The organism is Paenibacillus xerothermodurans, from assembly GCF_002220865.2.
In the GTDB taxonomy this organism is placed as follows: domain Bacteria; phylum Bacillota; class Bacilli; order Paenibacillales; family NBRC-103111; genus Paenibacillus_S; species Paenibacillus_S xerothermodurans.
Window position 1 is genome coordinate 229,830 of sequence record NZ_NHRJ02000001.1, and the last position, 57,671, is coordinate 287,500.

General features: G+C 49.4%; 56 protein-coding genes (2 of these 56 cut by a window edge). All 56 read right to left on the reverse strand.

The genetic code is table 11. The features are described from left to right. Window positions 1–766 carry the 5' portion of a spore cortex-lytic enzyme gene (sleB, locus tag CBW46_RS01015; RefSeq protein ID WP_089198164.1) on the reverse strand. Its footprint begins 5 nt before the window's first position, so 766 of the gene's 771 nt are visible here — the first part of the coding sequence; it begins with the start codon at window positions 764–766; its stop codon lies beyond the left edge, outside the window. 171 nt (window positions 767–937) lie between these two features. Further along, window positions 938–3,436, reverse strand: a complete 2,499-nt coding sequence (locus CBW46_RS01020; protein WP_089198165.1) for an FtsK/SpoIIIE family DNA translocase — start codon at window positions 3,434–3,436, stop codon at window positions 938–940. 78 nt (window positions 3,437–3,514) lie between these two features. Then, a complete protein-coding gene (locus tag CBW46_RS01025) occupies window positions 3,515–3,733 on the reverse strand; it encodes a YlzJ-like family protein (RefSeq protein ID WP_089198166.1) in 219 nt (72 codons plus the stop codon). After that, entirely contained in the window at window positions 3,730–4,563 is an 834-nt protein-coding gene (locus tag CBW46_RS01030; RefSeq protein WP_089198167.1) for a ClpP family protease, read from the reverse strand. Before CBW46_RS01030 ends, CBW46_RS01025 begins: the two co-directional genes overlap by 4 nt. Window positions 4,564–4,751: 188 nt before the next feature. Beyond that, the gene (locus tag CBW46_RS01035) at window positions 4,752–6,428 is read right to left on the reverse strand and encodes a ribonuclease J (RefSeq protein ID WP_089198168.1); all 1,677 of its coding nucleotides are present in this window, start codon (window positions 6,426–6,428) and stop codon (window positions 4,752–4,754) included. 195 nt (window positions 6,429–6,623) lie between these two features. Further along, window positions 6,624–7,499 carry a 4-hydroxy-tetrahydrodipicolinate synthase gene (gene dapA / locus CBW46_RS01040; protein ID WP_089198169.1) on the reverse strand — a complete coding sequence of 292 codons (876 nt, stop codon included), beginning with the start codon at window positions 7,497–7,499 and terminating at the stop codon, window positions 6,624–6,626. A gap of 44 nt (window positions 7,500–7,543) precedes the next feature. Beyond that, window positions 7,544–8,761 carry an aspartate kinase gene (dapG, locus tag CBW46_RS01045; RefSeq protein WP_089198170.1) on the reverse strand — a complete coding sequence of 406 codons (1,218 nt, stop codon included), beginning with the start codon at window positions 8,759–8,761 and terminating at the stop codon, window positions 7,544–7,546. Window positions 8,762–8,825: 64 nt separating this feature from the next. Continuing rightward, window positions 8,826–9,866 (reverse strand): aspartate-semialdehyde dehydrogenase, encoded by a 1,041-nt coding sequence (locus tag CBW46_RS01050; RefSeq protein WP_089198171.1) that lies wholly within the window; start codon window positions 9,864–9,866, stop codon window positions 8,826–8,828. Window positions 9,867–9,913: 47 nt separating this feature from the next. Then, a complete protein-coding gene (locus CBW46_RS01055; protein ID WP_089198172.1) occupies window positions 9,914–10,507 on the reverse strand; it encodes a dipicolinate synthase subunit B in 594 nt (197 codons plus the stop codon). Continuing rightward, a complete protein-coding gene (dpsA, locus tag CBW46_RS01060; protein ID WP_089198173.1) occupies window positions 10,504–11,403 on the reverse strand; it encodes a dipicolinate synthase subunit DpsA in 900 nt (299 codons plus the stop codon). The genes CBW46_RS01055 and dpsA overlap by 4 nt, the downstream gene beginning before the upstream one ends. A 175-nt stretch (window positions 11,404–11,578) precedes the next feature. Beyond that, complete coding sequence (gene dut / locus CBW46_RS01065) at window positions 11,579–12,025, reverse strand: dUTP diphosphatase (protein ID WP_279386447.1); 447 nt, start codon at window positions 12,023–12,025, stop codon at window positions 11,579–11,581. Next, window positions 12,018–13,268, reverse strand: a complete 1,251-nt coding sequence (locus CBW46_RS01070) for a M16 family metallopeptidase (protein WP_089198175.1) — start codon at window positions 13,266–13,268, stop codon at window positions 12,018–12,020. The genes dut and CBW46_RS01070 overlap by 8 nt, the downstream gene beginning before the upstream one ends. Before the next feature lie 251 nt (window positions 13,269–13,519). Beyond that, complete coding sequence (pnp, locus tag CBW46_RS01075; RefSeq protein ID WP_089198176.1) at window positions 13,520–15,622, reverse strand: polyribonucleotide nucleotidyltransferase; 2,103 nt, start codon at window positions 15,620–15,622, stop codon at window positions 13,520–13,522. 251 nt (window positions 15,623–15,873) lie between these two features. After that, a complete protein-coding gene (gene rpsO / locus CBW46_RS01080; protein WP_089198177.1) occupies window positions 15,874–16,143 on the reverse strand; it encodes a 30S ribosomal protein S15 in 270 nt (89 codons plus the stop codon). Between the two features lie 150 nt (window positions 16,144–16,293). Then, window positions 16,294–17,244, reverse strand: a complete 951-nt coding sequence (locus CBW46_RS01085) for a bifunctional riboflavin kinase/FAD synthetase (RefSeq protein WP_089198178.1) — start codon at window positions 17,242–17,244, stop codon at window positions 16,294–16,296. A 42-nt stretch (window positions 17,245–17,286) separates the two neighbouring features. Next, window positions 17,287–18,210 (reverse strand): tRNA pseudouridine(55) synthase TruB, encoded by a 924-nt coding sequence (gene truB, locus CBW46_RS01090; RefSeq protein ID WP_243633127.1) that lies wholly within the window; start codon window positions 18,208–18,210, stop codon window positions 17,287–17,289. Continuing rightward, window positions 18,207–19,211 (reverse strand): DHH family phosphoesterase, encoded by a 1,005-nt coding sequence (locus CBW46_RS01095; RefSeq protein WP_089198179.1) that lies wholly within the window; start codon window positions 19,209–19,211, stop codon window positions 18,207–18,209. Before CBW46_RS01095 ends, truB begins: the two co-directional genes overlap by 4 nt. Window positions 19,212–19,213: 2 nt before the next feature. Continuing rightward, window positions 19,214–19,564 (reverse strand): 30S ribosome-binding factor RbfA, encoded by a 351-nt coding sequence (gene rbfA / locus CBW46_RS01100; RefSeq protein ID WP_089198180.1) that lies wholly within the window; start codon window positions 19,562–19,564, stop codon window positions 19,214–19,216. 5 nt (window positions 19,565–19,569) lie between these two features. Then, window positions 19,570–22,350: a translation initiation factor IF-2 gene (infB, locus tag CBW46_RS01105; RefSeq protein WP_089198181.1), complete on the reverse strand. Its 2,781-nt coding sequence runs from the start codon at window positions 22,348–22,350 to the stop codon at window positions 19,570–19,572. After that, window positions 22,343–22,669, reverse strand: coding sequence for a YlxQ family RNA-binding protein (locus tag CBW46_RS01110; protein WP_089198182.1), 327 nt, complete (start codon window positions 22,667–22,669; stop codon window positions 22,343–22,345). The genes infB and CBW46_RS01110 overlap by 8 nt, the downstream gene beginning before the upstream one ends. Then, window positions 22,662–22,973 carry an RNase P modulator RnpM gene (gene rnpM / locus CBW46_RS01115; protein WP_089198183.1) on the reverse strand — a complete coding sequence of 104 codons (312 nt, stop codon included), beginning with the start codon at window positions 22,971–22,973 and terminating at the stop codon, window positions 22,662–22,664. The genes CBW46_RS01110 and rnpM overlap by 8 nt, the downstream gene beginning before the upstream one ends. 36 nt (window positions 22,974–23,009) lie before the next feature. After that, window positions 23,010–24,107, reverse strand: a complete 1,098-nt coding sequence (gene nusA / locus CBW46_RS01120; protein WP_089198184.1) for a transcription termination factor NusA — start codon at window positions 24,105–24,107, stop codon at window positions 23,010–23,012. 31 nt (window positions 24,108–24,138) lie between these two features. Then, on the reverse strand, window positions 24,139–24,597 hold the full coding sequence (gene rimP, locus CBW46_RS01125; protein WP_424445695.1) for a ribosome maturation factor RimP: 459 nt from the start codon (window positions 24,595–24,597) through the stop codon (window positions 24,139–24,141). A gap of 165 nt (window positions 24,598–24,762) precedes the next feature. Continuing rightward, complete coding sequence (locus CBW46_RS01130) at window positions 24,763–29,070, reverse strand: PolC-type DNA polymerase III (protein WP_089198186.1); 4,308 nt, start codon at window positions 29,068–29,070, stop codon at window positions 24,763–24,765. A 74-nt stretch (window positions 29,071–29,144) separates the two neighbouring features. Next, window positions 29,145–30,593 (reverse strand): proline--tRNA ligase, encoded by a 1,449-nt coding sequence (gene proS / locus CBW46_RS01135; RefSeq protein WP_089198187.1) that lies wholly within the window; start codon window positions 30,591–30,593, stop codon window positions 29,145–29,147. 48 nt (window positions 30,594–30,641) lie between these two features. Next, window positions 30,642–31,895 carry an RIP metalloprotease RseP gene (gene rseP / locus CBW46_RS01140; protein WP_089198188.1) on the reverse strand — a complete coding sequence of 418 codons (1,254 nt, stop codon included), beginning with the start codon at window positions 31,893–31,895 and terminating at the stop codon, window positions 30,642–30,644. 284 nt (window positions 31,896–32,179) lie between these two features. Next, the gene (locus CBW46_RS01145; RefSeq protein WP_089198189.1) at window positions 32,180–33,322 is read right to left on the reverse strand and encodes a 1-deoxy-D-xylulose-5-phosphate reductoisomerase; all 1,143 of its coding nucleotides are present in this window, start codon (window positions 33,320–33,322) and stop codon (window positions 32,180–32,182) included. A gap of 19 nt (window positions 33,323–33,341) precedes the next feature. Further along, on the reverse strand, window positions 33,342–34,142 hold the full coding sequence (locus CBW46_RS01150) for a phosphatidate cytidylyltransferase (RefSeq protein WP_089198190.1): 801 nt from the start codon (window positions 34,140–34,142) through the stop codon (window positions 33,342–33,344). A gap of 21 nt (window positions 34,143–34,163) precedes the next feature. Beyond that, on the reverse strand, window positions 34,164–34,931 hold the full coding sequence (locus tag CBW46_RS01155; RefSeq protein WP_089198191.1) for an isoprenyl transferase: 768 nt from the start codon (window positions 34,929–34,931) through the stop codon (window positions 34,164–34,166). 58 nt (window positions 34,932–34,989) lie between these two features. After that, window positions 34,990–35,544 (reverse strand): ribosome recycling factor, encoded by a 555-nt coding sequence (gene frr, locus CBW46_RS01160; RefSeq protein WP_089198192.1) that lies wholly within the window; start codon window positions 35,542–35,544, stop codon window positions 34,990–34,992. A 3-nt stretch (window positions 35,545–35,547) separates the two neighbouring features. Then, window positions 35,548–36,273, reverse strand: a complete 726-nt coding sequence (pyrH, locus tag CBW46_RS01165; protein ID WP_089198193.1) for a UMP kinase — start codon at window positions 36,271–36,273, stop codon at window positions 35,548–35,550. A gap of 89 nt (window positions 36,274–36,362) precedes the next feature. Next, complete coding sequence (gene tsf, locus CBW46_RS01170; RefSeq protein ID WP_089198194.1) at window positions 36,363–37,016, reverse strand: translation elongation factor Ts; 654 nt, start codon at window positions 37,014–37,016, stop codon at window positions 36,363–36,365. A 93-nt stretch (window positions 37,017–37,109) separates the two neighbouring features. Continuing rightward, window positions 37,110–37,808: a 30S ribosomal protein S2 gene (rpsB, locus tag CBW46_RS01175; RefSeq protein ID WP_089198195.1), complete on the reverse strand. Its 699-nt coding sequence runs from the start codon at window positions 37,806–37,808 to the stop codon at window positions 37,110–37,112. A gap of 283 nt (window positions 37,809–38,091) precedes the next feature. Further along, window positions 38,092–38,589, reverse strand: coding sequence for an MltG/YceG/YrrL family protein (locus CBW46_RS01180; protein WP_089198196.1), 498 nt, complete (start codon window positions 38,587–38,589; stop codon window positions 38,092–38,094). Next, window positions 38,579–39,154 (reverse strand): hypothetical protein, encoded by a 576-nt coding sequence (locus CBW46_RS01185; RefSeq protein ID WP_089198197.1) that lies wholly within the window; start codon window positions 39,152–39,154, stop codon window positions 38,579–38,581. The genes CBW46_RS01180 and CBW46_RS01185 overlap by 11 nt, the downstream gene beginning before the upstream one ends. A 26-nt stretch (window positions 39,155–39,180) precedes the next feature. Further along, complete coding sequence (locus tag CBW46_RS21140) at window positions 39,181–39,351, reverse strand: hypothetical protein (RefSeq protein WP_165842168.1); 171 nt, start codon at window positions 39,349–39,351, stop codon at window positions 39,181–39,183. A gap of 25 nt (window positions 39,352–39,376) precedes the next feature. Then, window positions 39,377–40,777: a DUF342 domain-containing protein gene (locus tag CBW46_RS01190; protein ID WP_089198198.1), complete on the reverse strand. Its 1,401-nt coding sequence runs from the start codon at window positions 40,775–40,777 to the stop codon at window positions 39,377–39,379. A gap of 19 nt (window positions 40,778–40,796) precedes the next feature. After that, on the reverse strand, window positions 40,797–41,579 hold the full coding sequence (locus CBW46_RS01195; RefSeq protein WP_089198199.1) for a FliA/WhiG family RNA polymerase sigma factor: 783 nt from the start codon (window positions 41,577–41,579) through the stop codon (window positions 40,797–40,799). A gap of 18 nt (window positions 41,580–41,597) precedes the next feature. Next, window positions 41,598–42,023, reverse strand: coding sequence for a hypothetical protein (locus tag CBW46_RS01200; protein ID WP_089198200.1), 426 nt, complete (start codon window positions 42,021–42,023; stop codon window positions 41,598–41,600). A gap of 7 nt (window positions 42,024–42,030) precedes the next feature. Next, complete coding sequence (locus tag CBW46_RS01205) at window positions 42,031–42,525, reverse strand: chemotaxis protein CheD (protein WP_089198201.1); 495 nt, start codon at window positions 42,523–42,525, stop codon at window positions 42,031–42,033. Then, entirely contained in the window at window positions 42,522–43,109 is a 588-nt protein-coding gene (locus CBW46_RS01210; protein ID WP_424445853.1) for a chemotaxis protein CheC, read from the reverse strand. Before CBW46_RS01210 ends, CBW46_RS01205 begins: the two co-directional genes overlap by 4 nt. A 37-nt stretch (window positions 43,110–43,146) precedes the next feature. After that, complete coding sequence (locus CBW46_RS01215; protein ID WP_089198203.1) at window positions 43,147–43,608, reverse strand: chemotaxis protein CheW; 462 nt, start codon at window positions 43,606–43,608, stop codon at window positions 43,147–43,149. 50 nt (window positions 43,609–43,658) lie between these two features. Further along, the gene (locus tag CBW46_RS01220; protein ID WP_089198204.1) at window positions 43,659–45,719 is read right to left on the reverse strand and encodes a chemotaxis protein CheA; all 2,061 of its coding nucleotides are present in this window, start codon (window positions 45,717–45,719) and stop codon (window positions 43,659–43,661) included. A 52-nt stretch (window positions 45,720–45,771) separates the two neighbouring features. Next, entirely contained in the window at window positions 45,772–46,893 is a 1,122-nt protein-coding gene (locus tag CBW46_RS01225; protein WP_089198205.1) for a protein-glutamate methylesterase/protein-glutamine glutaminase, read from the reverse strand. 48 nt (window positions 46,894–46,941) lie between these two features. Beyond that, window positions 46,942–47,817: a MinD/ParA family protein gene (locus tag CBW46_RS01230; RefSeq protein WP_089198206.1), complete on the reverse strand. Its 876-nt coding sequence runs from the start codon at window positions 47,815–47,817 to the stop codon at window positions 46,942–46,944. Beyond that, window positions 47,810–49,117, reverse strand: a complete 1,308-nt coding sequence (gene flhF, locus CBW46_RS01235; protein WP_089198207.1) for a flagellar biosynthesis GTPase FlhF — start codon at window positions 49,115–49,117, stop codon at window positions 47,810–47,812. The genes CBW46_RS01230 and flhF overlap by 8 nt, the downstream gene beginning before the upstream one ends. Further along, entirely contained in the window at window positions 49,114–51,147 is a 2,034-nt protein-coding gene (gene flhA / locus CBW46_RS01240; RefSeq protein WP_089198208.1) for a flagellar biosynthesis protein FlhA, read from the reverse strand. The genes flhF and flhA overlap by 4 nt, the downstream gene beginning before the upstream one ends. A gap of 21 nt (window positions 51,148–51,168) precedes the next feature. Beyond that, window positions 51,169–52,260, reverse strand: coding sequence for a flagellar biosynthesis protein FlhB (gene flhB, locus CBW46_RS01245; RefSeq protein WP_089198209.1), 1,092 nt, complete (start codon window positions 52,258–52,260; stop codon window positions 51,169–51,171). Between the two features lie 15 nt (window positions 52,261–52,275). Then, entirely contained in the window at window positions 52,276–53,055 is a 780-nt protein-coding gene (gene fliR, locus CBW46_RS01250) for a flagellar biosynthetic protein FliR (RefSeq protein ID WP_089198210.1), read from the reverse strand. 13 nt (window positions 53,056–53,068) lie between these two features. Then, on the reverse strand, window positions 53,069–53,338 hold the full coding sequence (gene fliQ, locus CBW46_RS01255; protein WP_089198211.1) for a flagellar biosynthesis protein FliQ: 270 nt from the start codon (window positions 53,336–53,338) through the stop codon (window positions 53,069–53,071). A 32-nt stretch (window positions 53,339–53,370) separates the two neighbouring features. Then, a complete protein-coding gene (gene fliP / locus CBW46_RS01260; protein ID WP_089198212.1) occupies window positions 53,371–54,132 on the reverse strand; it encodes a flagellar type III secretion system pore protein FliP in 762 nt (253 codons plus the stop codon). After that, complete coding sequence (locus tag CBW46_RS01265) at window positions 54,129–54,782, reverse strand: flagellar biosynthetic protein FliO (RefSeq protein ID WP_089198213.1); 654 nt, start codon at window positions 54,780–54,782, stop codon at window positions 54,129–54,131. The genes fliP and CBW46_RS01265 overlap by 4 nt, the downstream gene beginning before the upstream one ends. Before the next feature lie 45 nt (window positions 54,783–54,827). Beyond that, window positions 54,828–55,190 (reverse strand): response regulator, encoded by a 363-nt coding sequence (locus CBW46_RS01270; RefSeq protein WP_089198214.1) that lies wholly within the window; start codon window positions 55,188–55,190, stop codon window positions 54,828–54,830. Between the two features lie 29 nt (window positions 55,191–55,219). Continuing rightward, window positions 55,220–56,512, reverse strand: coding sequence for a flagellar motor switch phosphatase FliY (gene fliY, locus CBW46_RS01275; RefSeq protein WP_089198215.1), 1,293 nt, complete (start codon window positions 56,510–56,512; stop codon window positions 55,220–55,222). Continuing rightward, a complete protein-coding gene (gene fliM / locus CBW46_RS01280) occupies window positions 56,502–57,500 on the reverse strand; it encodes a flagellar motor switch protein FliM (protein WP_089198216.1) in 999 nt (332 codons plus the stop codon). Before fliM ends, fliY begins: the two co-directional genes overlap by 11 nt. Window positions 57,501–57,539: 39 nt before the next feature. Then, window positions 57,540–57,671, reverse strand: partial view of a flagellar basal body-associated FliL family protein gene (locus CBW46_RS01285; RefSeq protein WP_089198217.1) — the 3' end only. 339 nt of this gene lie beyond the right edge of the window; the window shows 132 of its 471 coding nt (coding positions 340–471); its start codon lies off the right edge, out of view; it ends in the stop codon at window positions 57,540–57,542.

Here is a 57,671-nt window from a genome sequence, read left to right on the forward strand (position 1 = left end):
TGCAGAAAATGTGCCTTCCTATTTGTTTCACCTGTGGTCTGGACCAGATCCACTCCGACGTGGCGGTTACCGGGTTGAAATAGTATATGCATCCGCCCGATGGGTCCCAACCATTCAGTGCATCCTGCACCGCTCTCTCCGCTGTCGCATTAGGCTCCAGCCAAATTTGGCCGTCGGCGACTGCGGTGAATGCGCCGGGCTGGAATATAACACCCGACGGCGTGTTCGGAAAAGCCGGAGAATTCACCCGGTTTAAAATAACCGCCGCTACCGCTACTTGACCGATGTATGGCTCACCCCGAGCCTCTCCATACACCGCGTTGGCCATAATCCGCAAGTCCTGCGCGGATAATCCACGCTGGCTGGAAGGCGCCATATTCCCGGCAGCTGGCGCTCCTCCTCCACCACCGCCCGCAGCTCCACCTTGCGCCGGTTCAGCGGCGGTCGGACGATAATTTTTTGTAGCTTCCCACAATCTCAGCTTGGTGCGATCTCCCGCGATGCCGTCCACGTCCAGACCGAATTCGGATTGAAACCATTTCACGGATCTTAATGTGTTATACCCGAAATCGCCGTCCACATCCCCATGATAGAAGCCCAAAAATTTGAGACGCCCTTGCAACTCATACACATCTCTACCTGTCGCTCCATATTGGAGGTCAGCTTCGGTGAATGTTTGCTCTGAGCCAAAGTAATGTTTGATCTCATAACAGGAAAATAGGACAAGCACCAAGCACAACGTAACATACACTAAACGTTTGTTCATTTATCTCTACGCACCTTTCCCACATCCATTTTGGCAACCTTTTTAAAGTTATTATGAGAAAGGCAGAACGCTTCTATTCATACAAATCTGGATACAATAGGTCCGGACCGACAACTGCGAAAAGAGCATGCCGGAAGCCGGCATGCTCGTGATTGAAAAACCCGTAATTTTCTACGAGCTCATTCGCGCTTGATATTGTTCCATCGATACCAGTACCTCGCGCGGTTTACTGCCCTCGTATGGGCCAACGATACCTTTTGCTTCCATCGTATCGATCAACCGGGCCGCCCTCGTGTAGCCTACCCGCATGCGCCGCTGTAATAAGGACACCGACGCTTGCTTGGCTTCGAGAATAATTTGCACCGCCTGATCGTACAATTCATCTTCAAATTGCTCCTGGGTGTCAGACTGCTCCTCAATTTGAGGCACCATGTCTTCAACATACTTGGCCTCACCCTGCGTACGCACGTAATTCACCACCGACTCGACTTCGTTGTCGGAGAGAAATGCGCCCTGTACGCGCACCGGTTTGGACGCACCCATAGGCAGGTACAGCATGTCTCCACGTCCCAGCAGTTTCTCCGCCCCAGCCATATCGAGGATGGTACGGGAATCGACCTGGGAGGAAACACCGAACGCAATTCTGGAAGGGATGTTCGCCTTGATAACCCCCGTGATAACGTCCACAGAAGGCCGCTGTGTGGCGATGATCAAATGGATGCCTGCGGCCCGGGCCATTTGTGCCAGCCTGCATATCGCGTCCTCCACGTCGTTGGCCGCCACCATCATCAAATCTGCCAACTCATCGACGATGACGACAATGTAAGGCAGCGGCGGTCCGGACTGAGTTTCCAGCAGCATCGCATTGTAACCCTCCATGTTTCTTGTCCCGCTCTTGGAAAAGAGCTCATATCTCTTTTCCATCTCAAGCACGATTTTTTTCAGCGCCAACGACGCACGCCGCGGATCGGTCACGACCGGAGCAAGCAGATGCGGTATGCCATTATATACGTTCAACTCCACCATTTTGGGATCGATCATAAGAAATTTAACTTCATCCGGCTTGGCTTTATACAACACGCTAGTAATGATGCCATTTATGCACACAGATTTACCGGAGCCCGTAGCTCCAGCGACAAGTAAGTGCGGCATCCGCGCCAGATTCCCAATGATCGGCTGACCCGAGATGTCACGACCTAGCGTGATAGACAGCCTGGAGCTCGACTCCTGAAAAGCGGTGCTTTCCATCACTTCGCGCATGGTGACAATGGCGACCTCGGTGTTAGGCACTTCAATTCCAATAGCGGATTTACCAGGAATCGGTGCTTCCATCCGAATATCCTTAGCCGCTAGAGCTAGAGCGATGTCATCTGTGAGGCTGACGATGCGGCTAACTTTAACCCCAACATCCGGTTGAATCTCGTATCTAGTGACCGACGGCCCCCTTACGACCTCCAACACTTTGGCTTTGACGCCAAAGCTTTCGAGAGTGGCTTCCAGCTTTCTAGCTACCGCTTTGTAGTCGAGCGAATCGGCACCTTTAGATTTGTTAGGTTTGGACAACAAATTCAATGATGGCATCTCGTACGGTATGTTGACCGGCTGATCACTGATATTGAATTCATCCACCGCCGTATTTTGCGGCTCAGACTGTACGGATGATGAGGAACCGCTTTTTGCTGCCGACTCTGAGGTGCGTGCACTCTGCGTCGTTTCCAATTGCACATGCTCTTGGAAATCCCGGATCACGGGAATGAGCGGGTCATTCTGGTCTTCACTGTGGTGAGCAGTCCGCTCGTGTGCCTGGGGGAAGCCGGCGTGCGCAGAGCCTCCAGCCTGCTCGTCCGCTTCCGGCTGTGACTGCTTTCGCTGCTTCGGTTGAAGCAACTCAACAAATACAGACCGCTTTTTATCACCTTTTTTGGTGCGCTCTGGCTCAGGCTGCAGCGTCTCGTCATCGAATTCGCTGTCAGTAGATACGTATGGTGTCTCCGCCGACTTCCTTTGCGTTGAACCGGATGTGCTTCTTTTTCTGCGTGCCGACATCTTCCGCTGTATGTATTGACCTAGCATCGATTGGGAAAACGACTTGCGCCCCTGCATTTTTTGCAAAATGTCCCCAATGGAGATACCCGTCAGGAGCAGAAAGCCAGCTATAAACAACATATACTGAATGAGCTTTGCACCGATATTGGCGAACAAAAAGTACAATAAAGCGTACATTGTCGCGCCCAGCATGCCGCCGCCCACTTCATTTACTAAAATAGATCGCCCTTTGTCCGTGGACTGCAGCCCTTCCACCATGCTGCCCCAAGACTGGCTTAAAATAATTCCGGCGGTGAAGTTGCCTTTAGGAAAGAGCTTCTCGAATAAGCCCATATGACTCATAATTAACAACGATAACACCATCAACAGGAGGCCCGCTTTACGGGAGGTTCTCCAAACAGGCCATTGTCGTTTGACCATAACGTACAACCCTACATAAATAAACACCAGCGGTATGATGAAATCGTAATAACCGATCAGAAATCGGAATAAATAGGTCAGCGCCCGAGCCACCTTGCCTTCCCGGGACAAAGCTATGACCGATAACGTCAATATAATGATTCCATACAACTCATATTTTAAATTTGTTTTCATAGTTTTGGCTTTCTTGCTTGCCCTCGCCAAACGGCTCACCCCCAAGAACAAATTATACCATACTTTGGGGGCAAGCTTAATATTGGTGGAAAAATCAGCCTAGGCCGCTCAAATCACAGGTTGAAACTGAATAATTGTGCCTGGGCTGTGCGCGGGGTTCAGGAAATCTTGCGGATTACAGCTAAGAAGTCTAACTATGGTCGCTTGTCTGGCGTTGATTGGCTGAACTTCCATAGTGACACCATTTATCACAACCTCGACGCTCGTAGCTGCCATCTGATCCATGCCATCCAACACAACATCCAACGGCAAAACGGTGTGAATCATTGCATCACCGCCCGACCGTTCATCATCCTGCGCTCTCCGATTTGCCGATTCAGCTCTCTGAGCGCGTCTGCCACGCCGCCAACCATGTTAATTAAGCCGTATTTCACTGCGTCAGCCCCGATCACAGTGGTCCCAACGTCTCTTGTCAGCTCACCAGTCTTAAACATCAGCTCCTTGAGCTTCTCTTCGCTGACTTGGGAATGCCGGACAATAAAGCGGATCACACGTTCCTGCATCTTGTCCAAATATTCAAAGGTTTGTGGCACACCTATCACAAGCCCGTTCAGCCGGATCGGGTGAATGGTCATCGTGGCAGTTTCAGCGATAATGGAATAATTCGAAGCCACCGCTATCGGTACACCAATAGAATGCCCTCCACCCAGCACCAGTGTTACCGTGGGTTTTGACATCGTTGCGAGCATTTCCGCTATCGCCAGACCTGCCTCCACGTCGCCTCCCACCGTATTCAAGATCACAAGCACCCCTTCTACGTGCGGGTTCTGCTCCGCTGCCACCAACTGCGGAATTGTATGCTCATATTTGGTCGTTTTATTTTGCGGCGGAAGCACCATATGGCCTTCGACCTGACCGATGATAGTCATACAAAATATGTTGCTTTCTGTTGCAGGCGCATTTGTGATACCCAAGGTCTGGATGGCATCAACCACTGGGCTCCGTCCTGCCGCTTCTGGTCCGACGCCCGGCAGCGGACCGCCCGGATTCTGTACACCTGGATGGGGTGCTCCTGGCTGGGGCGCCCCCGGTTGTGGGCCTGGCTGTTGATTGGTTGGCTGTTGCGTTCCTGGCTGCTGCTGTGTGAAATCAGTCATCGTTACTTCCCCCTTCGTCCTATTGATTATCCCTCCTAGTATGGTTCACCATTGCAAATATATGCAAAAAACCGCCTACGCCAGACAGAGAATTTCTGTCGGCACAGACGGTTCGTTGCTTGTGGTAATGATAGAAACTACAAGCTATTTTATCAATGTTACAAGTGAGTTTGACTGGTGGTTTATGATCAAACTTCCATGATGATCGGAAGGATCATAGGTCTTCTTCTGGTTTGTTCATATAAAAATCGTCCAAGTGCGTCTTTCACGTGGGTTTTTAACGAGGCCCACTCGTTTACGTTCTCGTTCATTAAGCGGTTCAGCGTGCTGCTCACAATCCTGTTTGCTTCATCCAATAGGCCTTCAGATTCTCTCACATAGACGAAACCTCTGGAAATAATATCAGGCCCGGATAGAATCGCACCGTCTTGTTTGCTAAGCGTCACCACTACAACCAGAATACCATCCTGAGATAGAAGCTTGCGGTCCCGCAGAACAATGTTCCCTACATCGCCTACGCCCAAGCCGTCAATTAATATGTTACCCGCAGTAACTTTGGAACCTTTGCGTGCTACGCCGTCTTGAATTTCTACGGTTTCGCCGTTGTCGACAATAAAGATATCTTCTTTGGCGATACCAACGGATTCAGCAAGCAATCCATGTTGACGCAGCATCCGGTACTCCCCGTGAATCGGGATAAAATACTTCGGTTTCATCAAATTCAACATCAACTTCAGCTCTTCTTGACTTCCGTGGCCAGACACGTGCACCCCTGTGATCGAACCAGGCCCGTATATGACATTCGCACCAATTCTCATCAATTCGTCGACCGTTCTACCCACATAGCGCTCATTACCTGGGATTGGTGTCGCCGCTATGATGACCGTGTCACCCGGCAAGATATCGACCTTGCGGTGTGTAGAACGTGCCATACGGGTCAGAGCCGACATTGGCTCCCCTTGGCTTCCTGTCGAGAGAATGGCGACGCGATCAGCGGCCAACTTGTTCACTTCTTCCGGTTCGATCAGCATACCGTCCGGTATCCGCAAATAACCCAATTCGCTGGCGATGGTGACTACATTCACCATGCTGCGTCCGACAACTACCAGTTTTCTGCGGGTTATTTCACATGCGTCGATGACCTGCTGGATACGATGAATGTTAGAAGCAAAAGTTGCAATGATAACACGCTGTTTCGCCTTTCTGAACACATCCTCTATTTCCGCGCCAACACTGCGTTCAGAACCGGTAGATCCTGGCCGTTCTGCATTGGTACTGTCAGACAGCAGTGCTAGAACTCCCCTTCTGCCGATCGCTGCCATCTCGTGAATATCAGCGTACTGTTCATTCACCGGAGTCTGATCAAATTTGAAGTCGCCTGTATGGACAACGTTGCCTTCCGGGGTTTGCAAGCATACCCCAACAGAATCCGGAATACTATGGTTGGTTTTGAAGAACGTAGCCTTCATGCATCCCAACGTCAGCTCCGTCTCTGACGAGATCAGGATGCGCTTGGTCTCTCCCAATAAGTTAGCTTCCTTCAGCTTGGTCTCAATCAACCCAAGAGTCAGCTTGGTACCGTATACAGGAACATTCAGAAACTTCAGCACGTAAGGCAGGCCGCCGATATGATCCTCATGCCCGTGAGTGATGATGATCCCTCTCACTTTATCCCGGTTTTCCGTTAAATAAGTAATGTCCGGAATGACTATATCGATTCCCAGCATATCCTCTTCGGGAAACTTGAGCCCGCAGTCAATAACAACGATGTCATTGGCATACTGGACTACATACATATTTTTTCCGATTTCGCCCACGCCGCCCAGGGCAAAAATCGAAAGCTTATCTATATTCTTCTTAGACAATGAAAAATACCTCCTATTTAAAATTGACGACGAATTTTTGTATGAACCACAAATACCTAATACCAAAAACCGCACCAGTCACTTATCACCATTATACATGATTAAAAACTGCAATTACAAGTTCACTGAATACATCCTCATTGTTCCCAAAAAAAGAAAACCGATGCTAATAGAAAGCACCGATTTCCGATCATCTCAGTCAAACAATGATTCAATGAATCGTCCTTCTTCCTCGGTAACATTCATTAGCGGTAATCTAAGCCCGCCGGCGTCGATCCCTCTGATGCGCAAAGCATGCTTAACCGGAGCAGGGTTCGGTACCCGATGCGGGCAAAAAAACAATCCCTTGAAAATCGGATGGAGTTTCGAATGCATTTGCGCTGCAGCCCGAACATCACCTTGCAGGTAACAGTCTATCATAGTCTTCATATCTTTTCCAATAACATGGCTTGCCACGCTGATAACGCCATGGGCACCGATAGCAAGTGCCGGCAGAGTCATGTTATCTTCGCCGCTGTATACGCGGAAGCCGTCGGCCGCCCCGGCTACAATTTCTGTGAGCTGATCGAGATCGGCGCATTCTTTGGTAGCGACGATGTTATCGATTTGAGACAGTCGAATGGTAGTATCCGCGTCGACATTTACACCTGTACGGCCCGGTACGTTGTAAATAATGCACGGAATAGACACGGCTTCAGCGACCGCCGTATAATGCTGGTACAAGCCCTCTTGCGAAGGACGATTATAGTACGGTGCGACCAACAGCAAGCCGTCCACGCCCAATTTTTCGGCTTCCTTCGACAGATGTACGGTGTGAGCAGTGTCGTTGCTCCCAGTGCCTGCGATGATTTTGCAGCGTCCGTTAGCATGTTTCACCGCGAACTCAAACATTTTAAGCTTTTCTTCCTCGGTCAGCGTGGGAGATTCACCTGTCGTTCCGCAGATGACCAAGCTGTCATTGGATTGTTCCTCAATTAAATAATCCATTAAGTTAGCAGCTTGATTCCAATCGATTTTCATTTCGGAATCAAACGGCGTTACCATCGCCGCAATTAATCGTCCGTAATCCACGACCTACTCCTCCTACTTGTTTTGTTGTGACTTGTACTGCTGATTTACAGATGCAGCTGAAATTTTCTGTGAAGTGCGCGGACGGCTTTGACCATGTCCGCTCCCTGTACCAGCACCCAGATGGTGGTATTTGAGTCCGCGGACTGTAAAATGTGTATATCTTCCTCCGTTAATGCTTCGACAATGTGGGCCATAACGCCCGGCACGCCGTTCATCCCTCCGCCAATTATCGATACCTTGGCACAGTTGGAAGCATATTGCGGTTTATATCCAAGATCAGACAATATACTGATCGCCTTGGCCGCTTCCCCATCAAATACGGTGTATACGACTCCTGAGGGATTCACATTGATAAAATCAACGCTTATATGGTGCTGTGCCATGGCTTTAAAAACCGTCAACTGCAGGTCATACACGCCTCGCTCTGCGTCCACCTGGATCTGTGTGATATTGGCGAAGTTGGCAATGCCTGTGACTCTACGCTCTTGAATCGTGCTTTTGTCGGCGGCACCGCCGCTCAGATGAGTGACCAGAGTACCCGGATCCTTGCTGAATGTTGAACGCACTCTGATCGGAATGGATGCATCCATGGCCACCTCTACCGCCCGGGGGTGTATCACCTTCGCTCCATTATGAGCCATGTTGCATATCTCTACATAAGAGACCGTCTGCAGCCTCTTGGCCTCCTGTACGATTCGCGGATCCGCGGTCAAAATGCCATCCACATCGGTAAAAATATCTACGCACTCAGCCTTCAAAGCCGCAGCCAACGCGGTTGCGGACGTATCACTGCCGCCTCTGCCAAGTGTCGTAAAATCCAAATTCCGGTTTTGGCCCTGAAAGCCCGCGACGATGACAACGTTTCCCTGCTCCAGCAATTCCAACACGCGCTTGGGCTGCAGGCTGATGATCTGAGCATTGCCGAAATCGTCGTTGGTCGTGATGCCAGCTTGCGCGCCCGTTAGTACGGCAGAACGGATGCCATTGGCATGCAGCAGACTGCACATCGTCGCAGCCGAGATCAACTCTCCGCAGCATAAAAGCATATCCAGCTCTCTGGCTGGCAGACAATTCCCATTGTTGGTGATTAGTTCAAGCAGTGAGTCTGTCGCATAGGGCTCGCCTTTCCTCCCCATTGCCGATACTACGACTACTAGCTGATAGTTATATGCCAAAGAATCCTTGATGTGTTCAATTACGTGTGCTCTCGCTTCAGCAGTGGAGAGAGACGTGCCTCCGAATTTCTGCACGAGAATTTTCATGAGGGTTCTCTCCTAAGGGCATTTCAAAAACAAAGCTAGGCTCCCTATTCAGGAAGCCTGTTCTTTAGTTCTGCTCAATCGCGATGTATTCCGCAATCTGCACGGCATTCCAAGCGGCGCCTTTCAACAGATTATCCGAAACGATCCACATATTGAGCGCGCGCGGGTTACTCAAGTCACGGCGAACACGTCCTACGTATGTGTCCAACTTTCCTGCAGCTTCCGTGGCCAACGGGTATTGCTGCGTTTCAGGGTTATCCTGCAGAACGATACCAGGGGCATCAGCAAGCAATTGTTTTACTTCTTCTACGTCGAAATCCTGCTTCAGTTCTACATACACCGATTCTGAGTGGCCATACACGACCGGAATGCGCACGCAGGTGGCTGTTACTTCCAACGTATCATCGCCCATGATCTTCTTGGTTTCGTTAATCATTTTCATTTCTTCATACGTAAACCCGTTTTCTACGAACTTGTCGATCTGCGGTATGGCATTAAACGCGATTTGGTGCTTCACCGGCAGAGAGCCGACAGGCAAAATCTGCGGTTGTACCGGGTTGCCGGCTAAAACCTCGCGGGACTGGCGCAGCATCTCATCAATGGCACGCGCACCAGCGCCGGACACGGCTTGATACGTGGACACGATGATGCGAGAAATCCCATAGCGGTCGTATAGAGGCTTCAGAGCAGCTACCATCTGAATCGTTGAGCAGTTCGGATTAGCGATAACTCCTTTATGCTCGTTGATTTTGTCGATGTTCACTTCCGGAACGACCAGAGGAGTGTCCGGATCCATGCGGTATGCGCTTGTGTTGTCAATGCAGACCGCACCATGTTTGATCGCCTCCGGAATCAACTCCAAACTCACGCTGCCGCCTGCGCTGAACAATGCGATATCCACGCCTATGAAACTATCAGGAGAAGCCGCTTCTACAGTGACTTCCTGTCCTTTGAATTGCAGTTTACTGCCGGCAGACCGCGCCGACGAGAGAAGTTTCAAGCTTTTAATGGGGAAATTACGTTCTTCCAGCAGACGTATGATTTGTTCTCCTACGGCACCTGTTGCCCCGACCACGGCAACATTGAATAGCTTTTGATTCGACATCCTGTTCGTCTCTCCCCTATGTGTCAAAAATGCTCTTGTATACTATTTTAATAATTGAACCGTTCAATCACCATGGGCTGCAGCTGTTTGCCCTGCAATGCCGCCTCACAGGCATCCATAATCAAATCCATGCGCGCGACCAAAGAATTGGGCTTCGCGGAAGGAGCGTCTTGACCGAACGGAACAAAGTAGATATTTTTAGTTATCAGCAGCTTTCCTATGTTCATGGCATTTAACCCAAGACCATCATTTGTAGAGATCGCCAACACCAACGGACGGTGATTGCGCATTTGCGCTTTGGCGGCCATCAGTACAGGACTTTCGGTCATCGCATTCGCCAGTTTGCTGGTTGTGTTACCCGTGCATGGTGCGATCACGAGCACATCCAACAGCTTGGAAGGCCCAAGCGGCTCCGCGTCAACAATAGAAGCAATGATATCATTCCCCGTTATATCTTTCAATTGCTTCTGCCAATTCTCCGAAGTGCCGAAGCGCGTGTCGGTGGTCAACATAGTGTAAGATACAATTGGTATTACTTTCGCGCCAGCATCGACAAACCGCTGTATTTGAGGCATAACCTCTTCGAACGTGCAGTGTGAACCCGTCAACGCGAAGCCTACCGTTTTACCCTGCCAATTCATTCCACATTCCTCCTCTGTCCTGAGTCCTCAAGTATAATTCGGCTCAAGGTGTCGGCGATGATGCGACCCGCTGTTTTCGGCGCAACAATACCGGGTAGTCCAGGAGCGAGCACCGCTTTGATGCCTCTTTTTTCAGCGAAACGAAAGTCAGTCCCGCCGGGTCTGGAGGCCAAATCGATGATCACTGCGCGGTGTGGAATATTGGCAATAATTTGTGCTGTGATAATCATAGTCGGAATTGTATTAAAAAGCAAGTCAATATTCGTCACCTGAGCGTGCAGATCCTGCGTGTAAAATGGCGCAAAACCCATCTCCCAGGCACGCGCAAAATAGTCCGGTTTGTTCACACCAACCCTAACCTTAGCGCCAAGCCCTTGCAGCGTTCGAGCCAATGTCATGCCTGTTCTGCCGAAGCCTAGTACCATCGAGTATGAGCCGTGAATGGTAAAGTCCGTATTTTGAATGGCGAGCATTACCGCACCTTCAGCAGTTGGAATGGAATTGTAAATGGCGACATCGTCACGGTTAAACAACTCTATGAGCTCAATATCGAACTGAGCGCAAAGGGAACGAAGGTAATTTTTTGCCATGCCTGTGAAAATCTTCGCATGCTTCGGAAGAGCGCCTACATGATCTTCTGTCAGACGTAGGTCGGATGTCGAGAAAATACTCTCCACATTCCCAAGATCGTCTGTGCCTACGGCTGGTAGAATGACGGCGTCGATGTCCTCCAGGGTGTCCGGGGTTAACTCCGTGTAACTGATGCCGCTAAATTTGTTCTGTAAGTTATCGAAGCCAATCAACACAAGTGAGGCATCAAGCTCGGAGCACTTATTAATTACTTCCAGCTGGCGCGCGTCACCACCGATTAACGCCACCTTAACTCCTGTGAGCATTTATTTCTCACCTCTCTCAACTCGGTATAGATAACTCATACTATGCTCCTGCCCAAAGATGGGTGAATGGGACATGATTGAGCGAAAGCTAACATCCCGGGTAGTGCGAATAGGAGAGGCGAAAATGAAAAAGAGTATTTCCTGTTCTCAACGAGTTCGAGGAAATACTCTTTATTCAGTTGGTGCCCGTGTGGCCAAAGCCCCCGGACCCGCGAGCGGTATCGGCCAGTTCCTCTACTTGAATTAACTGCACCTGCGGAACCAGTTGGAACACCATTTGGGCTATTCGTGTATTGCGCCCTACCGTGAACGCCTCGGAGCCATGATTAATGAGCAGCACCTTAATTTCGCCGCGATAGTCGGCATCCACCGTGCCCGGAGAGTTCAGCGTGCTGATGCCATGCTTGAGCGCCAACCCGCTGCGCGGACGAATTTGCGCTTCAAGTTCCGCCGGCATCGCGAGCGCGAAGCCTGTCGGAATCAGCCCGCGCTCCCCCGGCTCAAGTGTGACCGGCTCGTGCACGGCTGCGTAGAGATCGAAGCCGCTGGCCAAGAGCGACATTTTCTGTGGTAATGGGATGTCCTCGTTGCCTGGCAGCCGTTTGATTTGTACGTTATACAAGCTGATCCCTCCTGAAGCCGTCAATGATATCGGTGTTTTGTCCCACCATCGACAAAGCGAACGGAGTAGACAGCATTTCATGCGTTAAGGCTTGAATATCATGTAACTGCACGCTTTCAATACGTTCGATGATTTCATCGAGGCTGTAATGGCGGCCAAGCATGAGCTCGTTTTTGCCAAGCCGGTTCATTCGGCTGCTGGTGCTTTCCAAGCTCAGTATCAGACTGCCTTTCATCTGCTCCTTGCCTTTTTTTAATTCCGACGCGGTCAGTCCTTGTGCTTTCAATTCACCGAGCAGCTCCATTGTGACTTTCATCACGTCCGCCGTTTGTTTCGGTGCGGTGCCTGTATAAATAGTAAACATGCCTGCGTCCCGATAGGACGTATGATAAGAATAAACGGAGTAAGCCATGCCGCGTTTTTCTCGAATTTCCTGGAACAAACGGGAACTCATGCCCCCGCCGATCGCATTGTTAAGCAGTATCATCGCGTACAAGCGGTCATCGTCGATAGATAGTCCGGGCAGCGATAGACAGATGTGGTTCTGCTCTGTTTTCTTCTCAAAGCGATGCAGGTTACCGTGAAAAGAAGGCGCTGAAGTGTTTTGTTCCACACCTTCATTCTGGTAACTGCCAAAGTGCTTCTCCATTAAATCAATGATAGAGTCATCCACATTACCTGCGATTGCAATCACCGTCCGGTCGACGGAGTAATGTTCTTTCATGTAGTTGCGAAGTGTGTTGGAATTCATGGCTGACAGGTTCTGCTCGGTACCGATGATGGTGTAGCCAAGCGGGTGCTCTTCATACGCCGCTCTAGCGATCAAATCATGCACCATGTCATCGGGTGTGTCCTCGTACATAGCGATTTCTTCAAAAATTACGTTCTTTTCTTTCTCCAATTCTTCGGGGTCGAACGCCGAGCGGAAGAACATATCGGACAACGCTTCTACCGCGATCGGTAAATGCTCATCCAATACTTTCGCGTAGTAACATGTATATTCCTTGGACGTGAACGCATTGACGTTACCGCCAATGCCGTCGAACAACTCTGCAATGTCTTTCGCGGTATACTTTTCTGTCCCTTTAAACAGCATATGTTCGATGAAATGAGAGATACCGTTCAACTCTGCCGGCTCATTACGGGAACCGGTTTTGACCCAGATCCCGAAGGATACGGAACGGCAGGTCGGAATGCGCTCCACGACTACGCGCAGCCCGTTTTTCAAAACGTATTTATTCAATGAATGGATCCTCCTCGGTACAGCTCTGTATGCATTACTTATAATAAAACATCCGTCGCCAGGACGAATGTTTCTTCTTTAATCGCGCTTCACCAGAAGCTTTTTATCATCTTACCATTATTGTTCATTAGACTCAACTTCACGAATTAGACACCTCATACATATGCATAGGAGGACAAGTTCAGACCAAACGAAAAAAGAGTCAGAATCATCTGGCTCTTCGTTGCTAGTTACTATTTAGACTTGCGAAACTAAGATTTTGCCGGAACCTGGCTCGTCAACACTGCTTTGCGGGATAGGTTTACCCGACCCTGCTGGTCGATTTCCGTCACTTTTACGGTGATTGTATCCCCTACAGAGACGACATCCTCAACCTTAGCTACGCGGTCGGTGGAAAGCTGCGAGATGTGCACCAGACCCTCTTTGCCAGGTAAAATTTCCACAAAAGCACCAAACTTCTCAACCCTTTTGACGGTGCCGAGGTAGGTCTCGCCAACCACTACTTCCTTCACGATGCCTTCGATAATGGAACGAGCTTTCTCGTTCATCTCTTGGTTGGAGGAAGCAATGTAAACACGGCCATCCTGCTCAATGTCGATTTTTACGCCGGTTTCTTCAATGATTTTGTTAATGATCTTTCCGCCTGCTCCGATGACATCACGGATTTTATCCGGATTAATGTGCATGGTAACAATCTTAGGCGCATATTTAGACAGTTGAGCTTTCGGCTCCTGAATGCGTGCCAGCATCTTGTCAAGAATATGCATCCGGCCCGCTTTCGCCTGCTCTAGTGCTTGTGACAAGATGGTGCGATCAATGCCGTCGATCTTGATATCCATCTGCAATGCTGTTACGCCTGCGGCAGTGCCGGCAACCTTGAAGTCCATATCACCCAGATGATCTTCCATTCCCTGGATATCTGTCAAAATTGAAAAATGCTCTCCGTCTTTGATAAGACCCATGGCCACACCGGCAACAGGTGCCTTGATCGGCACACCGGCATCCATCATAGCCAATGTGCTGGCACAAATACTTGCTTGTGACGTAGATCCGTTCGACTCCAACACTTCTGAAACAAGACGAATCGTGTACGGGAACTCGCTCTCGGGCGGAATGACAGCTTCCAAAGCGCGTTCACCAAGAGCTCCGTGACCGATCTCGCGACGGCCCGGCGGACGCAGCGGCCTCGCTTCACCTACACTGAATGGAGGAAAATTATAGTGGTGCATGAACCGCTTCGTTTCTTCCAAATCAAGCCCGTCCAATATTTGAACATCACCCAACGCACCCAACGTACAAACACTGAGCGCTTGAGTTTGACCACGAGTAAACAATCCAGAACCATGTGTGCGCGGAAGAAGATCGATATCACACTCGATCGGACGAATTTCATCCAACTGTCGGCCGTCCGGTCTTACTTTATCATGCGTGATCAATCGGCGCACTTCTTCCTTCACGATGTCATACAGCGTCTCTTTTACGTCTCCCATTTTCTCGGGGGTTTCCACGTATTGAGCTTGGAAGTGTTCCACGGTCTCCGCATTGATCGCATCGATGGCCTCTTGACGGGCATGCTTCTCACTGATTTTCACCGCGTCTACCAGTCTGGATTGAGCGTATGCGCGCACATCACGGCTTACCTCTTCATCCACGGTATGCAGATGTACTTCCATTTTCGGTTTGCCCGCCTCTTGCACGAGCTGCTCCTGCATGGCGACGATCTTTTTAATTTCATCGTGTCCGAACATAATCGCTTCGAGCATTACTTCTTCCGATACTTCGTCGGCGCCCGCTTCAACCATCATGATCGCGTCTTTCGTTCCTGCAACGACCAGATGAATATCGCTCTTATCCGCCTGATCCAGCGTTGGGTTAATTACAAATTGCCCATCGACCCGGCCTACAATGACACCGCCCACCGGTCCGTTAAACGGAACGTCAGAGATGCTAAGCGCAGCGGATGTCCCTATCATAGCGGCGATCTCGGGCGGACAGTCTTGATCTACGCTCATTACGATGGACACAATCTGTACGTCGTTCCGAAATCCCTCGGGAAACAAAGGCCGAATAGGACGGTCAGTCAGCCTGCTTGACAAAATGGCCTTTTGGCTTGGGCGTCCTTCGCGCTTGATAAAGCCTCCGGGAATTTTCCCCACGGCGTAAAGCCTCTCTTCATAGTTCACCGTCAAAGGAAAGAAATCGAGATCCTTTGGCTCGGACGAAGCGGTAACCGTACACAGCAGGACAGTATCACCGTAGCGGACAGTCACGGCTGCATTGGCCTGCTTAGCCAGCCTGCCTGTCTCCAACGTGATCGTACGGCCTCCTAAGTTCATTTGTACACTTTTCTCCATAAAAACCTCCTGATAATTAGCTTAAGGAACAAATTGCGTAGAGGTCCTTTAAATTCCACGCATATTTTGCCGAATTTATCTTCTATCATTTCTGCATACTGCCTAGTATTTCCTTCTTTTTCGAAATAAATCTCTGCTGTACACAGGAGCGCTCAATAAGCACACGAAAAAGCAACCGAGTTATCCACTCCGAAAGTCCAAGCGGACCCGATAGCAGACAACCATGGTTGCTCTTTTCAGTGGTTTGCATATTAACGGCGAAGACCTAACTTCTCGATCAATGCGCTGTAACGCTTAACGTCTTTGTTTTTCAAATAAGACAACAGCTTACGGCGTTGGCCGACCATTTTCAACAGTCCGCGACGAGAATGATGATCTTTCTTGTGCGTTTTCAGATGGTCAGTCAGATTAACAATGTTCTCTGTGAGAATTGCAACCTGCACTTCAGGAGATCCAGTATCGGACTCATGAGTTTTGTGAGTTTGAATCAATTCTTGCTTGCGTTCTTGTGTTAATGCCATCGTGCATTCACCTCCATAATTGAATATCCCCATTGGCCCAGATGATCGTCGGAGTAGTCGGTTCTCCACGCCAAGGTTCTGAAGTCGGGTTCCCGACAACGCTACTTAGTATAGCACAACTTAATAGAAAAAGTAAAACAATGCGGAAAATTAATTGCTTGGCGCGGCCAATAGCGCTTTTGCGCTCTCGGCATCTTCACCGATCTGTGCGATTAACTCATCCACACTTGCGAATTTGCGTTCCGGCCGAAGATATGAAATCAATTCGAGAGATACCAGATTGCCGTAAATAGATTCGGAAAAATCAAATATATGCACTTCCAATGTAGGCTGAGATAGATCCGCGAAAAAGGTAGGCTTCTTACCGATGTTCATCACGCCGTGATGTGTGTGCCCGCCAACCGTTACCCGAACGGCGTAAACACCGAGCGCCGGCACAATGAACGGCTCTGAAAGCTCGATGTTGGCGGTGGGAAAGCCGATCGTGCGCCCTCGCCCTTCCCCGGTGACTACGCGGCCCCTGAGCACATATGGACGCCCAAGCAGCGCGTTCGCTTCGACAACTCTCCCAGCCAGCAGGTGTTCGCGCACCAGTGTGCTGCTAACCTTGCTTCCGTTGCGGTGAAAAGGTCGAATCACTTCGACAGTGAAACGCTCCCTGGAGAGCTCGCACAACGTATCCGGTGTGCCGGCTCCCTGATAACCAAAGCGAAAGTCAAAGCCGACAACAACGGTGTTTACATTCATCGGAAGAAGCATGTTCTCAACGAACTGCTCCGGTGTGACAGTCATCAATTCCCGGTTAAATGAGACGATATACATGTTGTCGACACCGAGACCGCCCAGCAACCGTTCTTTCTCCGCGAGCGGCGTCAAAAGCTGCACATACTTGCATTGTCCCAATACTTCCCGCGGATGCGGATGAAAGGTCATAACGGATGATGGCAGGCCTAATCCTGCTGCTGCATTGACGGCGTGTTTGATCACTTCCTGATGCCCGAGGTGAACGCCGTCGAATTCACCTATCGCGAGCACCTGGGGCAACGAGTGCCGCTGCCGCTTACCATGAGAAATCGGATATTCCAACTCCAACGATTGCATAATTACAAGGTTCACCCACATTTCTTTTGCGGAGACAATGTGCTAGGAGAACACTTTGACGGGTTGAAGCTCCAAGCTGTCTTTGTCCCATTGAAAAATTCCAACAAACTGGGAATCCGGCGAATAAGCCGTAAAAAGTTGATTCGGATGTATGGTCGATAAATTTGCGTCGTCCAGATTGTATTTGAGCTTTTGTCCAAGTAGTGCTTTCCGGGTTTGCGACTCGTCCAACATAACGGAAGGCATATGGGCTAATGCTCTTTCCGCAGGGATCAGCCTGGCCTCGAGCGCTCCCTCCATCTGCAGCGCTTCGATCTGCTCCAAGGTGAGACATTGTTCCGGATCGATGCTTCCAGTGGAAGTGCGTACCAGTTCTGACATGACCGCCGGATAGCCCAGCGCTTTTCCTATGTCAACACATAGTGTGCGGATATACGTGCCTTTGGAGCATTGTACGCTGAAGCGGATCTCCGGGAATGCCCGATCCAGTGCCATACTCAAGATGTCGATCTTGTAGATGGTGACTTTTCTCGCCTTACGCTCCACTTCCCTGCCTTCGCGTGCCAACTCGTAGAGCCGCTTGCCGTCCACCTTCACCGCGGAGTACATGGGAGGAACCTGTGAGATCGCCCCGACAAAAGAAGCGATCACCCGCTCCACCTGTTCTCTGCCCAGCTCAACCTGATCCACCCGTGCAATTTCCCGGCCGCCTGCGTCTTCCGTATCGGTGGCCACGCCGATCTTCAGGGTTGCTTCGTACGTTTTAGGAAGCTCTTGTATATACTCCACCAACCGGGTGGCACGTCCGATGCAGAGCGGCAGTACTCCCGTCACTTGAGGGTCCAGCGTTCCCGTATGCCCGATCCGCTTGATTTTCAGTATTCTCCGCACTTTAGCAACCACATCGTGCGATGTGAATCCTTTCGGCTTCCAGACGGCTAAAATACCTTCCATGGGTGCATTCATCGCAAAACCAGACCTACTTCCTGTACTACTCGTTCGACCGCTTCCTCTAAAGTCCCATTCAGCGCACAACCAGCGGCGCGCATATGGCCGCCACCGCCAAACAATTTAGCAATTTGGGATACGTCCACTGTTCCCGTCGAACGCAAGCTAACCTTCACCACGCCGGCCGGTCTTTCTTTGAACAGCAGCCCAACCTCGACTCCCTCCACGTTGCGGGGATAGTTCACAAGACCATCCGAGTCTTCATTCGAGGCGCCGCTCTCGGCCACGTCTGCACGGGATACCACAAGCCAAGCAACTCGCTTGTCATGCGCGAAATTTAATGTATTCAAGCTCCGCTGAATAAGGGAAATTTGCGGATAAGATAGCTTTTCCAGTAACTTGTCGGCTAATGCGTGGCCGGCCACGCCTCGTGACAGCATGTCCGCCGCGATCCGCATCACCTTGGCAGATGTGTTCGCATAGCGAAAGCCTCCGGTGTCCGTCAGCAAGCCGCTGTAGATGCATACGTTCAAATCGTGACAGTACGGTACATTCAGCTCCCGAACCAAGTCATATAGCACTTCGACTGTAGCCGCTGCCTCAGCGTCCACCAAGTTGACCGTGCCGAAATAGTCATTTGTTACGTGATGATCGATATTTAAAATGCGTGCATTATCAGCAAAAATTTGACGCACACTTCCAATGCGGGAATAATCAGCACAATCCACGCTAATCACATGTTGAAACGCGGCAAGAGAGGCTCCCTCTGCCTCATAGTCAAGGATCTCATGCCGTCCGGCTGCCATATACAAGAACTTCTCAGGCATCGGACCTTCGTTGATCAACGTGAAACGTTTGCCCATCGAGGTGAGTATCCATGCCATGGCAAATGTTGACCCAGCAGCATCCCCATCCGGCTGGACGTGGGATACTACCAGGAAATCATTATGCTCTTGAATGAAATGCGCCGCCTGTTGAAGCTGAGTCGAATAATGTTCGGGCGTTGATAACACCGTCATGGTTAAGAGTTCTCCCTGTTGACTTGATCCAACAACCGTTCAATTTTACTGCCGTAATCGATAGACGCGTCAAAGCGGAACATCAGCTCAGGCACTTTACGCAAACGGATTCTTCTACCAAGCTCGGACCGGATAAACCCGCTGCTGCGGCCAAGCGCCTTCAAGGTTTCCTCCTTCTGCTCATCCGTCCCGAACACGCTGAGAAATACTTTAGCCTGAGATAAATCATTGGTTAGATCCACGCCGGTTACGGTGATGAAACCGATGCGGGGATCCTTGAGTTCGGATTGAATGATCGTGCTGATCTCTTTTTTAATCTGTTCTCCAACTCTTCCTACGCGAACCCGTGCCATTCAGATCACCTCTCAACAGTCTCCATTACAAAGGCTTCGATGATATCTCCTTCTTTAATATCATTGAACTTCTCCAGAGATATACCACATTCATACCCTTGAGCGACCTCTTTTGCATCATCTTTAAATCTTTTCAGTGATTCGATATTGCCCTCGAACACGACGATACCGTCACGGATCAAGCGTACCTGGGCATTCCGCGTGATTTTACCCGATGTGACCATGCATCCCGCAATCGCACCGATTTTAGACACTTTGAACACGTTGCGCACTTCTGCCTGGCCGATGACGTTTTCTTTGAATACCGGATCCAGCATCCCTTTCATCGCGTGTTCAATTTCTTCGATCACCTTGTATATGATGCTGTGCAGACGAATGTCTACCTTCTCCGATTCAGCAGTGTTTTTCGCTTGAGGTTCTGGCCGCACGTTAAATCCGATAACGATCGCATTCGAGGCGGAAGCGAGAATGACGTCGGATTCGGTGATAGCACCTACGCCCTGATGCAGTATTTTTACGCGCACGCCTTCGATTTCGATTTTCTCCAGCGAACCGCGCAGTGCCTCGACGGACCCTTGCACGTCACCTTTGATGATCACGTTGAGATCTTTAATTTCTCCCTCTTTGATATGCTTATACAAATCATCCAATGTGACACGAACATTAGCGCCCATCTCGGATTGTCTCAGTGTTACTGCACGTTTTTCCGCAATAGACCGCGCTTTACGCTCATCTTCGAAGACAATAAAAGGATCCCCAGCTTGAGGTACCTCGGTCAATCCGGTGATTTCAACCGGCGTTGAAGGACCTGCCTCTTTTAATCTCTTACCTCTGTCATTGACCATGGCACGCACCCGGCCAAAGCATACTCCTGCCACAAAGCTGTCGCCGACCTTCAATGTGCCGTGTTGAATCAGTACACGAGCCACCGGACCTTTACCTTTGTCCAGTTCCGCTTCAATAACGGTACCTCTCGCGCGTTTGTTCGGATTGGCCTTGAACTCTTGTACTTCAGCCACAAGCAAAATCATATCCAAAAGGTTTTCCAGTCCGATGCGTTGTTTAGCGGAAATGTTGCAGAAAATCGTGTCGCCGCCCCATTCTTCCGGCACCAGCTCGTACTCGGTCAGCGCCTGCTTGATTCTCTCCGGGTCAGCGCCTTCCTTATCCACTTTGTTGACCGCAACGATAATCGGTACTTTTGCAGCTTTGGCGTGATTGATGGCCTCCACGGTCTGAGGCATAACGCCATCGTCCGCTGCAACCACGATAATAGTGATGTCCGTGACTAGAGCTCCGCGTGCACGCATCGATGTGAACGCTGCGTGGCCCGGCGTATCGAGGAATGTGATTTTTTTGTTATGAATCTCCACCTGATACGCACCGATGTGTTGTGTGATACCACCTGCTTCACCTTCGGTCACGTTCGTTTTGCGGATCGCGTCCAACAGCGTAGTTTTACCATGGTCTACGTGACCCATGATTGTCACGACAGGTGGGCGTCCCAGCAGATCTTCTGCTTCATCGTGCTCCTCGAATTGTTCAAACTTATCTTCCTCAACGGGGATCTTCAACTCTACTTCGACATTATAGTCGCTGGCGAGAAGTTGAATCGCATCGAGGTCCAATTCCTGGTTAATAGTCGCCATCACGCCGAGGAACAGCAGCTTCTTAATAACTTCGGACGCGTCCTTATGCAGCGCCTTGGCCAGTTCGCCTACTGTCATGGTACCGCGCACGATAATTTTTTTCGGCGTATTGTCGATTTTCTCTCTCTTTACCGGCTCTTGTTGCCCTCTGCCTCTTTGGTTGCCGCGGGCATTCCCGCGCTGGTTACCGCCTCTGTTGTTTTGAGACCCTCTGGACGATCCACCGAATCTATTATCATCAAACCGTCTTTGTCCTGGTTTCGCCGGCTTGCCATGTCTGTCTTGATCGTGCTGTCCACCTGCCGCGGGTCTGGCGGTGTTGCTTGCAGCAGCTCTGCTGAATTGGTTTTGGCCACTGTTGTTTCTCTGCTCAACCGGTCTGCGCTGATCAGCACCACCAGCCTGACGATGATTCTGACCGCCTGCCGAGCCGCCGCGGTTGGCCGTTTGTCCTTGACCTTGCCCGTAGCCGCTTTGTCGGTTTTGGCCGCCCTGCTGTCCGCTCCGCTGCTGATTATAGCCGCCGGCTTGTTGGCCATTGCGCTGCTGATTGTAGCCTCCGCCTTGCTGGCCGCTGCGCTGCTGATTGTGGCCCCCGCCTTGCTGGCCGCTGCGCTGCTGGTTGTATCCACCGCCCTGCTGCCCATTGCGCGGATGATTATTGCCGCCACCCTGCTGCGAGCCTTGTCCCTGTTGTCTACCTCCGGAGTTCTGTCCTCCCCGGTTAGAACTGCCTTGACCTTGATTGCTGTGGCGGTTCTGCCCCTGGTTGTGTTGGCTGCCAGAGGATCTCGCCGCTCCTTGGCCAGCAGACTGCGTGGATGACATCTGGCTTACGGCTGCCTGTACGGGTCGAGCAGTGTCGTTCTTGGCAGGTTGCTGCGCGTCCTTGGCGGCTGGCTGATCGGCGGAGCTAACTCCGTCACCGGCGCTTCTTTTTGCCGCCGCATTCGCCTTGACGTCCTTAAAAAACTTCTCCACTCTATTCACTGTGTCATTCTCCATTACACTCATATGATTGTTTACCGGAATGCCGAGTCTCTTTAGTATTGTGATGATTTCTTTGCTGCTCATATTTAAAGATTTGGCATATTCATATACTCTCAGTTTATCTCTACTGTTTTCTTGTTTACTCAATACCTTCCACCTCCGCACGATTTTCCAGACTTTTATTCAACATTTTGGCAAATCCGGCATCGGTCACAGCCACAACCACCCGCGAGTCTTTCCCAATACTTGCCCCAAGCCGGTCGCGGCTGCCAAATTGATGACAGGGAACGCCGAAAGTGAGGCATTTATCATTCACTTTTTTACTGGTGTTCGCCGCCGCGTCCTCCGCTACAATCACAAGCTTGGCGTCGCCTTTGCGCACCGAATCGATCACGAATTGTTCCCCCGTGATGACCTTGCCGGCTCTCATAGCCATACCGAGATTATTAAAAAATTTATTATTCATCTTCCACCGCCGCTTCCTTGCCGGCAATGAATTCATCTTCGACTTTGATAAAATCCTGTTCCAAAGCGTCATAAATGTCCGGGCTCACTGCGGATTTAAGCGCACGGTCCAAGGCCTTGCTCTTTTTCGCGAGTTTAAAGCAGGACAGCTTGCCACAAAGATACGCCCCGCGGCCTGCCTTTTTACCGGTCAAGTCGATCAGCATGTCATCAGTCGGCGTTTTCACAACGCGGATTAATTCTTTCTTGGGCATCATCTGCTGACACGCGACGCATTTCCGAAGAGGAATTTTTCTTTGTTTCATCCGTGATCACCCTCTATCTGTTCCGCTGCTTCTCTATCAATCGATACTCACGGAGTCCTGACGCATTTCTCCGGCGTATGTCTTCTCCCGGCCGTATTCCTGCTCCGCCTGGCTCTCGCTCTTGATATCTATTTTCCAACCGGTGAGCTTCGCAGCTAAGCGTGCGTTTTGCCCCTTGATACCGATGGCCAACGACAGCTGATAGTCAGGCACGATGACTCGGGCCATCTTCTCAGCTTCAAACACGTTAACCTCCAATACTTTGGACGGGCTTAGCGCGTTCGCCACATATTCATCAACCTGCTCTACCCAACGGACGATATCGATCTTCTCGCCCTTCAGTTCATTGACGATAGTCTGTACGCGCGCGCCTTTCGGGCCCACGCACGAGCCGACCGGATCCACTTCTTCATTGCGGGAATAAACGGCGATTTTGGATCGAAATCCCGCTTCTCTGGCGACAGAACGGATTTCCACCACACCGTCAAAAATCTCAGGGACTTCAAGCTCAAAAAGACGTTTCAGCAGCCCGGGATGGGTGCGCGACAATATAATTTGCGGGCCTTTTGTAGTGTTCTCAACTTTGGTAATATAGGCCTTCACGCGGTCACCCTGCTTGAATTTATCGGTAGGCATCAGTTCCGTCAAGGGCAGCGCCGCCTCGATCTTGCCGAGATCTATATACACGTTGCGCAAGTCCTGACGTTGCACGATGCCGGTTACGATGTCTTCTTCCTTATCGACGAACGCGTTATAAATCAGACCGCGCTCAGCCTCGCGAATGCGCTGGGTCACGACCTGTTTCGCAGTCTGTGCCGCGATCCGTCCGAAATCCCGTGGTGTGACTTCAATTTCGACCACATCGTTCAGCTGATAATTTTGGTTGATTTCGCGTGCAGCCTCCAGAGAGATTTCCATACGAAGATCCAACACATCTTCAACGACCGTTTTGCGTGCGTATACCTTGATCAAGCCCGTGTGGCGATTAATATCCACGCGCACGTTCTGAGCGGTGTTAAAGTTGCGTTTGTAGCTGGAAATCAGCGCAGCCTCAATCGCGTCGATTAGAACTTCTTTAGCGATGCCTTTCTCCCTTTCGATTTCCGACAATGCTTCTATAAAATCCATGTTCATTTGAACGAAGCTCCCCCTCTCATAAAATCCACTAGAATACAATCGCTAAACGGCCGCTGGCCACTTTGTTAAATGGAATCTGATGTCTCTTCTTGCCGACTTCGACCTCAACCGTTTCATCGTCAAAAAAAAGCAGCGTGCCTTCGAATTCTTTTAAGCCATTCACTGGTTCATAGGTGGAGATAAAGACATGTTCGCCGACCGCTTTATGATAATCCTGCGCCTTTTTTAGCGGGCGTTCCGCACCAGGAGACGATACCTCCAAAAAATAAGCAGATGGAATCGGGTCTTTTTCATCCAGTTTTTCACTTAAATATTCGCTGACGCGGCCGCAATCGTCGATATCGATGCCGCCTTCCTTATCCACATACACGCGTAAAAACCAGTTGCTGCCCTCTTTCACGTATTCCACGTCGACCAGCTCAATTCCGTTCTCATCCAAATACGGCTGGAGAAGCGATTCCACTACGGATTTTATTTGCTCACTCAAGCTGCTTATCCTCCTATCGTCAATGGAGCGCAATGCTTCCATGTCTGTAACAAAATGTAAAGAGTGGGTTGCCCCACTCTCTAAGATCGGTACTATTAACGTTGTTACCAAAGAAGATTATACCATAGCGCTTATAGGTATGCAATATGATGAATGCCTGCTTCATTAGAACAGAGATAATTGATTTGTTTCCGGAAGCCCTCGGAAGCAGCCCATGCTGCCCAACAGTTCAACGATCGTTTTAGATGCTTTGCTGCGTAATTGAAAATCTTCCACCGACAAAAATGGACCGGCGTCCTTAGCCGCTGCGATGCTTCTGGCGGCATTCTCCCCAATCCCTGCCACCGCGGAAAACGGGGGAATCAGCGAATCTCCGTCAACGAGAAATTTGTTAGCTGACGATTTGTACAAGTCGATCGGTTTGAACGAAAAGCCTCGCGCGGTCATTTCCAGTGCCATTTCCAGTATCGAAATCATGCTCTTTTCCTTCGGCGTGGCTTGGAAGCCTTTGTCCTCGATCTCAATGAGCTTTCGCAGTATCGCGTCGTATCCCTGGCATAAGAGATCCAAGTCGAAATCCTCCGCCCGCACGGTGAAGTATGTGGCATAAAAAGCAATCGGATAATACAGCTTGAAGTACGCGGTCCGCACGGCAGAAATAACATATGCGGCAGCATGCGCCTTTGGAAACATATATTCGATCCGCTCGCAGGATTCGATGTACCAGGCTGGCACCTTGTGCTTCTTCATATCTTCCTTCCACTCGGGAGTCAGCCCTTTGCCTTTCCGTACGCTCTCCGTGATTTTAAACGCAAGCCCAGCGTCCATGCCGGCTTTATAAATTAAATAGAGCATGATATCGTCGCGGCAGCCGATAACCGTTTTAATGTTACATGTGCCGTTCTTGATCAGTTCCTGTGCGTTTCCAAGCCAGACGCCCGTGCCATGAGACAGGCCGGAAATCTGCAGCAGATCGGCAAACGAGCTGGGCTGCGTTTCCTGCAGCATTTGACGTACGAACTTAGTCCCCATCTCCGGGACGCCATAGGTCGCGACCGGCGTGCGAATCTGCTCAGGCGTGACGCCCAGTGCCTTCGTGGAGTTAAAAATGCTCATAACTTTAGGATCGTTCATAGGAATCGTAGTGGGATCGACTCCGGTCAAATCCTGCAGCATCCGCATCATTGTCGGATCATCATGTCCAAGGATATCAAGCTTCAGCAGGTTCGCGTCGAAAGCATGATAATCAAAATGGGTCGTTTTCCACTCGGAGCTTGTGTCATCCGCAGGGTACTGTACAGGTGTTATGTCATCGACGTCGATGTAATCCGGTACGACAACGATACCCCCCGGGTGCTGGCCCGTGCTGCGTTTCACTCCCGTGAAGCCGAGAGCCAACCGGCTGATCTCGGCGTTGCGCCACTTTTTGCCTTGTTCCTCTTCGTATTTTTTAACGTAGCCGAATGCGGTTTTTTCAGCTATCGTGCCGATGGTGCCGGCCCGGAACACGTGTTTCTCGCCGAACAAAACCTTCGTATAATTATGCGCGACCGGCTGATACTCTCCTGAGAAATTCAAATCGATATCCGGCACCTTATCGCCTTTGAACCCGAGGAACGTTTCAAACGGGATATCCTGTCCTTCGCCTTTCAGCTTGGCGCCGCATTTCGGGCAGTCTTTATCGGGAAGGTCAAATCCGCTTGGTATGCTGCCGTCGAGAAACCACTCACTGTGCTGGCAGGATTGGCAAATGTAATGCGGCGGCAGCGGATTCACCTCCGAGATGCCAAGAAATGTCGCGACCACGGAAGAGCCGACCGATCCACGTGAACCGACCAGATAGCCGTCTTCGTTCGATTTTTTTACAAGGCGTTCGGAAATTAAGTAGTTCGCTGAAAACCCATATTTGATGATCGGGACCAATTCCTTTTCCAGCCGAGCCGTTACGACCTCGGGAACCGGGTTGCCGTAAATGCGCTTGGCCGTGGCATAGCAAGTATTGCGTATCTCGTCGTCCGCACCTTCTATAATAGGGGTGAACAGCTTTGTCGGGAACAGCTCGAACTCCTCGAACTGGTCAGCTAGGTCCGACGTGTTCCGCACGACCACTTCGTAAGCCGTTTCCTTGCCAAGATATTCAAATTGCGCTAGCATCTCTTTCGTTGTACGGAAGTGAACATCGGGCTTGCGAATGTCTTTGAGCGGACTGAATCCAGTAATGCCGTTGATCGTGATGTCACGGCAGATTTTATCACGCGGCTGCAGATAGTGCACGTTGCCCGTGGCGATAACCGGCTTGCCCAATTTGCGCCCGATTTCAAGTACGCGCCGGTTCGCATCCTCAAGCTGCTCCTGACTGCCGACCAGTCCTTTTTCCACCAGGTGCATGTTCACGCAGGTTGGTTGGATTTCCAACACATCGTAGAACTCAGCCACCTGCTCGGCTTCCTCTACTGATTTGTTCAATACCGTTTCATAAAACTCCCCTTTTTCACACCCCGACGCAATAATGAGGCCTTCGCGCAGCTCAACCAGCTTGCTCTTCGGGATGCGGGCCACTCGATGAAAATATTCCGTGTGCGACAGAGAGACTAAAGAGAACAGATTTTTCTTGCCTACCGCGTTTTTCGCATAGATGCAGCAGTGAAACGGTCTCGTGTTTTTAAGATTTTTCCCAACGTTGTCATTTAACTGCGCTAAGTCCGATAAGCCCCGCTGATTGGCTTCTTTGATCAAATTGAACAAAACATGTCCAAGCGCTACCGAATCGTCGATAGCACGGTGATGGTTATCCAGGTTTATTTTGAATTTCTCCGTCAGCGTGTTTAAGCGGTGGTTTTTCATGGCCGGGAACAGCAGCCGAGCCAACTCCAGTGTGTCTAAAGAAGGGTTGTTTACCACGGGCAAACCCAGCCGTTTGCAGTTCGCCTGTATAAACCCCATGTCGAACCTGGCATTGTGCGCTACTAGTACGCTGTCACCGATAAAATCAAAGAATTTTGGCAGCACATCCTCCAGATCCGGCGCATCGCGCACCATATCATCGTTAATGTTGGTCAACTGTTGGATATTATATGGGATCCGCTCATGCGGGTTAACGAATGTGGCGAATCGGTCGATTTCTTTTCCATCCTTCATTCTCACACCGGCAAGCTCGATAATTTTGTTATTGACCACCGACAGGCCCGTGGTTTCAATATCAAACACGATATAATCGGCATCAGCCAGAGTTTGTGATCGTGCATTGGTCACCACCGGGACACCGTCATCCACCACGTTGGCCTCTAATCCATAGATCACTTTGATGCCATGCTTTTTCGCGGCTTTGTAAGCGTCCGGATAGCATTGTATTCCGCTGTGGTCGGTTATTGCGATCGCTTTGTGACCCCATTTGGCAGCTGTTTTTATGTACTTATCGACAGAAGTGATAGCGTCCATCGTGCTCATGGTCGTGTGTAAGTGAAATTCGACCCGCTTCTCTTCGGCGTCATCCGAACGATCCGGCGGGGGCATCACTTCGTTGATATCGTTAGGCATAAGCACCAGCTCAGGTACTTGCATAAAGCGGTCATACTCTACCTTGCCTCGGACTTTCAACCATGTGCCGTTCTGTATCATACTGTAAATTTTCACATCTTCTTTAGTTTTGGCGAAAGCTTTCACCATGATAGAATCAGTAAAATCCGTTATATTGAACGTGAACAAGGTCATCCCATTCTTCAGTTCCTTCGATTCCAGACCGAAGACGGCTCCCTGCAGCGTTATTTTCTTTTCCTCGTCTTGTACCATTTGAATTGGCACAGGCGCGTCCTTAATTTCATAGCCCACCATCAGTTTCAGCTCTGCGTCAGCAATTGTGTCTGCCGCCTGTTCTGCTTCTATAGAGGTGATCATCTCCTGTGTTACCACTTTGCCTTCTTCCGCGATCTGTTGGTGGAATTTGTCGTATTCCTCCTGCCGCGCTTCATTCATCGAGTACCGAACCTGCAGTTCGACCCCGAAAAAATCAAAAAAATATGTCTGGATCCACTGTCCGATATTTTTCTTCTTGGCCATCTCCAAGCCGATTGAATCCAACATGATCAAAGTCAATATATGCTCGGATACTTCGATTTTCGCTCTGCTCATCCAACCGTTAACGGATGTCGCCTCCCGCTGTACCCATTCCACGAACATGCTCCAATATTCATTGGCGACCGTGTCGGGGGTCACTTCGTCCGTGTATCTCAGCTTGAAACGGATGGCGGCGATGTGAGCAAATTTATCACGGATCATTTTGCAAAACGACCGGTACACATCAGCCGGCACGATGCTGTTTTTTACGATATAAAACGTCCACTCGCGGTTTTTGCGGCTTGTTTCCACCTTGTCGATATATCCGTCTTGAAAAAAAGAGTTCACAATCTCAGCGGGCACGCGTGCCTGCTCCATCAGCATTTCGAATCGCTCTCTTTTTACTGCTGTACCGCTCATGAACTTCCTCCCCCAAAAAAATACAAAGGGCAAACAGGAGATGTTGCTTCCGATTTGCCCTATTTTTCACTTCATTAGTAAGCTCTGCCGAACACGACGGTGTGCTCTGCAGTGTCGCCGCACACGAGACAAGTCTTTTTGTGCTCAGCCGGTTCAAATGGTATGTTCCGGCTTGTTGCACCGGTTTCTTCCTTAACCTGTGCCTCGCAAGCGTCGGAGCCGCACCAGCCTGCCAGCGCGAAGCCGCGTTTTTGCTCCAAAAATGCTTTGAATTCATCTAAGCTGTCGACCGACGTGAAGTTATCATCGCGGAACTGCTTAGCTTTATCATACATTTGTTGATGAATTTCCGCCAGCATGTTTTGCACTTCTTCGACAAATTGCTCCTGCCGGACGATCTTTTTCTCCCCGGTGATCCTCGACACCAAGACAACCTGGCCGTTATCCATATCACGCGGCCCCAGTTCCACCCGGATCGGCACGCCGCGCATTTCATATTCGTTGAATTTCCAGCCCGGACTCTGGTCTGGACGATCATCCACTTTCACGCGAACGCCGGCTTGTTTTAACTGGTCAAACAGCTCATTGACTCGACCAACGACCTGCTCTCTTGTCTTAGGAGGTCCGATCGGGATCATGATTACCTGCGTCGGGGCTACTTTGGGCGGAAGAACTAGTCCGCGGTCATCGCCATGCACCATAATTAACGCACCAATTAGTCGTGTACTTACCCCCCAGGAAGTGGTATGACAAAATTGATGCTGGTTCTCGCGGTCCAAATATTTGATGTCGAATGCGACAGCGAAGTTAGTCCCCATATAGTGCGACGTACCCGCTTGCACCGCTTTTCCGTCTTTCATCATAGCTTCGATGGAGAAAGTGTCCACCGCACCCGCGAACTTCTCGGACTTGGTTTTCTGCCCGACAATGACAGGTATCGCTAAGAAGTTTTCGGCGAAGTCACGGTAAATTTCGAGCATCTGCAATGTCTCCCGGCGTGCGTCAGCCTCGTCCTCGTGAGCCGTATGCCCCTCCTGCCAGAGGAATTCACTTGTGCGCAAAAACGGCTGCGTTCTTTTCTCCCAGCGGACTACGTTCGCCCACTGATTGATCAACAACGGCAGATCCCGGTAGGAATTAATCCATTCCGAGTACATGTGCCCAAACATCGTTTCCGAGGTTGGACGAATCGCCAGACGCTCTTCAAGCTTTTCACCGCCTGCTTCCGTTACCCAAGGCAGCTCCGGATTGAAGCCCTCTACATGTTCCTTCTCCTTCTGAAAGAAGCTTTCAGGGATGAAAATCGGAAAATAGGCATTGCGGTGGCCTGTTTCCTTAAAGCGAGCGTCCAATTCACGCTGTATGTTCTCCCAGATCTCATAACTGTCAGGTTTAAACACAATGCAGCCGCGCACGGGCGAATAGCTCATCAAATCCGCTTTTTTGATCACATCAATATACCATCTGGAGAAGTCCTCGCCTTGAGGCGTGATCTCCTTCACAAATTGTTTTTCGTTTGACATCTCGTCCTTACCTCCCGGCAATGGGTAGCAAATTATTTTATAGGTCTTTTAACCCTGGATAAGCCTTAATATATCGTTATATGTCACTGCGAGCATCAACAGCATGAGCATCGCGAAGCCCACGAAATGTACCATACTTTCCCTGCTCGGGTCCACAGGTTTCCCGCGCAGTGCTTCAAATCCGAGAAATACAAGTCGGCTGCCGTCGAGCGCCGGAAATGGGAGAAGGTTGAATAAGCCCAAGTACAAGCTCATGGCCGCTACCCATGAAATGTACTGAATCAGCCCGGCTGATGCCTGCTCGCTGGTGAATTCCACGATACGTACAGGTCCGCCCAGGTCATCCAGTTCGAACTGCAGTGTGACCATGTCGGCAAACCCGTGCAAGATCGCGGCGGTGAGCGTGGTCATCGTGTTCCAACCATGGGTGATGCCTTCTATAAAGCTCGCTTCTCGGTTCTCCGATATTAAAGTGACGCCAACTAGTCCGCCGTCCTTGTCCACAGGAGTAATCTCCTTGCGAAGCTGCTCGTTGTTTCTTTCAATGATCCACACCATTGGCTGATTGGCTGACTCCCTGATTAGATCTTTCAGCTTGGCGCCATCTGCTCCAATCCGCTCATTGTTGATGACCAACACAATATCGTTAGCTTGTAATCCGGCTTTCTCTGCGGGGGCGCCAGGCTCCGTGCTCCGAATCTTAATCTTATCAGGCACGCCGGCCACAAATACAACGCTAACGAACAGCACGAAAGCCAGAATGAAGTTCATCGCAGGCCCCGCAAATATGGCAAGCGCCCGCTGTCCAACCGTTTTACTGCCGAATTGGCGATCCCACGGCGCGATCTGTGTTTCTCTGTCTTTGCTTACCATCATCGCCTGTGGATGCACCGGAAACTGCATCATCTCTCCGTCCACATCCAATTTCACCGATAAACGACGCTCGAGATCAATGTCCTCAACGACTCCGACTAAGCTGTCGGATCTCTTGTCAAAGTCGTTCAGATATATATGCGAAACCGTGTTCCCATCGAGTGCAACGGCGACCCGCTGCCCCGGATTGATCTGCACGATCTCCGGGTCTTCTCCGGCCATGCGCACAAAGCCTCCAATGGGCAGCAGACGCAGCGTGTAACGCGTCTCTCCCCTTTTGAAGGATATGAGCTTGGGTCCGAATCCGATGGCAAATTCCCGTACCAAGATGCCAGCCCGCTTGGCAAAATAAAAATGCCCCCACTCGTGGATGGTCACCAAGACGAAAAATAGTAATACGATTTGAAAAACATTCTGCAACATAGCCAACTCGCAAAATCCTCCCTTATGCATCGATTAGTCAAGTATATGCCATGGCCTGGCTCGTTTGTATGAGAGAAATGGAATTTATCAGCCAAAAAAGCTTCTTCGGTAAAGTAGTTTTGCGGCGAAGCTTCCGTGGCATGGGGCTGGAGCACAGCCATCCAGCGTGCCCCCGCCCAAGCCTATCTTTAAGATTAACATTATTCTCAATAGGAATACAAGCAGCGCCATGATAAGAGCATATGATCCTGCTAGTCAAATCAGGCTGGAGAATACGCGATACGGCGTTTTCAATTTATGCTGCCGGCCACATGTCTTGCCCAAGCATCGGCCTCGGTTATCTGCTCTATGTCGGGATTGCTCGCCACTGCATGCCGTTCCAGCACTTCCTTAATGATGTCTTCTATCTGCAAAAAGCGGATCTCCCCGTTCAAAAAGCGCTGTACCGCGGTCTCATTCGCCGCGTTGAATACTGTTGTAGCGGTACCTCCGGCCTTTCCGCTGTCGTATGCAAGCTGCAGGCAGGGGAAGCGCTCGAAGTCCATTTCGCGGAAATGAAGTTGGGCGACTTGCGCCAAACTCAATGAACGGGTTGGAGTGGGCAGACGCTGCGGGTATGTCAGCGCATATTGAATGGGCACCCGCATATCGGGATTGCCCAGCTGGGCGATAATGCTGTGATCCCTAAACTCCACATACGAATGAATGATGCTTTCCGGATGTATGATCACATCGATCTGGGCGTAAGGGAGCCCGAACAGCCAATGGGCCTCTATTACTTCCAGGCCTTTATTAACCATCGTTGCGGAATCTATCGTGATCTTCGCGCCCATGGACCAATTGGGATGCTGCAGGGCTTGCTCGACCGTTACGTCCCGCAGCTCTGCGCGGGAGCGGTCCCGAAACGATCCGCCGGAGGCAGTTAGGGTAATCTTATGTACGTCCTCGATAGACTCGCCGTTTAAGCATTGAAAAATCGCGGAGTGTTCGCTGTCGATCGGCAAGAGTTTGACACCGTGGCGTCGTATGCTCTCCGTCACAATATGTCCTGCACTCACTAACGTTTCTTTGTTGGCCAAGCCGATATCCTTCCCGGCTTCAATTGCCGCCAGCGTTGGCCGCAGCCCCTGGCTTCCCACCACTGCGGTTACCACGAAATCGGCATCCGTGCCTGCGGCGATTTCCTGAAGGCCCTCCGCACCGTAAAACACCTCTGTACCTGCCGGCACCAATTGCTTTAGCTCTTCGGCCAACGTTTTGGTTGCTACGGAAACTTTTTTCGGTTGAAACCGGATGACTTGCTCAGCCAGCAAAGACAGATTCTGGCCGCCGGCAAGGCCTTCCACAGTGAAGAGCTCGGGGTGATGCGAAATAACGTCTAAGGTTTGAGTTCCGATGGAACCGGTGGAACCGAGAATGGCAATCCGTTTCATTTTTCACCTCACTGCTAAATTATGTATGGGGAATTAAGGCGAACAGGTGCACCGCAGGAAAGACGATCAACCAGCTGTCCACGCGGTCAAGCACACCGCCATGTCCCGGTAGGATCGCGCCGGTGTCTTTAATTCCCTTCGCCCTCTTATATGCAGACTGGATCAGATCACCCATTTGTCCGACTATCGCTATCACGGCACCCAGCAGCACGGCATCCAGCCACGACAGCGTGTCCGGCCTTGCAAGCCAGAAACATAACGCTACCGCCACTGAAACGATAATACCGCCCAGTGCCCCTTCGATCGATTTGTTCGGACTAATGGTCGGCCAGAGGGGGCGTTTACCGATGGCGGAACCAACGAAATAAGCCCCGGAATCCGTCCCCCAAATGCAAAAAAAGACAAGCAGCGTCCAGAACAGCCCGCCATTGTCTAACATGCGGGTTTCTATCATATAGTGGAAACCCGTTCCGATATATACCATACCGAGAAAAGACATGGCGATCTGATCGATCGTCACTTTGTTTTTTGATATTACTGTAACACAGAAGTAAATAAATAAAAAAAACCATATCAACTGTTCTATGGAAAGAACTGGATAGGGATCGGATATTTGCCAAGGCACCGCTAAACAGACAACACCCAAATAACCGAGCCATGTCGTTGCTTTATACTGTTTCAAACCATTCATTCGCGCAAATTCATCAAAACCGACGATCGCTAACAAAATGATTAAGCCTGCATACCAGAACGTTCCCAAATACAATAAGACCAAAAAAACTAACCCTGCAGTCAGACCTGTGATGACTCGCTGCTTCAATTGTATTCCTCCGTTTGCTGGCTAAAGTCCGCCATACCTTCGTGCTCGGCGTTGATATTCTCCAATGGCTTCATAAAAATGCTGCTCAGAGAATTCAGGCCAGCATAAATCCGTGAACCATAGTTCCGAGTAGGCCAGCTGCCATAGCATGAAGTTGCTGATCCGTAGCTCACCGCTAGTACGAATCAATAGATCTGGATCGGGAAGCGGATTTGTCAGCAGATAACTCGAGAACAACGACTCGTCGATGGCGTCCGCACTTATTACCCCATCAGTGATATCTTGAGCCATCTGTTTCACACCGGAGAGCATTTCTTTTCGGCTCCCATAATTTAAAGCAAAGTTCAGTATCAGCCCGTCATTATGCTTTGTCTGTTCGATTGCGTCTTCGATGGCTTTTAATGTATACTCCGGCAAGCCTTCCTTCCATCCCGTCATGCGGATTTGCACATTGTTCGCTATTAGCTCTTCAATTTCTTTCGGAAAAAATTCCAGCGGGAGCTTCATCAGATATTCGACTTCTTCTTTTGGGCGCTTCCAATTTTCAGTGGAAAATGCATACATGGTAAGCACGTTGACGCCAATTGCGTTTGCAGCCATGGTGATTTTTTTAACGTTTTTCATCCCTGAATGGTGGCCGGCAACGCGGGGTAGACCTCGTTTTTGCGCCCATCGGCCGTTGCCGTCCATGATGACCGCCACATGGTTCGGAATGTTGTCGGAATCGAGCCGTGGAATGAGCTCTTCACCCTGAGGCTTGCTTCCAAACCACTTTTTGAAAGGTATCATTTTTGTTTGCCTCCAGTAAGGAAAGACTAAAAGCCCCCTCGAGAGGGGGTCTTTTACATTATACTTCCATAATTTCTTTTTCTTTCACGGCTAACACTTTCTCCACTTCACCGATGAACTTATCGGTAAACTTCTGGATATCGTCTTGATGCTTGCGGGCTTCATCCTCAGATATACCGCTTTTTTCAAGCTTCTTGATATCATCATTGGCATCGCGTCGTACGTTACGAATAGCCACTTTAGCTTCTTCGCCGAATTTACGCGTCATTTTGACCAACTCCGCCCGCCGTTCCTCCGTTAAGGCCGGAATAACGATGCGGATCTGAGAACCGTCGCTCGATGGCGTCAAACCCAGATCTGATTTCAAAATCGCTTTCTCAATGGCCGACACCGAGCTTTTATCCCAAGGTTGAATCATCAGCGTACGTGAATCCGGGGTGTTGATGTTAGCGAGTTGGCTCACTGGAGTCATCGCGCCGTAATACTCGACTTGTACACGATCCAGGAGCGCCGGTGTAGCTCGGCCGGCACGTAAACTGGCAAGGTCTTTCTTCAGCGCACCGACGGCTTTCTCCATGCGGTCTTCCGCGCTTTTCTTAATCGACTGTGGCATTATTTAAACACTCCCTTTTACAATCGTACCAATTTTCTCACCTAGCACCACTCGTTTGATGTTGCCGCTCTCGGTTATGGAGAATACGATTAACGGAATATTGTTATCCATGCAAAGCGATGAAGCGGTCGAATCCATTACACCCAAATTTTTGCTCAGAACTTCCATATAAGTTAACGTTTCAAACTTTTGCGCGTTGGCATCCTTGAAAGGGTCAGCGGAGTATACGCCATCCACTTTATTTTTAGCCATAAGGATCACTTCCGCCTCAATTTCAGCCGCTCTGAGCGCTGCGGTGGTATCGGTCGAAAAGTAAGGATTTCCTGTGCCAGCCGCGAAAATAACGACTCTGCCTTTTTCCAAATGGCGAATCGCTCTTCTGCGAATGTAAGGCTCCGCAACCTGCTGCATAGTAATGGAGGTCTGCACACGGGTCGGAACGTCAATGGTTTCCAAAGCATCTTGCAGCGCCAATGAATTCATTACCGTGGCGAGCATACCCATATAATCCGCCGTTGCACGGTCTATGCCTTTGGCGCTGCCTGCAATACCTCTCCATATATTGCCGCCGCCAACCACGATAGCTACTTCGACGTTCAACTCCACGACTTCCTTGACCTGTTTGGCTATCGAGGAGATCATATCCGAATCGATCCCATATCCTAGCTGTCCCGCCAGAGCTTCTCCGCTCAATTTTAAAATAACCCGTTTGAAGATAGGTTGCGCCAAGCTTTATCCCCCCGTTCGAAAGCAGCTATAATTGTTTATGTTTAAAAAAGAAGGAACACTAAGTGTTCCCGCGATTTCGGTTTTCTTATTTAGTCCTTCTTCACTTGCGCCATAACTTCTTCAGCAAAGTTTTCTTGTTTTTTCTCTAAGCCTTCCCCTAGCTCGAAGCGGACAAAGCGGCGAATCGTAATGTTCTCTCCGATCGCAGCAACCTTTTCATTAAGAAGCTGGCCCACGGTTTTGTCTGGATCTTTGATAAACGGCTGTTCCATCAAGCAGTACTCTTCATAATATTTACCAAGGCGGCCTTCCACCATTTTTTCAACAATGTTAGCCGGTTTGCCTTCATTCAGCGCTTGGTTTTTAAGGATTTCACGCTCTTTGTCCAGCGCGTCTTGAGGCACATCCTCACGGCGTACGTACAATGGATTAGCTGCTGCGATTTGCATCGCTACGTCTCTTGCGAAATCCCGGAATTGATCAGTTTTGCCAACGAAGTCAGTTTCACAGTTAATTTCTACAAGCACGCCGATCCGCCCGCCTCCATGGATGTAAGACTCGACAACGCCTTCAGTAGCGATACGTCCAGCTTTGTTAGCCGCGGCAGACAAGCCCTTTTCACGCAGAATTTCCGCCGCTTTGGTCAAATCACCATTCGCTTCTTCCAACGCTTTTTTACAATCGAGCATTCCTGCTCCCGTTTTTTCGCGCAATTCTTTTACCGATGCTGCATTTACCGCCATGTTTTGGCCTCCTTGTATTTTAGATTATGTATCCCTAAAAAAAGGGCGGTGAAAGGATTTTACACCTTTGAACCACCCTTTCCTATTCAGCCCTTAAGCTGTTGTTTGTTCACCTTGGTGCGCTTCGATAACTGCATCAGCAATTTTCGCCGTCAGCAATTTCACAGCACGGATTGCATCGTCATTACCAGGAATGACATAATCGATTTCATCAGGATCACAGTTTGTATCTACAATACCCACGATTGGGATACCCAATTTGCGAGCTTCTGCAACTGCGATACGTTCTTTGCGAGGATCGATTACGAACAATGCGCTCGGTAGACCCTTCATATTTTTAATGCCGCCGAGGAACTTCTCAAGCCGCTCTTTTTCCTTACGCAGAATAATAACTTCTTTCTTGGGAAGTACGTCAAATGTACCGTCTTCTTCCCATCTTTCCAACTGCTTCAAACGATCGATACGCTTTTGAATCGTTTGGAAGTTAGTCAGCGTACCACCCAACCAGCGTTGGTTGATGTAGTACATTCCGCAACGCTCTGCTTCTTCCGCAACGGAATCTTGAGCTTGTTTTTTCGTTCCGACAAACAAGATCGTTCCGTTCTCCGCAGCGACGGATTTCACAAAATTGTAAGCTTCCTCTACCTTCTTGACCGTCTTTTGCAGGTCAATGATATAAATACCGTTTCTTTCAGTGAAGATGTAACGATCCATTTTTGGATTCCAACGACGGGTTTGATGCCCGAAGTGTACCCCAGCTTCCAAAAGCTGCTTCATGGAGATTACTGCCATCTTCACACACCTCCTCTAGATTGGTTTTTGGGTCTCCTCCGCCAGATCGCATCTTCGACATAAAACTTCCGTCCGGGAAGCACCCTTATGTGAATTGATCAGCGTGCGTTTTAACACCGTCAACAACTATAACACAACTCAATATACTATGCAACATCCGGCTCATAAAGAACAAAAACCTAACCGGAGGCTAGGTGGCGGAGGTCGAGAAAGTACCGAAAAAAGCAGCTAAGAACTATGATGCCGGGGATATCCTCTTCCGGGCGCTGGTTGTAGTTTCTTATTAAGAAGTTATGGCAGCAATGACCTGTGATAGCTCTGCCGGAGGTTGGAAGGCATACACTCCGGCAACAATTTTGTAGTTCAATTGCCGCTTAGCCATTGCCTCTTCGAATGCAGTACGATCCGCGATGATACCACTTCGAGTGAGCAGCTCTCCCACCTGACTTGCAGTCATACCGTTAGATATGTAGACGTGAATTTCCTTGACAGTTTGCGACGCAACCGCTTGGGAAGAGGCCGCTTGCTGCTGCGCCAGTTGCTGCAGCTGCTCGTCCAACTGCGCTTGAGTATAGATAGTTACGTCTTTTTCAATAACTTGATAGTATTGGGACGCGGCTTCCCTGAGCTGCTCTTTATCCATTTCGGCGACCGGAGGAGTGCTGCCTACATCTATCGGCGTTTGCCGGGCATCGGCGGCCGCATCCATCAATTGCAGCAGCACAGCACCACTAATTAATCCGGCGCCGAGACCGTGCAACAATGACTTGTTATTTCGCATTCATCTGCTCCTCCTGCTTTGCCAACTGAATAATAAGATTGACTTCTCCCTTATTCATGTTCAGTTTCTTAGCAATATAATCAATCGACTTGCCCTGGCCGCGCATACCGAACAGATCAGAGTAGCGCAACTTCATGCTCATAGCCGCAGGAGGTGCCGGGGTTTCTTCTCTGGCCGCCGCCGGTTCGCTCTCAGCTGATTGGTGGTGAAAAGCTGCAGCGGGAATATCGCTTGAGCGCAAGCTTTGTCTTTGCAGCGCGCTATACGCAATCTCCAATTTGGCCAGCTGTTGCACTGCCAGGCCAGACTGCTGCTCCAACATTTCAACGCGTGAAGTCAGCTTAGCTAATTGTATTTCGTAATCCTTCTTCGTTTCGGCCATCAATTGTATAAAGGCTTGATTTTGTTCATCCAATTCGGAGGTAAATTGCTGCATCATCTCTTCGATTTCATCTATGTTAGGATTTTTCTGCCCTTTTGAGACGCTCGATTTGGGCAAAATCTTAGCAGCTACAATTAACGCCAAACCCATCAACACGATGTATACCCATGCAGGTTGATCCAATGCTATTCACCTTTCCGCATTCGTAGTTACAATGACAAATCGATATGCCTGCCCTTAAAAAGATGGTCATTGCGCTTGGCGGGCTGATTTGCATCGTTTTCTTCTGAGTTACGCTTGTTTTTTGGCATCCCTACTGTTGTTCCCTGATGAGTGCTGATGCGCAATGCAAATTGGAGCTCAATCGCTCTCATACTCAACACCGGCCCCTCCTCACCACCGCCTCTACAGTGGAATCATGGCAATGTCACCGTTCGCTAATTCGAATTTAACATGAGAAATAGGATCTTTAATGAATTTAGTATAGCGGCCGATCACAATCTTGGCGCCGCTATAAATTGAGTTCACTTCCACCTTAGCCCGGTCTGAATCCTCCAGCGATTTCTCTAATTCAAACACACGTTCTTTGATGCTGGTTTGCTCTTCCGTGAGCTGTCTTTTTGTATGGTTGAGTTTGATTCTCATCCCAACCTTATCCGGTCCCAGCTGCCCAACCGCTGCCAATTGATCCAGCATGCCCAAGGCCTTATCGGTTTTATCAATATTTTCATTGACTGATCGAAGCTGTGTTCTCAACTGCGCTAGCTCATTACGCAGCTCAGGCAGTACGCCCACCTCGATAACAGTGGCTGTAGACATGGAGTTACCGACGGTACGCGCGGAAACCAGTTCACCGGCCTGAATGACACCGCCGACAATGAGTCCCTTGGACCCTTTACATATGACTTCTTTGCTGGCCCGGACCGTAGAGTGCATAATGCTTTGAGAAACTGTCACTTCTTCAGCGATGATCGTGGCGTCTTGAATGAAGGAGCTTTTCACCCGCTTTCCCGCACGAATGACCCCTTTGTTGTGACCTAGAATGCCTGCTGTTATTTCTATCGAGCCATCTGCTTCCAAGTCTGCTCCCTCGACGCTCCCGGTGACCCGAATATCTCCTGCGGCTTTAATTCTGAAGCCGGTCAGGACGCTTCCACGAATTACAACCGTTCCTACGAAGTCGATGTTTCCGATATTGTAATCGACATCACCGTTCACTTCAAAAACAGGAAACACATTGATTTTGTCACGGTCGGTTTTTGTGACCATTCCGTCTATTGCCGCGTACAGGTTGGTTTTGTCTGCGTCAGTCACTACATTTTTGCCAATTTTAAAATGCGCCTCCTTGCCGGCCCTCGCAGCAATCGTTTCTCCGGTTACCGCGATGCCCGGCGCACCTTCCGTGCCAAAAAATCGTTGGGCAATCAACTGCCCCTTCTTCACATTGTGGATGGAGGTGATCTGCTTGAAATCCACCTTTCCATCCTCCATCTCAGCAGGCTTCTTGGTGTCGGTGTCCAGATCGAGCAGCAGGTTGATGTAGCCGTCTTGTCCCGGGATTGGAGGACTGCCTGTTGCTATCAACGTCTTAGCGGAAAAAAAAGCCTTGGGGTTATCTGCGATTTCCGCCAATTTCGACCGGTCGACGCCATGTGAAACGTGAAACGATTGGAGCACTTCCCCCAGTTGATCTATAGAAAAAGTCAACCTATCGTCACACTGCTTAAATTGCAGGAACGCGTGAAGCTTGTCTTCAGATAATACAATTTCCGCACAAACACTTAACGGAACAGCCTGATCTGGCATGCATCTCCCCCCTTTGTACTCAATGATTAAACAACTGTTCCTGATAACGGCCAAGCGCCGCGCGCAAACGCGATATCGCTTTCGAATGCAGCTGGGAAATTCTCGAGGGCGACAAACTCATCACTTCAGCAATCTCAGTCAAAGACAGCTCCTCAAAGTAAAACAGTGACACAACGGTTCGTTCTTTCTCTGTCAGCCGTTCGATAGCTTTGGCTAGCGTGTCTTTCAAATAAAACTCATTTACTGTATGTTCAGGATTCTTAGCCTTCTCATCAATCAAAAGAGAAAGCCTCGTTTCAGAATCTTCTTCTCTAATAGGGTCATCGACAGAGCACACGGTCGTGATAGAAATTTCTTGCACCATTTGCCGGAACTCGTTTTCACTGACCTGCAGATAGGCACTAATTTCCGCATCCGTGACGGAGCGCGAATATTGCTGTTCCAATTGCTGATATGCTTCTTCGATTTTTTTTGATTTTTCCCGTACCGATCTAGGCACCCAGTCTCCCTGACGCAATCCGTCGATGATAGCACCGCGGATACGCCAGGAAGCATACGTTTCAAATTGCAGACCACGTAAGTAATCGAACTTTTCAATGGCGTCTATTAAGCCCAACACACCGAAACCAGCTAAATCATCTTTTGATACATTTTTGGGGAGGCCGATGGACAGACGGTTCGAAACATATTCGACCAACGGCAGATACGTTTCGATCAGCGACTGTTTTGCTTCAATCAAGCCGGATTCCTTCCACTGCTTCCAGACATCCATATTGGATAAATGCGACTTTTGCTGAATCATAAACGGTTGCCACCACCCTTATTCTTCCGTCATGCGACGTACCGCTTGTGCCATTTCGGCTGTATCCACTGTAGTGCTGCTGCTTAATTTGGGAGGCGTAAGCGGTTTGAAACCGGCATTTGCCGCGCCCTCGTTGGGGGTATTGGTTTGTTTCAGCATAGCGTGCAGCGCTTCTTGTTCGTCCGGCGTCGACATATCCAACGCATTTCCTATGTGATCGTCGTCCGTCTCAGCAGCCGGCACATCGACTGAGCCCAGTTTATGCAATCCCGCGATGGTACCCAATACCCAACGAAATAAGAAAACGAGCACAAACATCAACAAAAAGCTGTACAGGCTGCGCAGCAGCGTCGTTAACCAAATATTGTTACCCAGCGAGATCAAAAACGTCAGGAGAAACGAAATGCTGCCGATTATCAAATTCCAACGTATGGTTCCCATCATAAAAAAATTACAGCTCCTTCACTCCATGCTGAACACTTCGGATTAAAAGGAGGCCCGTTTCACAATTGAATTCAATCGTTCTTCCGTAGCTGCCGCCCGTATCTTCTCCTCTGAGAGGGATGGAATACTGCTTCAACATGCTTTTGCAGGACTCCACATTTCTCGGGCCAATGCGCATCGTATCAGAGTTCCCTCCGAAGGCGAACATCTGTGCCCCTCCAGCCATTTTGGCTTCCATCCGGCTCACTGCAGCGCCCATCTTCTGCATTTTACCTATCATGTCAGGTATAGCTGTATCTGCGTACTTGGCTATATTGAATTTGCCTTCTCTAGCAATCTCCGAATCCGGGAGCATCACATGAGCCATTCCTGCAATCCTGGCTTTTGCATCGAACAGCGTAAGGCCTACGCAGGACCCCAAACCTGTCGTTTTCAACACTCCGGTCAAATGTGTCACGTTCAGATCGGCCATGCCAACCTTGATGTATTGCTCCTGCGTCATGGACACTGCACTCCTAAAGCCGCGAAAATTTTGTCGAACGATTCCGGGTCGGGTATGAGAAAAAAACGGCCTTCCACTTCATTGTTACCATCCAAAAATTTCGTGTCTATCAGTAGGGCGGAGTCACCCATTCGACCGAATTGTATAAGACCATAACTCAATATCGCCCCTGCCATATCGATCGCCAGCGCCGGAACTGTTGGGGACATAGATAATTGCGTAAAGTCTGCCAGTGCAGACAGGTAGGAGCCTGCGAGTATGTTACCGATCTCACTTAGCGCCGACAGTTCCATTTCCGAATACTGTTCGTGGTCAATTACTTCTATTCCCACCAAATTACGTAATAATTTTTTAGCAGAATGCATGGTGAGCATGAAAAACAAATTACCAGGCGTTTCCCCTTCAACCCGCAGGAAAATCGCTATGACCACCTGCTCTGCGCCACCGACGCTCTCCGCTATCTCTTCGAAGGCAACCATCCGCACCTTTGGCACGAGCATATCGACCGGCTTGTCCAATAGCTTAGCGAGCGCTGTGGCTGCGTGTCCTGCACCGATATTTCCTACTTCTTTGAGTACATCCATTTGAAAATCAGCGAAGCGATCGAACAGTTCCACGCGGTTACTCCTCTTGACCTTCCAGTGCGGCAAGCTCGCTTTTGTGCAGAACCTCTTCAAGGTTTAGCAAGATGAGCAGTCTCGTATCACTCACTTTGGCGATGCCCTGTAAATACTTAGCTTTGATACCGCCGACAATTTCGGGCGGCGCCTCGATTCGGTCCCTGTCCACATCAATAACATCGTTTGCTGCATCCACGATCAAGCCGACTTCTACGTCTCCCACACCGACGATGATAATGCGCGTATTTTCCGTATATTCGCTTTCTGGGAAGTCAAATCTTCCACGCAGATCAATGATGGGAGTCACCATGCCGCGTAAGTTGATCACTCCTTTGACAAATGCCGGAGTCTTTGGCACACGTGTCATCGGCTGCATTCGCTCGATTGTCCGTACCTTATCTACCTCAACGCCATATTCTTCATCACCTAACGCAAATACGATAACTTTAATTTCTTCCCCCATTGTTCCTGCCTCCTATTTGTTAAAATAAAGTGCTTTTAAATTGAAGCTATTTATTTGATCAACGCATTGGTGTCGATAATCAAGGCTACCTGACCATCGCCCAAAATAGTTGCTCCCGAAACAGCAAACAAATCCGTTAAATAGGTTCCAAGCGATTTAAGCACAATCTCCTGCTGGCCGATGAAGTCGTCCACAGCGACCGCAGCCAATTTGTCACCCTTACGTATGACAACGATCTGTAATTCCGTTTCAATGTCCTCCGTGGTGCCCGGCACTTCAAACAGTTTGGCCAGCGGCACCAACGGAATGACACCGTCCCGGTAGTCTACCATGCGATTGCCATGGACATACCGAATTTGATTAGGCTTGATTGCCGCTGTTTCCACGATGGAACTGAGCGGGATCGCGTATTTTTCATTCGACAACCGCACCAGCATGGCGGAGATGATCGACAAGGTAAGAGGCAGCTGTACCGAAAATTTCGTTCCCTGGCCTAAGGTTGAGCTCACTTGCACTCTTCCGCCCAAGCTCTCAATTTTGGTCTTCACCACATCGAGTCCTACGCCGCGGCCGGAAATGTCCGAAATCTTCTCAGCAGTACTGAATCCGGATGAGAACAACAGCAGATATACTTCTTCATCCGATAATTTGGCAGCCTCCTCTGGAGTGACGACGCCTTTTTGTATCGCGGTCTTCAGTACATTGTCACGGTTAATTCCGCGGCCGTCTTCCTCAATCTCGATGAACACGTAATTTCCGCTGTGGAAGGCCCGTAAATTGATCGTACCTGTTTCCGGTTTGCCTGCAGCGATGCGCTCCGCAGTCGGTTCCACACCATGGTCTACCGCGTTTCTGAGCAAATGTACCAGCGGATCGCCAATCTCATCCACGACCGTGCGATCTAATTCGGTGTCAGCCCCTGTGATGATAAGATCTACCTTTTTATCGAGCGTTTTCGCAACATCGCGAATCATTCGCGGAAACCGGTTGAATACCGTATCAACTGGGACCATCCGCAGCTTAAGCACGATACCCTGCAGGTCGCTACTTACCCGGGACATATGTTCCACGGTCTCGCTCAACTCGCTCTTCTTGAGTTCGCTAGCCAACTGCTCGAGCCGAACCCGATCGATTAATAGCTCGCTGAACAGATTCATTAATGCATCCAGACGCTCAATGTCCACGCGTATCGTCCGGCTGGATACTGGTGCCGAGCCAGCGGGTTTCTTCGCTTCGGTTCTGCCTGCCTGGGAAGGTGCTGCTGCGCTTGACACCGCCGCAGCTGGTGCTGTGCCTGTGGCTGCAACTTCTCTTTGGGCGGCATGTGTTGACAGCTGCAACAGCTTCTCCAGCTTCTCCGCGTCCAACGCTGTCACCAAAGCCTTGTCAATCTCTGACACAGCGGATATCTGCTTCTCCAACTCCTCCTTGTCAGCGTTGGACACGAAAAATACGGAAAACTCATGGTCAAACTTTTCTTGTTCGATATCTTCCACCGATGGAGCGGATTTGATAACCTCTCCGTTCTGCTCCAACACGTTGAAAACCATGTAAGCACGGGCCGCCTTAAGCACACAGCTGCGACTGATGCCGACTTCGATGTAGAATACACGCATTCCATTTTCGATGGACTGCTGTATAATAGACAGCTGAAACTCATCCAAGGCTGCGGAGGCTCCCGCTTCTTTGTCTGCAGCGTCGCCCTGCTGCGGCGCACCGCCCTTCACATACTCCCCGCTGACGATAGATTTCAGGGCATTGACTATCTCGGAAACATCAGCGCTCCCTGTCCCGCCCTGGATGATATCATCTACCATGGATTCGAGGAAATCCAAGCTCTTGAAGATGCAATCAAAAATAAAGGGATCCATCTTCAACTTGTCGTTGCGGACCAGGTCCAGCACATTCTCCATCTCATGTGTGAGTGACGCCAAATCCTCAAAACCCATCGTGGCTGACATGCCTTTCAGCGTGTGAGCAGAGCGGAAAATATTATGTACGATACTTATGTCTTCGGGATTGCTCTCGAGACTCATTAAGTTATCATTCAACGCCTGCAGATGCTCTCTCGATTCGTCAATGAACATAGATAAATATTGATTCGTCTCCAATAACCACACCTCCATCAATGTAAAATGCCTAAAACGTGTTCACGCCTAACATTTATCTCAGCACTGCCTGAGCTAGCTTCTGGGCTATGTCCTGCTGATTCAGCACATGCGTGACACAATTCAGCTCTACCGCTGCTCTTGGCATCCCGTATACGATGCATGTTTCTTCCGATTCGGCGATAGTGGTCACAGCCCCGGCATTTTTTAACGCTAGCATCCCTTTGGCTCCGTCGGATCCCATACCTGTCATCAGCACTATGTGCCTTTTCAATTCTTTGAACGGCAGCAGCGATTCAAACAGAGTATCAACCGACGGCCTGTGCCCGCCGCGTGGTTCCTCCTTGCTGATGTGAATTTTGTACGAGCCGGTGCCGTTACGGGCGACCGACATATGAAAGCCCCCGGGCGCAACATAAGCCACACCATTCTGCAGGATCATCCCATTCTTGGCCTCCACCACGCACACATTGGATACAGAATCCAGTCTTTGCGCTAACGATTTTGTGAAATTTGGCGGCATGTGCTGCACAATGACTATGGGCGCCGGCAGATGCGCTGGAATGTTCGAGATCACTTGATGCAAAGCCCGCGGCCCGCCGGTGGAAGTACCGATAGCGATGACCTGCTTAACCTGCGACGGTGCTTGTCCATTCAATGGATTAGTCGGTATAGGTCTCGGTTCATGCGTAATCGTTTGTTTCGCTTCAGTCCCGTGTTGTGGCCCTACGGACGGCTTCCAAGCTGGGGCTTGGTGTACACGAAACTTCGTTACATCGGCCTTCACCGCCACGCGCAGTTTTTCCAGCAATGCTGTCTGCACTTTGCGGAGATCCAAGGAGATGGAACCGGAAGGCTTGCCTATGAAATCTATAGCCCCCCGTTCCAGCGCGATAATTGTTTCTCTGGCCCCGTCCTGCGTCAAGCTGCTGAGCATAACAACCGGCGTAGGCTGCTCAGTCATAATCACTTGCAATGCATCCAAGCCGTTCATCTCCGGCATCTCAATGTCCATGGTCACCACCCGCGGTCTGAGCCGTTTGACCATTTCAACAGCTTGTTTGCCGTTTTTTGCGGCGCCTATCACTTTGAACTGCGGATCCTCGGAAATGAGATCGGTGATGATCTTACGCATGAAGACAGAGTCATCAACCACTAAAACTTCATAACTTTGCATAATATGGTTCACTCCTCAAGGTTGTCAGTATTTGTCGGTGAGAGGATGTCATTGCTTGAGCAGTCTGATCATTTTTGATAGAAACCCTTTCACCGCACTTTTTTGCTGATCCATAGGAGTCTGCCTGCTTATAAAAGCCTCGACAAGCTTGTCAATTGACTGTGACGCGGTACAAGCGGGATACTCAATGGTGAACGGCACCTGCTTTTTGACCGCTCTCGACACACAGCTGTCATCCGCTACGAAACCTAGAGCAGGAATGTCGAGTTGCAAAAACCGCTTGGCAACCAAGCTGATCTTATCCGCCGTGTGCTTCCCTTCCTGCCAGTCCGTGGCCCGGTTCACCACTAGCTTGAACCTAACAGGCTCGCGCATAGAATTCACCATTTTGATAATCGCATAGGCATCGGTGACAGAGGTTGGCTCAGGTGTTGTCACCACGATGGTTTCCTCGGCCGCCAGGATGAACTTTAATGTCTCCTTGGATAGACCGGCGCCGGTATCAAAAATAATGTAATCTACCGATCCGTTCAATTGGTCCACCTGTTGTGCAAAATAATCCAGTTGTTCCTCAGTTAGTCTAATCAAATCATTAAATCCGGAGCCGCCAGCTATAAACTGCAAACCGTTGTAGCCGACATTGATAATCTCCCATATCGTTTTTTCTTGTTTCAGTAAATGATACAAACTGTACTTCGCGGAGATCCCCATTAGCACATCTATGTTGGCTAAGCCGATATCAGCGTCAAAAACAAGCACGCGGAAGCCTCTCTTTTGAAGCGCCAATGCGAAGTTGAGCGTAAAGTTGGATTTGCCAACGCCGCCCTTGCCGCTGGTAACCGTAATAATGCGCGTGACTGTGGAGGTCTGCGGATTTTGCCGGTTTGAGATAAGATTCCGGAGTCCCTGGGCCTGGTCATTCATGGTTATGGGCCCCCAGTATCAAGTCAATGATGTATTGTTCGTGCAGTTCAGATATATCATCCGGCACATTCTGTCCATGCGTCACGTACGACAGCTGCAGCTTGAAGTCATTCACCAGATTAATGATCGCACCATACGAATTGGTTTCATCCATTTTAGTAAACAAAACTTTATCCAGTTTAAATTTGGAAAAGTTTTCGGCAATAACTTTCATGTCTTTGTACTTGGTGGTCAAGCTGAGGACGAGATACGTTTCACTCTTTCCTCCGGTGTGCAGCAGTGCGTTGAGCTCTGATACATACATTTCGTTACGGTAATTTCGGCCTGCCGTATCCATGAAAATGAGATCGCAGTCTTTCAACTGTTCAAACGCTTTTGGCAAGTCCTGTGGCGAAAATACGACTTCCAACGGAACGTTGAGAATGGTGGCATACGTCTTTAGCTGCTCGACAGCCGCTATACGGTAGGTGTCCGATGTGATGAATCCGACTTTACGTTGATGTTTCAACACCTGCTCTGCGGCCAGTTTGGCGATCGTTGTTGTTTTGCCTACCCCGGTTGGTCCCACAAAATGTACGATATTTGCGTCACGGTCCAACCGCTTTGACCCGCCGGTATGAAACAGTTTGGATAACTGTGAACGTAATGACTGTTCCACGTGCTCCTCTGTTAACGGAATGTCCGAATCCTGTGTTTGTTCCGCTACGGCCAGTATGATATCTTCTGCCAATGCTGCATCAAGCTCCTGAGCAAGCAGACGCTCACGGAATGCCTCAAGCACGGGGTGCAGAGCTGTTTGCTGTAATCCTTGCACTGAGAGCTTATGCATATATTCCTTCATTTGTTTCAGTTCATCTAACAGGATGTCTTCCTTTGCTTTCGCATTGGTTGAGTTGGATTCTCGTGCCTGTGTGTGAGCTGGCCCACCCTGTACCAAGAAGTCCGGCACTTCCGGGAAAACCGAGGCATCCTGCCGATCCATTGTCGAGGCTGGGTGTACCGATGCCGCCGCCGGTCTAGCGTAAGCGGCATGTGCATTTTGCTGTATAGTACCGAAACTCGGTTGGACGCTTTCCGCGTGCGTTGGAGGCTTGGCTGCGGGCGGGATCGTCCTGGAAGGTGCGGCGGCTTCCGAATCTGTTGCGGCAATGACTTCAATCCTTTTCTTGCTGAACATTCCCATGAAGCCCCCGGACTTGACTTCTTTGGTGTTCAGAATTACCGCGTCTTTACCTAACTCCGTGCGAATTCTATGCAGCGCATCGGGCATGGAATCCACTACGTACCGCTTTACCCTCATAAGTTAACTACCCCCATGCTTTGAATTTCGACGTTGGGTTCAAGCTCACTGTATGACAATACCGGTATATCCTGCATTGTTCGTTCCAGCAATTGCCTTAAATACATCCGAATAGTAGGCGACGTGAGAACAATCGGCGGCTGACCGGCCTGAATCAGCTTGCTGACTTGATCCGTTACGCGCTGATAGATCAGCTGGGTTGAGCTCGGATCGAGCGCTAAATAGCTGCCTTGATCCGATTGCTGTACGGACTCGGCGATTCTCTTTTCCAAAGTCGGTCCTACAGTAATTACTTTCAGCGAATCCCCGCTGGCAGCAAACTGCTGTGTGATTTGTCTGGACAACGCTTGTCTCACATATTCCGTTAAGATTTCGTGATCCTTGGTGTAGGTGGCGTAGTCCGCCAACGTTTCCAAGATCGTTACCAGATCGCGGACGGATATTTTTTCCCTGAGCAGCTTCACAAGCACTTTCTGTATATCCCCGGTGGACAGTACGCCGGGAATTAGCTCGTCCACCAACGCAGGATAGCTTTCTTTCACATTTTCGATCAATGCTTTCGTCTCTTGGCGTCCAAGCAGCTCATGAGCATATTTCTTGATTACTTCCGTTAAATGTGTCGCCACCACGGACGGCGGGTCTACCACCGTATAGCCGGACAGCTCGGCTCTTTCCTTCATCACCTCATCAATCCATAACGCAGGCAGTCCAAAAGCAGGCTCCAGTGTATCGATCCCGGCGATGGAATCATCATCGATACCCGGGCTCATTGCCAGATAATGATTGAGCAGCAGCTCGCCGCGCGCCACCGTATTGCCTTTGATTTTGATGACATATTCGTTCGGCTTGAGCTGAATGTTATCACGTATACGAATCACCGGAACAACAATACCCAACTCCAAAGCACACTGCCTGCGAATCAATATGATGCGGTCCAATAGATCGCCGCCCTGCTGGGTATCGGCCAACGGAATCAATCCATAGCCGAACTCAAATTCAATGGGATCCACCTGCAGCAGGCTGATTACGCTCTCAGGGCTTCGTACCTCTTCGATCTGCTGTTCCTCCTCGAGCATGTCTTCTTGTGCCTGCTGTCTGACCACGCTCTGCTGCATTTTGTAGGCCGCGAAAGCCAATAGAGCCGCGATAGGAAGTGTGGTAATAAGATGTATCGGTGTGAAAATTCCCAACAGCGTGATTGTTCCTGCGACGATGTAAAGCAGCTTCGGGTAAGAGAAAATCTGCGCTGTCAAATCGTGTGCTAAATTACCATCGGATGAGGCACGCGTAACAATCAAACCTGCCGCGGTGGAAATCAGCAGTGCTGGAATCTGACTAACTAGGCCGTCACCGATGGTCATAATGGAATAACGCTCACCTGCTTCGGCGATATCCATGCCCTTCATGGTCACACCGATAATCAATCCGCCCAAAATGTTAATGATAAGGATGATAATGCCTGCGATGGCATCACCTTTCACAAATTTGCTCGCACCGTCCATAGCCCCGTAAAAATCTGCTTCCTTGGCGATGTTCTCACGTCGTTCCTTAGCTTGTTGTTCGTTGATAAGACCTGCGTTCAGGTCAGCATCAATCGCCATTTGCTTACCAGGCATCGCATCCAGCGTAAAGCGGGCTGCGACCTCGGCAACGCGCTCAGAACCTTTGGTTATCACAATAAACTGCACCAGAACTAGAATGATAAAAACGACAAAGCCCACGACAATGTTCCCCTGGGCAACGAACGAACCAAAGGTTGTGACCACGCTACCAGCGTTGGCATGAGCCAAAATGTTTCTTGTCGTAGAGACATTTAACGCTAGACGAAACAGTGTGGTAATCAACAATAGTGAAGGAAATATAGAGAACTGAAGTGCATGGGTCGTGTTCATCCCGACGAGAATGATCACTAAAGCTACTGAGATATTGATGATCAGTAGGACATCCAACAACCAAATAGGTACCGGGACTACCATCATGAGTATGATTCCGATAACTCCAACGAGCACCACCAGGTCTTTCACTCTCACGCAGATGTCCTCCTTTCTGTCTTAGTTGGCCTTGCCTTTCATTTTGTACACGTATGCCAGCACTTCGGCCACCGCTTGGAACATGTCAGCCGGAATGCCTTCCCCGATTTCCACCTGAGCGTACAGAGCTCTCGCCAAAGGCTTATTTTCCATTGTGATAATGCCGTTTTCCTTCGCAATCTGCTTAATTTTCAACGCGAGGAAGCCCGTGCCTTTTGCTACAACCGTTGGGGCTTGCATCTGTTTCGCATCATAGCGCAACGCTACTGCAAAATGCGTAGGATTCGTGATCACAACATCTGCTTTCGGAACCTCCTGCATCATACGCTGGAGCGCCATGCGACGTTGTTTCTCGCGAATCTTCCCCTTGATTAGGGGATCGCCTTCCGTCTTCTTGTATTCGTCTTTTATGTCCTGCTTAGACATTCTAATTCCCTTTTCAAACTCGTACTTTTGGTACATGTAATCAAACAGCGCGAGAACGATAAGGACAATACCAATTTTTATGCCTAACTTCAGTGAAATGGATGCAATAATGGAAAAGATGCCTTCGAGCGGTATACTGGCGAATTCCATCAGGTGGCTCTTCTCTTCCCACAGTGTGGAATACACCACGTAGCCGATGACAAACAGCTTCAGTAAAGATTTTAATAACTCAACCAATGATCTTAAGCCAAAGATGTTTCTGGCCCCTTCGATCGGGTTCAGCTTGCTGAACTTCATCTTCAGAGGCTCACCTGTAATCAGAAAACCGAATTGTAAGTAGCTGCTGAAGATGGCTATCACCACCGCTACGAGCATGATAGGGGTCAAAAGCAGCAAGCTTTGTACCATCAACTGTTGAAACAGCTTCTCTATGTTTTCAACCGTTGTATCCATTAACAAGTAATCATTCAATACCGACCGGAAGATTAACATAATCTGATCTTTCATGTATCCGCCGAATAGATAGAACGATAAAATACAGAAAAAAAGAATGAATGCCGCAGGTACGTCCATGCTTCGGGCGACCTGCCCTTTCTCTCTCGATTCCTGCCGTTTTTTGGGCGTTGCGGGCTCGGTTTTTTCCCCGGCAAACATTTGCAAATCCAACTGCAGTTGAAAATGATTCACTTCCAGTCCTCCCGCTCAACCGGTGAATAACCCAATAAATTTTTGTAATGAATCCAGCATGGAGACAAAGGAACCCTCGAACACATCGTGATATCCCGGAAACAACATAATTAACAGCATGAAACCAATTAACATCTTCAGAGGCGCCCCCACGACAAAAATGTTGAACTGCGGTGCCACTCTAGATAGCAGGCCAAGTCCAATGTCTGTCAAAAGCAGTGCCGCGACAATGGGTGCTGCAATTTGCAAGCTGAGCGCGAACACGGTAGAGAACGTCTGTACCATAAACTGTGAAATCTGCCCATTGTACGTTTTAGAGAACACATCGTTAGACAGAGGAATCCATTCATAGCTCTCAATGATCGCCTTGAGCAGTGAGTGGTGACCGTTGAGTGAGAGAAACAGTACTACCGCGACCATATACTTGAAGTTCCCTAGAATGGGACTAGAAGCCCCGGTCATTGGGTCGATAACGTTGGAAATACCGAAGCCTATTTGTATGTCGATAAAAGAGCCTGCAATTTGAAACGCTGCGAAAAACATATATGCGACAAAGCCTAAGGTTACACCGACCAGAACTTCCCGGCAGAGCGACAACAAGTAAAGCGAGTCGAATGCCACCGGCGCGGATGAGCCAACTAACGAGTAAGCCATCAATGTCACAAAAAAAGCGAGTCCAATTTTAAAATGGTTCGGTATATTTCTGGATGAAAACACGGGCGCGACGACAAAAAACGATGTAATCCGACAAAAACAAAGCAGAAAGCTAGGCAAATATTGACTAACCCATTCCATCTTCAGTCACAACCTAGCCAATAAATTTGTGAAGGTTATTAAACAAGTTGTAAGTGTAATCGACTAATGTCGTTAAAATCCAGGGACCGAAAAATAAAATAGCCAACAGCACAGCGACGATTTTTGGAACAAAAGCCAGCGTCTGCTCCTGTATTTGGGTAGTCGCTTGAAATATGCTTATGATTAACCCAACCACCAGTCCTATGACAAGCATTGGTGCGCTGGTTTTCAGCACGGTATACACGGCCTCACCGGCCAGATGGATGACAAATTCCGAACTCACTCTGTATTCTCCTCCTGCATGTTTTGCCGCACCTAAGCGTTATAACTGAGCAGCAAGGATTTAACGACAAGATACCAGCCATCCACTAAAATGAACAGCAATATCTTGAATGGCAGCGAAATCATCACCGGCGGAAGCATCATCATTCCCATCGCCATGAGCGTGCTTGATACAACCATATCAATGACCAAAAACGGGATAAAAATCATAAAACCCATTTGAAAAGCCGTTTTAAGCTCACTTATCGCGTAGGCGGGCACTAGTGCCGTGAGAGGAGTATCCTGAATGCCGCCTGGCGGCTCCGTTTGTGTGTAGTCCAGAAATAACTTCAAATCCTTTTGCCGCGTATGTTCAAACATAAACTCTTTCATTGTCAGAGAAGCGCGTTCGAGTGCTGCCGTTTGCGTCATCTCACCCTTCAGATATGGCTGCAGCGCGGTCTGATTCAACTCTCCGAATGTAGGAGCCATAATGAAAAAAGTGAGAAACAGAGCCAATCCGATTAGCACTTGATTGGGAGGCATTTGCTGCGTGCCCAACGAAGTGCGCACAAATCCGAGAACAATGATAATTCTAGTAAAACTCGTCATTAGAACGAGAATTGCTGGTGAGAGACTTAATATCGTAATCAACAGGATAATGTTTATCGTGTTGGATGCGCCCCCCGGCGTGTTAGACGAACCAATATCAATATCAATGCCTGGTATCGGTTCTGCAGCGTAAGTTTGCGTACCACTGCTGAACAGCAAAGTGCACAAGGATACAACGGTAAGAGCGATAGCCTTCCATTTCATTGTTTATCATTCAACCGATCTTTATTGTTCTCATCCAGCCAGATCTCTTCCACCATTTTTTTGCGATCGGACAGATACTGCATTTTATTGTGAAACACTTGCTGGAAGGACGATGTGATGTCGGATTCTTCCAAGATATCTTCGTCATCCCTTTTCCTTAATTTGTTGAACCAGTTGGTCAGCGTGTGATAGCCTGCTTTATGCACTGAACTTCCCGATGATAGCATTTCGGTGATATAGGCAACCTCTTCGGCATCTTGAATTTTTTCCATCAGCTGCACGTTTTCTCCAACGCCCACTATATATAGGGAACGGCCGATTTCAACCACTTGAATCGATTTATTCTGACCCAGTGGCACGCCGCCCAACGAACGCAGCGAGCGCCCAAACAACATTTTATTTTTTTGGGCAATAAACTTAATTACTACGAAAAATAATCCGATAATAATAAGAAGAAAAAAGATCACTTTAGTAATCATAACTGCCGTATCTACGGTACTCACGCTACCTGCGTAACCGAGATCCGGCGCGCTCTTATGCGGCATATCCGATGGAGCGCCCGGTTCCCCGTAGCACACCAACGAGAAACCGGCAAAGCTGAACATCCCCACGAGTATGAATGCATAAAGATTGGTTGCGGGTCTTGTCATTGATCACATTCCCTTCGGGCTATGTCAGACTCTCGCCTGAACTTATCAGCCTAACGTCTTCTTAATCGCTTCAATGACACGATCTGCTTGGAAGGGTTTCACAATAAAATCCTTGGCGCCGGCTTGAATCGCATCTATAACCATCGCTTGCTGTCCCATTGCGGAACACATGATGACTTTGGCGCTTGGATCCAGCTTTTTAATTTCTTTCAGTGCAGCAATACCATCCATCTCTGGCATCGTAATGTCCATCGTTACCAAATCAGGCCGTAATTCTTTGAATTTCTCAATCGCTTGTACCCCGTCATTACCTTCTCCAACTACTTCATATCCATTTTTTGTCAAGATATCTCGAATCATCATTCTCATGAACGCTGCATCATCTACTACTAAAATTCGGTTCGACATGTGTAAACAGTCCTCCTAGGGTATGATTGTTATTTTAATTTTTGAATTCGATCCCATTGATTCACTATATCTGTGACACGCACCCCGAAGTTTTCGTCAATTACGACAACCTCGCCCTTGGCAATCAATTTGTTATTTACTAAGATGTCGACAGGTTCACCGGCAAGCTTGTCCAGCTCTACGATAGAGCCCTGAGACAGTTCAAGAATATCCTTAATCACCTTATGTGTTCTTCCCAATTCCACCGTGACCTTCAGCGGGATGTCCAAAAGTAAACTCAGGTTGGTATCCTCGGCTGGAGACAGCTGCACAGGGTTAAACCCGGAAAACTGCGCTGGCTGCACATTCACATTACGCACGGGGCCGGTACCATACGTTGCCGGCGGTTGTTGATGCATCGGCTGCTGCGGCGGATACACCGATGATTGATCGTACATCGGCTGCTGCGGCGGATACATAGGCGGCTGCTCGTACATCGGCTGCTGCGGCGGCACAGGCGGCTGCTGGTGCATAGGCCGCTGAGCGTAAGATTCTTCTACCGGCGGTGGTGCCACTGGCTGCTGCTGTACGGAAGGCGCCGATTGTGCGGGCTCAGACGCCGTAGCGGCCGCAGATTGGTCTACGCTGTCTCCCCCTCCCATTAGAATGGACACCATTTCCTTGGCGAAGCTAACAGGAAGCAGCTGCATGATCGACGAATCAATCAGATCTCCAATGGTCAAGCGAAACGAAATTTTCACAAACACATCTTCGGACGGTAGCGTTGCATTGCCAGCTGATTCTTCAGCTAGATTCAGTATATCAATCCCCGGAGGAGAGATATTTACGAAGCGATTAAAAATTGTAGACATCGAAGTGGCGGAGGAGCCCATCATCTGGTTCATTGCTTCCTGTACGGCACTGATATGTATTTCCGATAGTTCTGTCTCCTGCCCCTTGCCGTCTCCACCCATCATTAGGTCAGCGATAACTTGCGCGTCCCGTGTTTTGATGACCAACAAATTAATACCATCGAAACCATCGACATAATTCACATGCACCGCGACGTGCGGCTTAGGAAATTCATCCGCCAAATCTTTTCGCGCGATCACTGACACTTTGGGAGTTGTTATATCGACTTTTTTCCCTAGCAGTGTAGACAATGCCGTAGCGGCGCTGCCGAAAGTGATATTGCCGATTTCGCCAAGCGCATCTTCCTCTAAGGAAGACAAATAATCTTGCACGCGCACCACACCAGTTGAGTCATCTGAAGAATCACCGGATGATTGTTTTAATAACGCATCGATTTCCTCTTGAGACAAATAATCTTTGTTATTCGTCATTTTCTTCCGCTCCTTCACTTACAATCTCCGTGATCTGCACTGCCATTTTGCCTCTGCTCGTGCCCGGATTTCCTATAAATTTAAGCCTTTCACCAATGCGGATATTAAGCAGCTCGTCAACCGGTTTATTCAAAGAAATGACATCCCCAACCTGTAAGTTCAAAAACTCGTGCACTGATATTTCCGACTCACCCAGCTCCGCCATGATGGGAAGCTTAGCTTTATGCAGTTTGGACTGCAAGGCCACGATATCTTCCGGTGCGCTGGTTTTTTTCTGGGACACGAACCAATGGTGCACCGACAATCTCGGCATAATGGGCTCGATGACCACATGTGGAATACACAAGTTGATCATTCCTGTTGTATCGCCAATTTTCGTACTCAAAGAGATTAGTGCAATAGTCTCATTAGGAGAGACAATTTGCATAAACTGCGGATTGGTTTCCAATGCTTCCATGCGCGGCGCCAGATCGACCACGGTTTTCCACGCTTCCTGCAGGCTTTCAAAGGTTCTGCTGAAAATGCGTTCCATGACGATGGTCTCGATTTCGGTTAAGGCGTTGATCTTTGCGGGTGAAGTTCCGGCTCCGCCCAGGAGACGATCAAGCATGGCGAATGCTACGTTGGGATGCACCTCTAGCACCATTCGGCCTTCGAGGGGCTCCGCTTCAAAGATGTTAAGAATGGTCATTTTTGGTATTGACCTGATGAATTCATCATACGGCAATTGTTCGACTTGTACCACATTTATTTGCACAAAAGTTCTCAGCTGAGCTGAAAAATATGTCGTTAAATAGCGGGCAAAATTTTCATGAATTCGTGTGAGACTGCGTATATGATCCTTAGAGAACCGGACTGCTCTTTTGAAATCATACGCCCTGACTTTTTTCTGCGTATCTTCCTTTTTGAGCTCCTCGGCGTCCATTTCGCCGGAAGATAATGCGGCTAACAAGGCGTCTATTTCATTCTGCGAAAGTACATCAACCATTTCGTCACCTCCCCCATGCCGTTTCTTGTGCTGCCGTATTTATTGCAGGACACTGGCTGTGATCCAAATTTGCTTGATGTTTCCGGAGGTTAGCAATGGGTTCATTTTATTCATAAGAGCCGAAGTCAGATTATCAAAGCCTTTGCTTCCTTGTACCTGTTCTGGCGTTGT

What these genes read in the sequence shown, in the direction of transcription:
- CBW46_RS01025 (WP_089198166.1), bottom strand. Translation starts at nt 3,733, where the DNA reads ATGATTCACACCGTTTTGCCGTTGGATGTTGTGTTGGATGGCATGGAT.
- CBW46_RS01030 (WP_089198167.1), bottom strand. Translation starts at nt 4,563, where the DNA reads ATGACTGATTTCACACAGCAGCAGCCAGGAACGCAACAGCCAACCAAT.
- dapG (WP_089198170.1), bottom strand. Translation starts at nt 8,761, where the DNA reads ATGAAAATTCTCGTGCAGAAATTCGGAGGCACGTCTCTCTCCACTGCT.
- CBW46_RS01050 (WP_089198171.1), bottom strand. Translation starts at nt 9,866, where the DNA reads ATGTCGAATCAAAAGCTATTCAATGTTGCCGTGGTCGGGGCAACAGGT.
- CBW46_RS01055 (WP_089198172.1), bottom strand. Translation starts at nt 10,507, where the DNA reads ATGAATTGGCAGGGTAAAACGGTAGGCTTCGCGTTGACGGGTTCACAC.
- dpsA (WP_089198173.1), bottom strand. Translation starts at nt 11,403, where the DNA reads ATGCTCACAGGAGTTAAGGTGGCGTTAATCGGTGGTGACGCGCGCCAG.
- pnp (WP_089198176.1), bottom strand. Translation starts at nt 15,622, where the DNA reads ATGGAGAAAAGTGTACAAATGAACTTAGGAGGCCGTACGATCACGTTG.
- rpsO (WP_089198177.1), bottom strand. Translation starts at nt 16,143, where the DNA reads ATGGCATTAACACAAGAACGCAAGCAAGAATTGATTCAAACTCACAAA.
- CBW46_RS01085 (WP_089198178.1), bottom strand. Translation starts at nt 17,244, where the DNA reads ATGCAATCGTTGGAGTTGGAATATCCGATTTCTCATGGTAAGCGGCAG.
- truB (WP_243633127.1), bottom strand. Translation starts at nt 18,210, where the DNA reads ATGAATGCACCCATGGAAGGTATTTTAGCCGTCTGGAAGCCGAAAGGA.
- CBW46_RS01095 (WP_089198179.1), bottom strand. Translation starts at nt 19,211, where the DNA reads ATGACGGTGTTATCAACGCCCGAACATTATTCGACTCAGCTTCAACAG.
- rbfA (WP_089198180.1), bottom strand. Translation starts at nt 19,564, where the DNA reads ATGGCACGGGTTCGCGTAGGAAGAGTTGGAGAACAGATTAAAAAAGAG.
- CBW46_RS01110 (WP_089198182.1), bottom strand. Translation starts at nt 22,669, where the DNA reads ATGAATAATAAATTTTTTAATAATCTCGGTATGGCTATGAGAGCCGGC.
- rnpM (WP_089198183.1), bottom strand. Translation starts at nt 22,973, where the DNA reads ATGAAACAAAGAAAAATTCCTCTTCGGAAATGCGTCGCGTGTCAGCAG.
- nusA (WP_089198184.1), bottom strand. Translation starts at nt 24,107, where the DNA reads ATGAACATGGATTTTATAGAAGCATTGTCGGAAATCGAAAGGGAGAAA.
- CBW46_RS01130 (WP_089198186.1), bottom strand. Translation starts at nt 29,070, where the DNA reads ATGAGCGGTACAGCAGTAAAAAGAGAGCGATTCGAAATGCTGATGGAG.
- proS (WP_089198187.1), bottom strand. Translation starts at nt 30,593, where the DNA reads ATGTCAAACGAAAAACAATTTGTGAAGGAGATCACGCCTCAAGGCGAG.
- CBW46_RS01145 (WP_089198189.1), bottom strand. Translation starts at nt 33,322, where the DNA reads ATGAAACGGATTGCCATTCTCGGTTCCACCGGTTCCATCGGAACTCAA.
- CBW46_RS01155 (WP_089198191.1), bottom strand. Translation starts at nt 34,931, where the DNA reads ATGATACCTTTCAAAAAGTGGTTTGGAAGCAAGCCTCAGGGTGAAGAG.
- frr (WP_089198192.1), bottom strand. Translation starts at nt 35,544, where the DNA reads ATGCCACAGTCGATTAAGAAAAGCGCGGAAGACCGCATGGAGAAAGCC.
- tsf (WP_089198194.1), bottom strand. Translation starts at nt 37,016, where the DNA reads ATGGCGGTAAATGCAGCATCGGTAAAAGAATTGCGCGAAAAAACGGGA.
- rpsB (WP_089198195.1), bottom strand. Translation starts at nt 37,808, where the DNA reads ATGGCAGTAATCTCCATGAAGCAGCTTTTGGAAGCTGGGGTACACTTC.
- CBW46_RS01180 (WP_089198196.1), bottom strand. Translation starts at nt 38,589, where the DNA reads ATGCGAAATAACAAGTCATTGTTGCACGGTCTCGGCGCCGGATTAATT.
- CBW46_RS01190 (WP_089198198.1), bottom strand. Translation starts at nt 40,777, where the DNA reads ATGCCAGATCAGGCTGTTCCGTTAAGTGTTTGTGCGGAAATTGTATTA.
- CBW46_RS01195 (WP_089198199.1), bottom strand. Translation starts at nt 41,579, where the DNA reads ATGATTCAGCAAAAGTCGCATTTATCCAATATGGATGTCTGGAAGCAG.
- CBW46_RS01200 (WP_089198200.1), bottom strand. Translation starts at nt 42,023, where the DNA reads ATGATGGGAACCATACGTTGGAATTTGATAATCGGCAGCATTTCGTTT.
- CBW46_RS01205 (WP_089198201.1), bottom strand. Translation starts at nt 42,525, where the DNA reads ATGACGCAGGAGCAATACATCAAGGTTGGCATGGCCGATCTGAACGTG.
- CBW46_RS01210 (WP_424445853.1), bottom strand. Translation starts at nt 43,109, where the DNA reads ATGGATGTACTCAAAGAAGTAGGAAATATCGGTGCAGGACACGCAGCC.
- CBW46_RS01215 (WP_089198203.1), bottom strand. Translation starts at nt 43,608, where the DNA reads ATGGGGGAAGAAATTAAAGTTATCGTATTTGCGTTAGGTGATGAAGAA.
- CBW46_RS01225 (WP_089198205.1), bottom strand. Translation starts at nt 46,893, where the DNA reads ATGCAAAGTTATGAAGTTTTAGTGGTTGATGACTCTGTCTTCATGCGT.
- CBW46_RS01230 (WP_089198206.1), bottom strand. Translation starts at nt 47,817, where the DNA reads ATGAATGACCAGGCCCAGGGACTCCGGAATCTTATCTCAAACCGGCAA.
- flhF (WP_089198207.1), bottom strand. Translation starts at nt 49,117, where the DNA reads ATGAGGGTAAAGCGGTACGTAGTGGATTCCATGCCCGATGCGCTGCAT.
- fliR (WP_089198210.1), bottom strand. Translation starts at nt 53,055, where the DNA reads ATGGAATGGGTTAGTCAATATTTGCCTAGCTTTCTGCTTTGTTTTTGT.
- fliP (WP_089198212.1), bottom strand. Translation starts at nt 54,132, where the DNA reads ATGAAATGGAAGGCTATCGCTCTTACCGTTGTATCCTTGTGCACTTTG.
- CBW46_RS01265 (WP_089198213.1), bottom strand. Translation starts at nt 54,782, where the DNA reads ATGACAAGACCCGCAACCAATCTTTATGCATTCATACTCGTGGGGATG.
- CBW46_RS01270 (WP_089198214.1), bottom strand. Translation starts at nt 55,190, where the DNA reads ATGTCGAACCGAATTTTAGTAGTAGATGATGCAGCGTTCATGAGAATG.
- fliY (WP_089198215.1), bottom strand. Translation starts at nt 56,512, where the DNA reads ATGACGAATAACAAAGATTATTTGTCTCAAGAGGAAATCGATGCGTTA.
- fliM (WP_089198216.1), bottom strand. Translation starts at nt 57,500, where the DNA reads ATGGTTGATGTACTTTCGCAGAATGAAATAGACGCCTTGTTAGCCGCA.